The sequence below is a fragment of the Photorhabdus tasmaniensis genome, assembly GCF_011189505.1.
GTDB lineage: Bacteria > Pseudomonadota > Gammaproteobacteria > Enterobacterales > Enterobacteriaceae > Photorhabdus > Photorhabdus tasmaniensis.
This window is the reverse complement of record NZ_PUJU01000016.1, coordinates 57,672-107,885: the sequence shown is the minus strand read 5'-3', so window position 1 is coordinate 107,885 and position 50,214 is coordinate 57,672. Positions and strand designations below refer to the sequence as shown.

The window sequence follows — 50,214 nt, the reverse complement described above, 5'->3', positions numbered from 1 at the left end:
CCGAAATACTGAGAAAAAGCGTCGATATTCATGGGGGCACTCCTGAAAAAAGGAGTATGAGATCATAAGTAGCTCCGTGGGTCAAACTGAACGATTTTGATTAAATAACGTTCGCGATCTCACCCTAAGATTAGGGCTAGCTTATGCTCTCATCACAAAATATGCTGGTGAAATTAAAATAAAAGCTTATTCAGAAGATCTGTCATTTCCACTTAATAAAAAATTTTATAAACTAAGTGGAGCAGAGGTTTTGTTGCTGCCTAAATAACATTTCAAAATAATAGATCATCTGAATGGAACTCAGTCAAATTTTTGCGATCTGAACATCCAAGATTAACGAAAATATAAGTAATCGATATTTTTACGAGGAGGGATTATTATTATGCGAATGCAAGTTAAAAACTGATTGAAATGAATAGCTTTCATAAAGTAATTGTTGTAAATATAATGTTTTTTCTCGTTTGTCCTTTTCTGATATTTTATTCTTTAGGCTCTTCTATTAATGCATTCGGTAAAGATTTGCCTGAGGAAATCTGAGACAATGTTTTTTGTAACTTGGTAGAAATACTATACCTTGGCAATGAGTGGTAATAACTACCTGATAAGACAGAGAAACAGATTGTGGCAAAGAAAGAAAAACGGCCTCACCATGACGCGCTATTCAAGCATTTTTTAACGCAGCCCGAAACGGCCAGGGAATTTTTATCCCTTTATCTGCCCGAAGAGATCCAGTTGTTGTGTGATTTAGCCACATTGAAACTGGAGCCCGGCAGTTTTGTGGATCGGCATTTACGTCAACTGCACAGTGATGTGCTCTACTCGGTTGAAACGGCCCGGGGACAAGGTTATATCTATTGTCTGATTGAGCATCAATCCACCCCTGACCCGTTGATGGCCTGGCGGCTGATGTATTATGCCATGTCAGCTATGGCGGCCCACCTGAAAAAAGGCCATACTGAACTCCCTTTGGTCGCGCCGCTGCTGTTTTATCATGGGGAGGTTCGGCCATATCCTTACACAAACCGGTGGCTGGATTGTTTTACGCTCCCTGAACAGGCTGCCCGCTTATACCGTCAGGCGTTTCCGTTGGTGGACGTCAGTGTGCTCAGCGATGAAGAGATCCTGACGCATAAAGGAGTTGCCCTGATGGAACTGGTGCAAAAACATATTCGTTGCCGGGATATGCTGGAATGGATCCCCCCATTGGTGAAACTCCTGAATGCAGGGTATAATACAACCGAGCAGCGCAATGTGGTGTTACGCTATATTTTACTGAATGGACATACGCTGGATCTCTCCCAATTTGTCCATCAACTGATTGAACAATCTCCGGAGCATGAAACGATGTTGATGACTATTGCAGAACAGCTTGAACAAAAAGGGCTTGAGCGAGGTATTGAACTAGGCCGAGAAGAAGGTATTGAACTAGGCCAAGAAAAAGGTATTGAACTAGGCCGAGAGAAAGGTAAAGTGGAAACGGCTCGTGCCTTATTACGACATGGCGTCAGCCTGGATATTATTGTCACCAGTACCGGACTGAGCCGGGATAAAATTGAAGCGTTAAAGCATTAAATTAATCTTCTCTTTTACAGTAAAATGCCGATATTCAAAATCGGCATTTTTGTTCTTATTTATACCCTATGGATGACGGGGATAGACAATGAGTAGTAATGACTACCTGATAAGACAGAGAAACAGATTGTGGCAAAGAAAGAAAAACAGCCTCACCATGACGCATTATTCAAACATTTTTTAACGCAGCCCGAAACGGCCAGGGAATTTTTATCCCTTTATCTGCCCGAAGAGATCCAGTTGTTGTGTGATTTAGCCACATTGAAACTGGAGCCCGGCAGTTTTGTGGATCGGCATTTACGTCAACTGCACAGTGATGTGCTCTACTCGGTTGAAACGGCCCGGGGACAAGGTTATATCTATTGTCTGATTGAGCATCAATCCACCCCTGACCCGTTGATGGCCTGGCGGCTGATGTATTATGCCATGTCAGCTATGGCGGCCCACCTGAAAAAAGGCCATACTGAACTCCCTTTGGTCGCGCCGCTGCTGTTTTATCATGGGGAAGTTCGGCCATATCCTTACACAAACCGGTGGCTGGATTGTTTTACGCTCCCTGAACAGGCGGCCCGCTTATACCGTCAGGCGTTTCCGTTGGTGGACGTCAGTGTGCTCAGCGATGAAGAGATCCTGACGCATAAAGGGGTTGCCCTGATGGAACTGGTGCAAAAACATATTCGCTGCCGGGATATGCTGGAATGGGTCCCCCAATTAGTGAAACTCCTGAATGCAGGGTATAATACAACCGAGCAGCGCAATGTGGTGTTACGCTATATTTTACTGAATGGACATACGCTGGATCTCTCCCAATTTGTCCATCAACTGATTGAACAATCTCCGGAGCATGAAACGATGTTGATGACTATTGCAGAACAGCTTGAACAAAAAGGGCTTGAGCGGGGTATTGAACTAGGCCGAGAAGAAGGTATTGAACTAGGCCAAGAAAAAGGTATTGAACTAGGTCGAGAGGAAGGTATTGAACTAGGCCGAGAGAAAGGTAAAGTGGAAACGGCTCGTGCCTTATTACGACATGGCGTCAACCTGGATATTATTGTCACCAGTACCGGACTGAGCCGGGATAAAATTGAAGCGTTAAAGCATTAAATTAATCTTCTCTTTTACAGTAAAATGCCGATATTCAAAATCGGCATTTTTGTTTTTATTTATACCCTATGGATTTCAAGATGCATCGCAACGACAAGGGAGTGAATCCCTAGGAGCATAGCAAACTATGTGACCGGGGTGAGCAAGCACAGCCAACAAAGAGGCAACTTGAAAGATAACGGGTATATAATAGATGTATTATCTGTCGCCCTAAAGAAACAATCCAACTTCAAACATGATTTCATTTTATCTATTTATTACCACCGTAAAAAATCTATTTTACTAGCACCGCAATAAAACTATCTTTTCTTTTACTAACCGGAAGAGATACTTTCCCTCTTATATCACCAAGCTTACTTCTCCTATAGCGATTTGTATAATCATACTTACCTATCGATTTTTTTATCATCAATTGATCGATAAAATAGAAAATAATTATCCATTCATAATTTTCCTATCACTAAAACCAAATAAAACTGCGTTAATACCTAAAATGGGTAACCCCTGCCATACCAATTAATAATTATCACCCATTAATAATTAATCTTCCCCTTAAAGATTCATTAATTATAATCATGACGCTTTATTAAGAACGATTTAAATAATCGACAAGTAAACTTTTTCAGCACAAATAATAACCTCTACGTCAGGTTGCTGCGGTAGCTATACCCATAGCTCAATGCCAGCAAAAACAAAGCAATAACGCTCTGTTTATCTTTTCAACGTAAATAACTAATCAAGGAAAAAAATTATGGCTACAACTCCAGAACAAATCGCTGTTGATTATCCGATTCCTGTTTACCGGTTTGTTGTCTCAATCGGTGATGAAAAAATCCCTTTTAACAACGTTTCCGGACTCGATATTAATTATGATGTCATCGAATATAAGGACGGCACCGGTAATTACTATAAGATGCCGGGTCAACGTCAGGCGATCAATATTACCCTGCGTAAAGGTGTCTTCTCCGGTGATACAAAACTGTTCGACTGGCTTAATTCCATCCAGCTTAATCAGGTTGAGAAAAAAGATATTTCAATCAGCCTGACTAACGAAGCCGGTACTGAAATTTTAATGACCTGGAACGTGGCAAATGCTTTCCCAACCTCTTTAACCTCTCCTGCTTTTGATGCCACCAGCAATGAAGTTGCTGTTCAGGAAATTAGCCTGACAGCCGATCGAGTCACTATTCAAGCGCCTTAAGTCTTTAATGTTCGCTTTATAAAGCTGTTTACTCAAAATATTGCACAATAATGGGAGGCAATATGCCAACAACACCAACTTATCCCGGCGTCTATATTGAAGAAGATGCCTCACCCGCACTCTCTGTCCGTTCCGGTGCAACAGCCGTGCCTGTTTTTGCCGTTGCCGTCAGCGACGATAAAAATTCATTTGTATCAGATGATGCACCCGCCCGTATTAATAGCTGGTTAGACTATCTGGCACTCACAAATAGGCAATTTGATCCTACCAATACACTTGATATTGCACTGCGCGCCTATTTTATTAACGGCGGCGGATATTGCTATCTCATCAGAACCGAAAATTTAGCAAAACAAGTTCCAAAACTCGACGATGTCACATTGCTGGTGGCTGCCGGAGAGGAGATCAATGAGGTTGCGGGGCAACTCTGTAAACCGGGCAAAGGCTTATTCGCCATTTTTGATGGTCCAAAAGATCAAATAACTTCGGACAAAAAACCAGATGATGTCCTCAAGTCTTATACTGCCACCGCTTATGGCGCAGTTTATTACCCTTGGCTGACCGCTGAATGGGGAGAGAAGAAAGCCTCCGTTGATATTCCACCCAGCGCTGTCATGGCAGGCATTTATGCCAGTGTCGATAACAGCCGGGGAGTCTGGCAAGCACCGGCCAATGTGGCGATTCAAGGAGGATTGCAACCTAAATACCCGGTAACCGATGATCTGCAAGCACAATATAACCAAGGTAAGGCGCTGAATATGATCCGTACCTTTCCTAAAAGCGGCACGTTGGTCTGGGGAGCCAGAACCCTTGAGGACACAGATAACTGGCGTTATATCCCGGTTCGCCGTCTGTTTAACAGCGCAGAGCGGGATATTAAAAACGCCATGAACTTCGCGGTGTTTGAGCCCAACAGCCAACCCACCTGGCAAGCCGTCCACCGGGCTATCGATAACTATCTCTATGCCCTCTGGCAACAAGGCGGGTTAATGGGCAATAAAGCCGAACAAGCTTACTTTGTTCAAATCGGTAAAGGCGTCACCATGACCGATGATGATATCAAGCAGGGCAAAATGATCGTCAAAGTGGGCCTGGCCGCTGTTCGCCCAGCCGAGTTTATTATCTTGCAGTTCACGCAGAACATCGCTCAATAATCGGAGGCAATATGCCAACAACACCAACTTATCCTGGCGTCTATATTGAAGAAGATGCCTCACTGGCGCTTTCTGTCAGTCATGGAAATACGGCAATCCCCGTTTTTATTGGCCGTTTCTCACCCAAAAAAACCAGCACCACGCCACAAGTGACTCGCGTTAGTAGCTGGCTGGATTTCACTCATCTGTTTCATGTGGGTTGTGTTACGTCAATAGTCATTAAATCAACCAAATCTACTGTAGAACCTGAAAAACCGGTAGAACCTGAAACAGCCGAAGGCAATGCAGAAGTCAAGAACGATACAGAAACAGAAGTTGCTGCTGCGGTAAAAGCCGCTCCCCATGCGGAAGATAAAGAACCCGGTTACACCTACGAGGTGACTGTCGGTACCTACACAACAAGCAGTGATGCTTTAAAACTTTATTTCCAAAATGGCGGCGGTCCTTGTTATATCCTGCCAATTGCCGATTTGGAACAAGAGACTAAAACTCGGGCTTTAATCCCTGAGTTAATTAAGCAGGCTTTGGACATTACATTGATCGTTTGCCCTGAACAGGATCCTTCTTACCAAAGCACGATATATGGCAATCTGACCCCTTTATTGGATGCCGGATATTTTCTTATCGCCGACAATCAGGATAAAACAACCGCAATCAGCGTTAATGTGCGATCACAAACCGCTACGTATTATCCCGCAGTGAAAGTTTCACAGCTTATTCAAACGGAAGATAGCCTGATCACAGTTTCAGGTTACGAGGATGCGGCATCAAACGAAGTTAAAAATCTGACACAACTCAAAGAGCAGAATCCGGGTGTCTATCAACAGGCTGTTGATACAATACAGAACATAAGCAACATTATTCCTGTCAGCGCAGTCATGGCGGGCGTGTATTGCGCCACTGATGCCAGCCGTGGCGTCTGGAAAGCGCCGGCGAATGTTGTTCTCAGCGGTATTAGTGATGTAGCGGATCGACTCACGGAAGATGAGCAAGGTACCATGAATCAAAAAGGTATCAATGCTATTCGCTATTTCAGCAACAAAGGTTTTGTCGTCTGGGGTACGCGTACTCTGCAAGATGATGACAACTGGCGCTACATTCCGGTTCGGCGTTTATTTAATAGCGCAGAACGGGATATCAAGCAGGCAATGCGATTTGCTGTCTTTGAACCCAATAGCCAACCCACCTGGGAACGGGTCCGGTCAGCTATTGACAACTATCTCCATCAACTCTGGCAACAAGGCGCGCTGGCCGGTAATAACCCGCAGGAAGCCTATTTTGTTCAGATTGGTCAGGGTATCACCATGTCCGACACAGACATTAAACAAGGGAAAATGATCGTCAAAGTGGGGATGGCGGCGGTACGTCCGGCTGAATTTATTATCCTGCAATTTTCACAAAATGTAGCACAGTAACCGTACTGAGACGCGGTTAAATACCGCGTCTATTCAGTCATTGAGGAGACGATAATGGACATAAAACCGCCTGGCGTCACAATAACGGAGAGCCTGATATCCCAGAAACAGGATAATGCATTTATCGGTGTACCGGTTTTTATTGGTCATACCCAACCGGCCAAAAATAGCCGTGTCAGCGATAAAACCGCCGTCAAGCTCACCAGACTGGCCGATTTTACCTTGTCATTTGAGGGATCAGGATTGATGTACTATTCAGTGCGTCACTTCTTTGAAAATGGGGGTCAACAAGCCTATGTATTGCCACTGGGAACAGATAAACCACTAAACGATTTTCAATCGTTGACCACCACACTGCAACAGGATTGGGTTAAACAAGCAATTACCGCAGAGAGTGCAATCACGCTGATTGTCGTGCCTGATCTTGTCTACCTTAATCAGATGGATGATCCCGATTCAGACATCGTTCAACACGACAAAATTCAATTCTGGCTGGGATCCTGGCAATCGGTACTCGATCTTTGCAAAAGCCAGCGCGGCATGATGGGATTGCTGGATGCCCCGGATAATCCTGAATTGGCCAAGAAATGTTTAGCGCAGTTTTCTTCACATGATCGACAATGGGGTGCCGTATACTGGCCAAGGCTAAACAGTGCCTATCAGGATAACGCGCAAAATACTGTCGTGCTTTCACCTACCGCAGCGGTTGCTGCCGTTATCCAGCGTCACGATAACCAAATGGCCGTCTGGCATGCACCCGCTAATGTCGCGTTAGCCAAAGTGGTAAGCCCGATACGCGCTTATATTGAAGCCGATGGCCTGTTTAATCCCAATGGCACTTCGTTGAATCTGGTTCGCAGCTTCCCCGGCAAAGGGATTAAAATCTGGGGATGCCGCACCCTGGACAACACACCCAGCTCCCCCTGGCGCTATATTCAAACCCGCCGTCTGGTTTCCTATATCGAAGCGCATATGACCCAACTGGGCCGCGCTTTTGTTTTTGAACCCAATAACGCCATCACCTGGATGAAATTCAAAGGTCAGGCTTATAACTGGCTGCGTCAGTTATGGTTAAAAGGCGGACTGCGAGGCACACAGGAAGATCAAGCATTTGAAGTGTTACTGGGCCTTGATGAATCAATGAGCGAAACCGATCTGCGAGCCGGGAAAATGATCCTGAAAATCAGGCTATCAGTATTAATTCCAGCGGAATTTATCGAGTTGAGCCTGACATTTGATACCCGTTCCGGAATCACCCATTAAATCAAGCAGGGGCAAAATATGAACAATTTATACACCCCGTCGGTGTCACACCGTTTTATCGCCAGTTTTCTTTTTAATAATATCCCCAGCCCGCTTGATATCGCCTTCCAGCGTATATCGGGCCTCAGCCGTGAGCTGCAAACCAGCCAACACAGCCAGGGCGGGGAAAACGCCCGAAATACCTGGCTGGCTGAGAAGATCCAGCACGGCAGTCTGGTGCTGGAGCGCGGTGTGATGACAGTGACGCCACTCACGTTGGTGTTTGATCGCGTCCTGCGCGGTGAAAAAGCGGTTTATGCCGATGTCGTCATTATGCTGCTGAATGAAAATTCAATCCCCGTGGCAAGCTGGACGTTAAGTAATGCCCTGCCGGTGCGCTGGTCCACCGGCGACTTTGATGCCAATAGCAACACCGTTTTAGTGAACTCTCTGGAATTACGTTATCAGGATATGCGCTGGTTAGGAGTGAAAGTATGACTGTCGAAATTAAGGAACTGATTATTCAGGCCAAAGTCATCGACTCAACGAATGACCCTGTCGCTCCACGGACATTAGCGCAGGAAACGTTGGATAACGCCCGTCTGATTGAGAGGGTGAAACGGGAAGTACTGGACGCATTGCGTGAAACAGGAGGCCATTATGAGCTTAATTGAACGTAATCTGTCCAGACTTACCCTCACCGCCTTCAAAGACCGGGAAGGGAAAACCGCCGTGGGCAGTTTACAGGCGATGTACAACCCCGATGCCATCCAGCTTGATTATCAAACCCGCTATCATCAGGATGAAAGCGTTAACAGTGCCAGCCAGAGCAGCCGTTATGTGTTATCCCAACCTGCGGGCCTGTCGTTAATCCTGCTGTTTGATGCCACGATGCCCGGCAACAACACGCCGGTAGAAAAACAACTGGCGACGTTGAAAGCCCTGTGTGCCGTGGATGCCAGCACCAAAGTGCCCCACTTTCTGAAAATCAAATGGGGCAAAATGCGCTGGGAAAACAAAGGCTATTTCGCTGGCCGGGCCAGCGGCCTCAGCATTGATTACACCCTGTTTGACCGGGACGCCACACCACTGCGGGCCAGCGCCACTTTATCTCTGGTGGCGGACGAAAGCTTGGTTATTCAGGCCACCGAGCAGCAATTAAAATCGCCGCCGGTCACCGCGGTCAGCGTCACCGATATGCTCTCTCTGCCCTTGATCGCCTTAGGTGCCGGCGCTTCTCTGGCAGGCGGTATTGATTATCTCTCTCTAGCCTGGCAAAACGAGCTGGATAATCTTGACGATTTCACTCCCGGACAAACGCTGCAAGCCAAGGGGGATGTATGAAAATACCGACGATAACCATCAAGATAGGCGGCAAAGCGCTCAATCAACTTACTGTTATCAGCCTAACAGTAAACCATCATATCAATGGCATTCCCTCGGTTAACATCACACTGGGTATCGCCGGTGACGCCAGCCATATTTTTGACGCTAAAGCTCAGGCTGAACTGGCAAGTTGCCGCCCAAATCATGAACTTATCGTGCAGATGCAAAAAACCGTGTTGTTTAAAGGGATCATCGTTCGGCAAGCGCTTGGGCTGAAAGGTCAGGACAGTATCATCACCCTGACAGCCAAACATCCGTTGCAAAAATTAACGCACAACTTCCATTCACAACTTTTCAGCCAACAGAGTGATGAAGCGATTATCAGAAAGCTATTCAGCCAAGCAGGTGTACCGGTAACGATAAAACAAGCGCCTCAGTTGAAAACGGTGCATGAGCAAATGGTGCAGTTCCGCTGTCATGACTGGGCCTTCTTAAAAAGCCGACTGGCCGCCACCAATACCTGGTTGCTGCCCGGCCATGACACCGTGACGCTGATCACCCCTGAATCGCTGAATCAGTCAACCGTGCATACCATCCACCCGCAAGCCAACGCTCAGGATGTGGTGCTATTTGAGGCGAATCTGCAATGGGATAACCAGCGCAGCCCGAAAACAGTGAGTGTGCAATCCTGGGATATCGCCCAACAAAAATTATCGCAGGCAAATCAGGCAAAAAGCAGTGGCCTTGGCCGCGGTCAACTCGCCGCAGATAATCTGCCTCCACTGACCGGTCAGGAGTGGCAATGGGTTCTCAGCTATCCGCTGGATAACGGACAAGCCAAACATCTTGCTCAGGGCATCCTGAATAACCGGCGAAATCATAATGTCTCCGGCAATTTTGAAGTTGAAGGCCATGATCGTTACCAACCGGGCCATCTCCTGGCGTTAAGCGGCTTTGGTCAAGGAATGGATGGTCAGGGAATTATCACCGGCGTGAGTCAGACAATTAATCAGCGGCAAGGCTGGCGCACCCGGCTAACTCTGGGCTTGTTGCCGGAGACCGAGCAGGTTGTACCGCCGGTTAAAGAGTTGCATGTGGGTATCGTGGAAAAATACCAAAAAGATAACCAGTCGCTGGGGCGTATTCCGGTCAGGATCCCCGCCTTAAGCTTAACCAACGGTGTGCTTTTTGCCCGCTTAGGTAAACCTTATGCCAGCCACGAAAGCGGATTCTGCTTTTATCCTGAACCGGGGGATGAGGTGATTATCGGTTTCTTTGAATGCGACCCCCGTTTCCCGGTGATATTAGGTGCCATGCACAACCCGAAAAATAAAGCACCGATAGAACCCAGTGAAAAAAATCAAATGAAAACTCTGGTCATCAAACAAGGAGATAATCAACAGGAATTAATCTTCGACCATAAAGATAAAACGCTCACACTCAATAGCGGAAAAAATACGTTATCGCTGCAACAGGATAAAGATATCACGCTTAATTCCACTCAGAATCTCATTATTAATGCCCAGGAAATTAACCTACAGGCCGAAAAATCCCTGTCAGCCACGGGAAAATCCGGGGTCGATATTAAAGGTACGAAAATTAACTTAACACAATAATAAGGCAATACGATGACAGACAAAATATTAGCCGATATTTATGGTCGGGGCTGGGCATTTCCGCCACAGTTTTCGATAAAAGATAATGCTTATCCTGAAATACCCACCGGCGTCACCATCGCGGAAGGCGCAGAGAATGTTCGCCAGAATATGAAAATCCTTTTTCTCACCGAACCCGGCGAACGGATTATGCGGGAAAATTACGGCTGTGGCCTGAATGATTATCTGTTTGCCAATATCAGTGACGAATTGATGGCAGAGATTCAAACCCGGATTGAAGAGCGGGTACTGCGCTATGAACCGCGCGCAAATATTACCGAGATCCAAGTGAACCAGAGAATAGATTTACCTAATACCTTGCATATTCAGGTCAGTTACGCCCTGAGAGGCAGCGAAATCAGCCAGCAACTTGAAGGTGTCCTTGAAGTTAGCGAGGGCCAGTTACGGGTGAACCTATGAGCAAACAACTGGTGGTGGATGGCGACAATTTGCTGTTCGAACCGTTATTCGGTAACCGGCAGGTCACTATTCTGGGACCAGCAACCATCCGGGGCAGCGGACACGCCCAAATTCAGGGCAAAAAGATCGCCATTGTCGGCGATGAAAAAAAGGTCCAACTCCAGGCGCAATATATTACCCCCAGCCACCCGGTACCCGGCATGGGGATGGTCACCATTGCTCAGTTGGATGCCAGCCAGCAAGCAAACTTTTGCCGCAGCCCTGCCACGGTGATTGTTGTCGGCCAGCAATTTATCGCCCGTTTTACTCCGTCACAACCGGCAAATAATCCATCAAGTGGCCCGGATGTCACAACGCCAAGTATGGGCAAAGGCCGTTTTATTGCCAGTCAATATATTGTCAGTGCCGGGTAAATAGTCCCCTTCAATCTTATTTTTAAATAACAACGCTCTCCTGAAAATCTATCAGGAATATTCGAATAACAGGTGGTATAAATATGGGACAGGCCGGGTTAGATAATAAACTCTCTGCTATTGTGCCGGATACTGCGTTTAAACTTGATGAAAGAAGTACGCTGGATATTTTAAACTGGCTTAAAACCTACGCTGAAAATATCCCTTTCGATCAAGCCAAAAATCAGTTCTGGGACAGTTTCTATTTTATTCAGGAAAATCATCCTCAGCAATTAGCGGATATTTACCAAAACATTAATCAAACGGATGGATCTTTACCAGCACATCAAGCTTTTGTATTGGCTTTTTTAACGCTATTAGAAACAACCAACCGATTATTAAATACCTTCCCGGCACGGCATCGTGATCTTTATTACCGGGAATTATTGGGGCTGAAACCTAAAAGCGCGCAAGCGGATAAAGTGGCTATCGGTATTACGCTGAATACGGATAACCCAGAATTTCTGGTAGCCCAAGGAACGCGGTTTGATGCGGGGCAAGACAATGCCGGTAATCCGTTACAATATGCATCTGATACGGATTTACTGGCGAATCAGGGAAAGTTAACCGATCTGCGTTGGTATCGAAAAGTGGGCAATGTCTGGAAATCAGCAATACTATTAAGTGACTCAGACAACATTGAATTCCCCAAAAACGGTATTCAACTTTTTAGCGAAACATCTCATGATCTTGAGGTCCAATCTGACCACCTGAATTGGGGCGAAGCAAATATATCGTCATTAACCCATGACACATTCTACTTAGGCTTTACCAATGTATTACCGGGACAAACTTTATCTTTATATTGGCAGTCAGAAGGTGTTAAAGCACTTAATTTATCCTGGTCTTATCTAAATCAGAAAAATATCTGGCAGCCAATCAATCAACTAGTCCACGACCAAACCCGTAACCTGTTTGACCGGGGGATCTGGCGCACACTATTGCCACAGGATGCTTCAAATCAGGCAGCCCTGATGCCAACGGGACGGTATTGGCTGAAAGCCGAGATAACCAATAAGATTGAAGCCCAAGATTACCCACGAATTAAAGGCATCCTGTATAACGCCACCACCGCCAAGTTAATCAACGTAGAAACCATTGAGCAGGAGCACTTTATCAACGGATTAGCCGCAGAAAGCATTAAACAGCCGGTCAATACATCTGTTGCCATCAGTGGTGTGACTCAACCCTGGGTCTCCTGGGATGGTCACCCACAAGAAACTGAACAAACCTTCCTGACGCGGATCCCAGCCCGGTTATCTCACCGTAACCGGGTATTGAGCTGGGGAAACATTGTCACCTTACTAAAAGAGCAGTTTGTCAGTTTATTTGATGTCAAATACCCTTCTGCCAGTGAGTTAACTAAAATCCCAGCGCCGAAAGAACAACAACTGATTGTGATCCCCGACAGCCGCTACAAAGATAACGATGATGCGCTGCGCCCAACGTTAAATCCGGCCCGGCTGACAGAGATGGTCAAGTGGATCAGCCAATTAAGCAGCCCTTGGACAACGATTAAGATCAAGAACCCAAAATACATTAGCGTCAATGTCAATTATCAAGTGAAATTTATTTCAGGTATTAACCCCGCCTATGGTCATCATCAGCTACAGCAGGAACTCAGCCGAAAATATATGCCGTGGGGAGAAAATGCCGCTATCGGCGTGACGACAGGTAACCACATTGATTATTACCAATTATTCGCCACCATCCAACAATCCCCTCTGGTTGAACGGGTCACGGATTTAACGTTGGAAAAAGTTATCCCGTCGGAGAGCCATATCAGCGCCACTAAAGATGACCTATCCACCCCTGCCGTAGGTAACAGTATCGGGGCCGCCGATGATGAAGTGCTGATTTTAGTCTGGTCAGATTCAAGCCAAGGAGTTAACAATGAATAATCAGGACGCCCTGTTTCCCATCGTCAAAGACGACATTACCTTTGATGCCTTACTCACTCAGGCCAAAACGGTGATTGAACAGCAATCCGGCCAAGGCTGGAGCAATACCAGTGAAAATGATCCCGGCATCACCTTATTAGAAGCGTGTTGTTATGGTGCCTCCGATCTGGCTTACCGTCACTCATTACCGCTCAAAGATCTGCTTACGCCTAAAAAAGAAGACCAGACATCCGGCGACGGTATTTTCCCTAAAGAGTTCGGCCCGCAACAAATACTGACGTGTGGCCCGATCACTGCGGAAGATTATCGGCGGGCTTTACTGGACTTACATAGCAGCGACACCGTCAATGAAACAAGTGAAGGTTATTTTTTCTTTAACGATGTACAGCTCATTCGTGAACCTGACAATCAACGCTATGAATATTGGTACAACAAAGAAAAACGTGAATACAGCTTTAAAAATTCCGGATCAGATAGCCCATTAGCACTCAGAGGAAACTACTGGCTTTATTTACTCCCCAACCGAGAAACGGAAGATAATAAAACACCGGCTCAAGAGCGGCTGAAAGCTTTCCTAAAGGATAATCGAAATCTGGGGGAATCCGTCAGTAACATTATCTGGCTAAAACCAACGGATTTCTTATTACAGATTGATATTGAGCTGGACGATGATGTTAAAGATATTGCCGATATCTTCGCCAAAGTCTATATGACAGCGGAACAGATGGTACTGGCAAAACCATTACGCTATACCACCCAAGTCATGAAAGAACAGGGTTACAGTAATGAAGAGATATTTTCCGGCCCTTATTTACATCACGGTTGGATACCGGAATTACCTCAAGCCAAAGATTACACCGGCACGACTCTATTAAATCTCAGCCACCTGGTTAATCAGTTACTGGCAATCACAGGGATACAAAGTATTACCCGATTTACATTAGGTGAGCACGATGGCAATATTTCTCCATGTCAGAAAGATAACTGGTCCTGGAAAATTGCTCAGGGATATTACCCCAGACTCTGGAAAAAAGATCCATTAACATTAATTACCTCACCAACCAGCCCACTCACTATTACCGCCAAAGGTGGGGTTAAAGTTGTCGTATCTAAGCAACAAGTGGAAGAAAAAATAATTGCAAAGCCTCTGATTGATACCCAGCCTGAATTACTGGGCTGGGGCAAACATCGTAAAGTCCTGGATTACTACCCGGTGAGCAATAAATTACCCGCCTGCTATGGATTACAAGCCTACGCCAGTACCCCACAACAAATACAGTTGCACCAATTTATGCTGCCTTTTGAACAAATGCTGGCTAACGGCTGCGCTGAACTCGCTCTGTTGCCGAAACTCTTGGCGTTCAAACAACGGGGAGAAGCCGTATACGGTGTGCAATGGCCTTTTAAAGATAATATGGTCAGCCAGAACGTTCATCAAAATATCATGCCTGATTTAATGACCAGGCTCAGTCATGATTCACAAATCTATATTGATGATATTCAGCAACAAGACTATGCAAACTATGCAAAAGAGCTGACAATTCTGGATTATCTGTTGGGTTATTTTGGCACTCAGCGTGCAGCCAGACCATTGACACTAGACACACGAGATTTTCTGGACACCCAACGCGGTTATCTGGCTCAACAACCGGAACTCACCTATCAACGTAATAATATTCGTATTGATAAAGTATCAGCACTGCAAAAACGGATTGCAGCCCGGTTGGGTTTAGGTGGGGAATGTTTCAGCGAAACCCCCGATCTGGCTGAACTGCCTTTCTATTTAATTGAGCATCGCCAGTTATTACCGGTAAAACCCGATACAACATTCGATATAAAGCAAAAGCCTGATGCTCTGGAAATTGAAGATGATCAATTAAGGATCACACAGAAAAATTCAGCCGGCCGGTTACTGCAAGGTCAGGTAATTAACCTGATCATCCTTGAAGATGACAGAGAATTTCCGTTACGGGGCCAAATGATCACCGAAGTGACAGGAGATACATTCTCGCTTGGAATTGGTAACAGCACGGATCTGGAGCACAATCTGCACAGGGTGCAACAGGCATTTAATGATAGCAAGCTGCGCTGGCAAAATAGCCCAGTGTGGCTGGAAGATATGGATTATCAACTGGTTTATGCCAATGAGACGTATCAAAATGCTGCCGAAGATGAACGTTGGATTACCTCCAGCGCCCAAAGCCCCTTCCCTGCCTTAATCAAAGTCGATGACGAAATCACCCTGAAATATGTCATTACCCCCGCTGGACCATCGAAAAAAATATCAGCTTGTGCAGTGCGTACTGCACCGCAATCCGAATATGAACTCAAAGCGCGCGTAATTAAATTTGATCGCATTCAGGGTAAAATATTAATTAAACGCAACCAAGACTCACAGAGTAACTTTCCATTAGAAACAGAAGCCTGGCGTTATCGCTGGTATTTCTCCAGCGAAAAATATGCTTCGGCTGATCGCTTTTCATTTGTAGTGAGTGTCGTAATTAACCGCCAACTCATTGAGAATGAGCGTGTTGATCCTTACAAACTGGAATCTTGGGTGAAAACCGAGATTTTAGCTGAATTCCCGGCGCATATTTCGATGATTATTCATTGGCTTTCAGAGGAACATTTTGAAGATTTTGCCAACACCTATAAACGCTGGCAAAACAATGACGCACCTTTAGGGGATGAAGCATACCATATATTAGAAACCTTAACTCTGGGAAGACTACCTTCTGCCGCAACGGGTATTGGCAGTATGCGAATCGCCACCGAACAGCAGCGTATTGAGGTGGTTGGTGAATCTGACGATAAATGGAACAAAGACGTCATAAAATCCAATCAGCTCCTGTATGTGCCTTATACTAAAAGGGTAATACGGGTAGATATTGACCTTAATAAAGAGAGTGATAAAGCCACTGTTGTCTCAGAATTTCTATATCAACCTGTAGATAATAAAGGAAAACTGGTTTTCTTAACCGATGATAATAAAATAGGGCCTGAATATGCGATATTGGAATCAGCTAATGCATGGACAGATTACTATGTCAAAGTTAAGAAAAACAAAAATGGTGTTATTACCGATGAGATATTGCATATTAAAGGAAGAAAAAAAGTAGGGCTTAACTCATCATGGAAAGCAATGAGTTTATATGATCTCCCGGCAGGAAATAGCTGGTCATTCTATTACGGGTTTGTATTAGGCGATAATCAGGATCTTTCTGGCGCATTATTCTATACCGAAAAACCTCTCATTTTATCATTGAATTACCTATCTGATTCTAATGACCTTAAAGGAGAAACACGGACAAAATTTGGCTTTCATTTTATTTATGATGGAAACAAAATATAAAACAAGCTCCTCATTTATTTCCACATCATAATATTTTAAAAACTTATCTATTATTTAAATATATCTTAGTGTAATAACACATATAATATAAGGTGATAAAAATGGCAAAAAAATATAATCTGTACAGTGCAGAACTCAATCTGGAAAATATTAATCTTAAATCAAGCTCCCCATCAGCAGATGATTTAAAAAAGCGTTTTAAAGAAGGCAGTATTCCATTACAAACCGATTATGCCGACTTGATTAATATTGCTGATATGGGCCGCAAAGCCTGTGGTCTGGCACCACAACAAAATGGCCCAGGAAAAGGATTGAAACTGGGTGATGACGGTACGCTCAATTTAAAAATGGGGGAGATTTCCAGCCAAGACTTTTCTCCATTAATACTCGAAAAAGATATTTTATCTGTAGACCTTGGTAGTGGACTGGTTAATAAAACCAATGGCATATGCGTTGGCACAGGTAATGGAATTGTTGTAAATAACAATAACGTAGCCGTTAAACCGGCTAACGGTATTACCGTTGATAGCAACGGTGTTTCAGTCAAACCCAACAATGGCATCAATGTTGATACTAATGGAGTCTCTGTAAAGGTTAAAGATAAAACGATCAATGTCGAGTCCACAGGGATATCTGTCAGGCTTGGTTGGGGGATAAAAATAGGTGATGGGTTAGATATTAAGGCCAGTAATGGTATTAACGTTGATAGCAATGGTGTTTCAGTCAAAGCAGGTAACGGTATCACGGTTAATTCAAACGGCGTCAGTATTGATCCCAACAAAGTACTTCCCAGAGGAATGATTGTGATGTTTTCTGGCAGTAGTGCTCCTACTGGGTGGGCATTATGTGATGGTAAGAATGGTACACCAGATTTACTCGATCGATTTATTTTAGGTGGAAATTTTTCTGGTATTAATGGAAAGAATAGTGACAAAGCTTCAGGTAATACCAATGCTAAAGAGTTCAAAATAAGCACAACAAATAAAAAACTCACGGTCACAATAAAAGGCACAAAACTTTCTTTGAATCAAATGCCAAAACATAATCATCTAGGGGGAATGGCTTATTATGACGGCACAGGCTCAAGATACGGTGATATTAAAGAGACAAAAGAAAGCAAACAAATTGATAATAACCCCGGCAAACTTGACTTTATGAGCTCTACATTAGGTGGAAAAAGAAATCTTTTTTCTGGAAATGATGTTAATCCTCATTACCTTTACACATCTGACACTGGGAATGGAGAAGAACACACTCATGCAGTTGATGCGAATGCTAATATTATCCCCCCTTATTACATTCTTGCTTTCATCATGAAAACCTAACATTTATTAAACAATTGAAATTTTAATTATCTATTAATCACAAAGGATATATCAATATGACTTCGGAGCCAAATCTGTTAAATCGGATTACCATTACGATTGAGGCTAATAATCAACAGGTAGCTAAAAAAGTATTGCATGGCTCCCTACTTAATCAAGCTAATATAAACAACTTATTTAATACATTCTTTACTCAACGCTCTATTAATCAAGATATCTATTTAGAAACATTAACCCTGGATCTTGGCGAAATAAGCTTACATGACTTTAATTCACTGTTTCCAATCCGGCTGAATTCTGCTTTAAATAAAGCACTAAGCCAATATCAGATAAACAATAAGGAAGAAATTCGCCTAAATGCACCAATGCTAAATAAAATCACCCATAATCCTTCTTTATCTGGCGATAATAATTTCATTGATGCGGAGAATTTCATTCACGCCTTATATCAAAAAGCTCCCCAATTAAATCCAGCGGAGGCAATATCAAATAATAAAAATAGTGATATCAAGATTAAGCAATTAATAAATCAATTAACACGGATAGAAAACAAATCAGCGTTATTATTAGCAAAAAGCTGTTTATCTGAACATAGCCTACAACAGCTTTTAGCTATCAAACAGCCTGCTTTATTGAGCGCTATTAATCACAGATTATCCGAAAGGGTAAATAAACCACATCATCAGGAAGCGATTACCACCTCCGGGCAATTGATACTCAATGCACTGGAATATATACAGCGGCATAATGCACAGGAAATACTTAAACCCGATGCAAAAATCATCTCGCGTATTACAACTGAACTCAGTAACGGTACACTTAATGCCGCGTCTGTTATTACGTTATTTCGTCAGACTATGACCCACAATATCCCATTAAATAATTGGCTAAAACAACTCTGGCAAACAGCTGCTGTTTCACGGCTTTGCCAAAAGCACCTGTCGGTTGAAGAACACCAATATCTATTGGAATGCTTTATACCAAACCACACGGGTAAAAATAGATCTGAGATAAAACCCTTCATGAGTAGCGCTAACTCGTCAAGCGTTCAGAAATATCAACATTCGATAAATCAAAAAGTAACCGACAAAGATCGGCAAGCATTATCAATATCAGATAACTCATCGGTTATCAGAGCAAATAACCATAACCCACTTCAAACCATCAACAAACCACACGCTGAGCAGACTTTATTACCTGAACACCCCCTTACACGCCAAGTAAATAATGCCGGGATATTAATTCTGTGGCCGATGCTACCCGCGCTGTTTAATCAACTTGGCCTGCTTGAAGCACAGAAATTTATCCATCGTCAGGCTCAGTTCAATGCCATTAATTTACTTGACTACCTGATTTGGGGCACCGAAGAGAGACCAGCAGAAAGAAAAGTACTGAATTACGTGCTGTGTGGGCTAATAGCCGATAAAGATATTAAATCAATCCCTATCGAGCCGGAAAAACAATTGATAACAGATCAATGGCTGGATGCGGTTATTAGCCAACTTCCCGGCTGGAAAAAATTAAGCCGTAATGATGTCCGCCAACTGTTTTTACAACGACCGGGGGAATTACTGGCAGACGAGCAAGCAATCAAAATCACTATCCAGCATCAACCATTTGATGCGCTGTTGGCTGATTGGCCGTGGCCATTAAATATCGCCAAACTTCCCTGGTTGGATCACCCTTTACGCATCGACTGGCAAAATATTTAGAAGGTTTATATGGATTACTCACTGATAATTAACCACGATATAACGGCAAAATCACACTGGATTTATCCCCATTTGGAACGTATCGATCTATGGTTACAGCATTACTATTACCAAAAGTGTGACAAATACGACTCCTTACCGGAAAGTTTTTTACTCGCCGAAGATGAATTAGAACAACGTCTGACAAAACCACAGGGCATTCCCCATTGGCTAACTAAAACGGAAGATATTATTAGCTCCCCAGAAACAGAGCAAAACCCTACCCTTGATCCATTATCACTATTAGTTGAGCGTTTTGAACTCACTGAATTTGAACGGGATGCCTTACTATTGGGTTTATTGCCGCATTTTGACAGCCGGTATCATGCACTATTTGCTGCTCTCAATGGTAACAGTAAAAAACAGTGGCCGAGTTTTGCTTTAGCGATTGAACTATTTAGCCAACGCCAAAGTGATCGGCAATTACTGCAAAACAATTTTTTACCGCAAACACCGTTAATCAGTAACCAACTATTACGAATCAATCACCACGAAGAACCTATTTGGCTACAGACACAATTTTTAACTCATAGCGCTGTCTGGCATTTTCTATCCGGACAACAGGTTATTTTACCGCCTCTGACAACCTGTGTTTATTGGTGTACTCCAGACTCAGAGAGTTGGTATCCACAAACCCTTTATCATTCACTCGAAAAAATATTACTGAATAAAACAGACGATATTCACCCACTGGTTATACTTAGAGGAAAACAGGACAGCGCCAGAGAAATAGCGGTCAGTCATATTATGGCGTCCCATAATATTAATACCTTAACTCTCGATTTAGCTCTCCTGCCTGACGAAGAGAGCCAAACCACAATATCTAACTTACTGACAAACGCCGTACGGGAAGCCCGGCTACACGATGCCTGCTTATTAATCCGTAACTTTTCTTTACTCACAGATGAAAAGAAAATATCGCATAGCGAATTATCCACTTTACTGAGTCAGCCAAAATTAAAAACAATTTGTCTGGCAGAGCCGGGAGAGGCGTTAGTCTGGCTTAAACAGCTGCCAATAGTGCAAATTGATATGCCAGCCCTCACACTGGCGGATAAAAAAACGATGTTGGAAGCAAACTTGCCGAATAATATAATCCAGGAAATGAGCGTCACTCAATTGTGTCAGCGTTTTTCATTTACAGCGGAAACATTACCACTGATTATTGAAGAAGCATACCAATATCAAATACTGCGAAAATCAGAAGGCCAATTAACAGAAACCGATCTGCATAAGGCATTAAGTTTTCGCACTCAACAAAATTTCGGTAAATTAGCTCAACGAATACCCCCCAAACGCAACTTTAATGATCTGGTCATCTCAGATGTATTAACTCAACAATTACAAGAAATTATCGCGGCTATTCATTACCGTGAACAAATTCTGGCTGGCGGATTTCGGGAAAAAATAGGCTACGGCACCGGCATTAGTGCGCTATTTTATGGCGAATCCGGGACCGGCAAAACCATGGCCGCAGAGGTGATTGCCGGATATCTTGGTGTTGATTTGATTAAAGTCGATCTTTCTACTGTGGTGAATAAATACATCGGTGAAACGGAAAAAAATATCTCCCGGATTTTCGACCTGGCCGAAGCCGATTCCGGCGTACTGTTTTTCGATGAAGCCGACGCTTTATTTGGTAAACGCAGTGAAACCAAAGACGCCCAAGACAGACATGCCAATATTGAAGTTTCTTATTTATTACAACGGCTGGAAAATTATCCCGGATTAGTCATTCTGGCTACCAATAATCGCAGTCATTTGGACAGTGCATTTAACCGCCGTTTCACCTTTATTACTCGTTTCACTTATCCCGATGAAGCATTACGTAAAAAAATGTGGCAAACCATTTGGCCTGACCAGCTTAAACTGGCCGATGAACTTGATTTTGAACATCTGGCTAAACGGGCTGATTTAACCGGCGCTAATATCAGAAATATTGCTTTATTAGCATCCATGTTCGCAAAACATGATCACTGTGAACAAATCGAAAATAAACATATAGATCGGGCAGTTACTCTCGAATTAAATAAAACTGGCCGGCTGGTTTTCTAATAAACTCATAAAACTGGAGTCAATATGACAACAATAGTTGCTTCCGACAATGCGATTGTTGAAGTTAATAACGCATTAAATAATATTTTATCCCAACATTTAAATACCAATGGAAATAAGATTGATATACGTTTTGATCTACCCGAAATTAACTCCATTCAATCGGAACCGACGGTAAGTGTATTTCTTTATGATATCAATGAAGACTTGCAATTACGTACTGCCGAACCAAGACGTTACAACCCGATGACCAGCACATTATTACCGGGATGGGTAAATATCAATTGTCACTATTTAATTACTTACTGGGATGCCAGTAAGCCATCAAGCGACAGTTCCAGCCCGGATAGTCAGCCCAATAATCAAGCCGCACAAGTGATGACACGGGTTTTAAATGCCTTAATTAATAATCGCCAATTAACCGGCATTCCCGGTGCCTACACCCGGGTGATTCCACAACAGGAAAACTTAAACAGCTTGGGTAATTTTTGGCAAGCTCTTGGTAATCGTCCACGCCTCTCTTTGATGTATTCCATTACCGTACCAATGAAACTGCAAAATATTGAAGAGAGTGTGACCCCCATCAGCAAAATCTCCGCTTCTGTGGATCAAAAACCCAATCTGGACAGTTTACAAATAAATCAAGTTTTAAAAGATAAATTATGTGCCGATTTAGGTGATACAGAAGATGTTCAATTCAGAAAGTAATTTCTTATCAGCATTATCTCGATATAAAACATCACAAGAATCGCCAATATAAAACGGTATTTGATTAAATAATTGACTTAAGAGGGCTTATTCATGTTCAAACGTGCTAATTCTCAGACAACATCCAGACGACGTTCTAAAAATACCGCTAAGATATCACCATTATCAGACTTTTCTGATGGAAATGAGCCTCTTACCCTCCAACCTGTGAAAAAAGAGCATGAAAACAAGCGACCTAAAGGATTAAAACAATTTCTCACGGATAGAGAGCTTAACAAAGGGCATATTTCCCCGCTAAAAAATAGGGGGCTATTGGTGGGCAGCGAGGATGCGCCAATTAACCTACCGGTCATAGCTCATCGCTATGACAGTCACCATAAGCTGGCACAACCGATGCCGCTGAAAGATAGCCACGCCAATCATAAAAATCCTTTTCATGGTGTTATTGCTGGATTTAACGGCGATCAGGTCACCTCTTCCGAATCAGGTTCGGCAACAATAGGCGTGCATTGGGGAGAAAATACCTTGGATCCCAATATCATCGGTATAAATGTGGTCAATGGCGCATCGGGAACCGTAGGGATAAAAATTGCTTTGGCGGATATACAACCTGAATGCCCGGTCATTATCACGTCCGGCGCATTGAGCGGTTGTACCATGATGTATGCGGTGAAGGATAACGATTTCTTTGCCTATCATACGGGGCAGAAACCGGGTGATGATGAATGGAAAACAGGGCGGCAGGGTGTTGTCACGACCAATCAGAGCCATCAAGCCCTTTTACCGGATAGCGAGCCGGTTACAGTTGGGGAACATAATAATGATTTAGTGAATATTTTCGCCAAGTATGATCAAAGTGTCATTACCTATATGGGAAAACCGGGAGTTGTCATTGATAACACAGCAGAAAATGTCAGCATTTTTAACTATGACGAAATCAAACCTGAAAAGCTGGCTATCAGAGCGGGTTACAGCTATGCGCTGCTGGCCCGGGATGATAAAGGCAAGGTGAACATCAAAGTATTATCGGAGGATGCTATTGTTTCGCCGGGCAAGAAAGGCAATACCATTAAGGTTATTAATTCACTCAAAAAACGGTTGTTATAATCTGCCCAAAATAATAGGGCTGGGAAAATTTCACACGCCAATAATATCTTAATTTATGAACTTACCCTGGATAAATAAAAAGGTGGTAATATGCCAAACAAAAAACACAGTGAAAATGCCAAACATTCAGAGAATAACATTAAAAGATCTTCAATACAGACTGAACATGATGAGAGTAATATAGGCAGCACGTCGCTAGGTATGGGATTAGATTTAGATCACATGAGGGGAAATAATTCTGTTAGTTCAGACCAAATTAATGAATATACATTTTGGAAAGAGAACATTTCCGAATATTACAAATGGATGGTTGTGGTTAAAGGTCATTTAAAACAATTAGACTGGACCTTAAAATCAATGGACTCCCCTGAATCTGCCGGAAGTAATATGGCTAAAAATATAGGGACGACTGCATTACAAACCCTATTAAATACCGGAGGAAGTATAGCTGGTGGCGCTATTGGCGGAGCCATAGGCAGTGCTATAGCACCGGGTATTGGCACTCTGACAGGCATGGGTATTGGCGCATTAGCCGGAACAGGATTAAATTATCTTAATGACACAGCGATTGAAAAATTAAATGAGAAATTGGAAATCGCACACCCTTATCCTAAAACAAGAAACATGATATTTGATATCAATAATTACAATAAAAACCCTATCTTGAAAGCAATAAAGAAGAAGATCGGCAATAAAGACAATCTAAAAGTGACTACTGGTGGTTTAATAACGTCACAAATTGTCGGTAGAATATCCCCGGCAAAAATTCCTGCCTATAAACTTGCTGAACTGGCCATATCACACCATAAAGCATTAGCAGGATTGAACGATGATAAAGCCAGACATATATTAGATTTCACCAATAGTATCCGTGAAGTTCTCCATGAAAGCCATTCTGATGCAGTCACATTTATACGTAAAAACTATGGAGATGATGGAATGAGTCTTTCCGGGTTTTCTGCTAAAATAAAGGGAGAGAAATTAACCTTAGATACATTAGCAAGGGCAAGAAATAAAATAGAAATCAGAATTAATAGCATTAATAAACAAGTATTAAAACTTTCATCAGAGAATAGAGATAGTTAATTATGCAAGGATAATGAAAACCGTTTAAAATACAAAAACATCACCATTTAACCACAAGCACTTCATCCTACCAAATCAGGGAAAATATCTGGGACGTAGCAATGCTGCACCCTATTTTCCCATTCCCAATCATAATTTATTTTTTAAATCCATCTATTTTATTATTTTTCTGATTAATCAGATTATTATTTTGACAAGATATTTATTGAAAAATAAGACATATCTGAAAATACATTTCAATCAAAATAGCTATTTTGTGATTCACCCATTAAATACAGGCAGTTAAATAAAAAAATGAAAATATACAACATTGCGCGGTAGAGTAAGACTATTGAATTAAATATAAGCTATTAATATAATTATTTACTCACAATATCATTCTTACTCAAAACAAATAGGTGATAATATGGAAAACGAATCTAACAAAGATGAAAAGCAAAAAGAAAGCTCATCACAAACTGATAATTTTGAGCGTAAACTAACAATAAGTGAACGTATAAAGATGTTGAGTGAAAGAGGATTCTCCGACACCAAAAAATCCTCTTCCCAATTTGCGATGCCCTCTTCATCAAGCAGTTCTTCTGTCAATATGAATAAACCAGAGCCAAAACCAAAGCCAAAATCATTACAGGGAAAAAAACTGCCGGCTATTACAACTGCGGAAAGTTCAACATCAGCAGCTAATCAATCAACCTCTTCCACTATAGATTCTGAAACATTATTAACATCAAGCTTTAATGACATAACATCTTCAACTTTATCCGTTGGCAAACATGAATTAGAACTGACAGATCAAAAAGATGTCATTATTTTTAGAGGCGATAATCGGGATCCTGAAAAAATTGTAGCCGCAGGTGGATTTTATCCATGGTCAAAAAAGCATGTTACCGAGATTAAGAGCGCATTGACGGAGGCATTTATTAGCGATGGGCCATCAGCGCATATGGTAGGACATGTCAGGAGTCCAAATCAGAACTACGTATCCACAGGAATAAATACAGATTGTGGTGGATATGGGGGACACGCTGCCTACCTGTACAAGATGGAAATTCCTGGACTAAGACCGCAGGAGATGAGTAGAGAAACTATTGGTCAGGAAATCAGACAAGATAAAAGAGGAATTAATTATCCCGAATTTTTGATGAGCCATCAAACTCTTCAACAATCAGAATTCGTCGCAATGATGCCCGCGCGTACGGAAGAGCTGACATTTATTACCCCTATTCCCCTAGGTTATATCACTTCATATAAAAAGAAAGGCACAAACACCTGGCATAAAATGCCTGGTCCAAAGGAATAAAAGAGATTAACTCGTCTTTATATGTCGTATTTCGTATAATATTTTTTCGTATTAATAATGCCCAACCAATGGGTAGCCAATAATAATACAACATCAAGCCAGACCAAATAATTTTGCGCCACCTGTGGCGCACTCTCTGCAATTTCAAAACATTAAATTCTATTCCTAATAATGTAGGGATACTTATCTATCTGACTTAAATACATTATGCAGTGCCATTTTCCTATTCCTCTCTTAACTACCTACAGTAGAATATAATTTTAACCCCAACCGTCAAATCACTCTTAATAATATTAAGAAAAATTGGAATATCCTTGTTAATCTAAACTATAGCTGGCGATCGTAACAAATAAATAATAAATCCCACTGCTCTCTATTTCTATCTCCATAGATATTTTATTTAAATATTGCAAAAAATAATCTAAAATTATTCTCCAAACCATAACTGTTTTATTTATTAATATAATCAACCCACTAAACATTTAACAGTCACTATTATTAATTGATGTTGCGTCTAAACACTTATCTCCCATAATTATTTTGTTTCACAGAGAATTATTTAAATAACTATTGGATAAATTTTTGAATATAAATAATAACATCTATAAATCATGTTATTGCGGTAGCTATACCCTTGAATCAAAACTAATGAAAAAAAAGCAATAAAAGTTTTTTATATTTTAAATGTAAATAGTAAATAAAGGAAAAAATCATAAACTTCATTGTTTAACAAAACAACTCAATATCATATATAAGGTGATAAAAATGGAAAAAGAATATAACTGGCCCACTTCAGAATCCAATACAGAGAATACCAATACTATGGATCACCATACAGTTGGTAAAACACCCAGTCGGACTGATAATCCAAATTCAGCGTTAAAACCGGGTGATGACTATACACAGGCAATAAAAATTAACCCTGACGGCGGCTTAACAGCGGATAAAGATGGATTAAATGTAAAAGCGGGTAATGGTATTAAAGTAGACAGTAGCGGCATCAGTATTGATCCCGATAATGTACTACCAAAAGGAATGATTATGATGTTCTCCGGTGAGGATGCTCCTACCGGCTGGGCTTTTTGTGATGGTAATAACGGAACACCAGATTTAAGAAGCCGTTTTGTCATGTGTGGTGAAACTCTTTCTGAGACAGGGCAAAGCAGTAGTAAAGCTAATGGTAGTGGCACCGAAAAAAGCTTTTCCAAGAATACAACATCAACTGCGGTTTCGGTCAATGTTACTGTGGGAAATACAACATTAACAGTATCACAAATACCTAGTCATAAACATATTGGGGGTATGACTTATTGCTTCTGGGCTGGAATGAAATATGGTTATAGCTATTATCCCCGAACCGAATTTCAAATAGATAATAGCCGTGATAGCTCAATATGGCAGAAACCTACACTAGGATATAATATTTATGCCAACACATCAAACACAGGAGAAGGACAAGGACATAACCACCCGGCAACGGCATCGTCTCTTGCACATGATCATAGTGTTGATATTATTCCACCTTATTATTTATTAGCTTTTATTATGAAACTTTAATTCCATTTCACCAAAAAGATTTAAATTATCTCTTATTTTCTAACCACAAAGGATACATAACAATGAATATATCTAGTTATTTCTTCCTAAATGAAGAGAACATTAAGTTCAATAATCAATGTTTAAATACATACATGGATTATCCCCAACCCATCAGTAAAGATTGGCCCAACCTGCCTGCTGGGTTCCAAAGATATATTGACGATATTATTAATTTAAATGGCTTTTTATATTTTTTTAAAGGTTCACTATATCTTAAATTCGATATCGAGAAAGCACAGGTCGTTGATGGCCCAAACTTCATTATAGATGGCTGGCCTGGATTAAAAGGAACAGAACTTGAAAATGGAATAGATGCAGCCATAGAATTGACCACCAACACCGTCTGTTTCTTTAAAGGCAGACATTGTATAGATTACACCATCGATTTACACACAATTAAGATCAATACTATTTCAGACCGGTGGGGAATGACAGAGGAATATGAAAAATTTAGTAGCAATCTGGATGCTACTATTTCATGGCCAGATATCGATGGAAATTTTATTTATTTTTTCAAAGGTGATTCTTTTATTCGGTTCGACCCAAATCTAAATGCACTTGATACCGGGCCTATCATCATCTCCAGCGATAATAATGGTTGGAGAGGGTTAACCTTCAAAAATGTTCAAGCAGCTGTATCGGTCGATACCGATTTATTAGGCAGTCACCGAGAAAATAGTGGAGGCAATAGTAAAGTCTGTAATGGAACATGTGGTACTAATGACACAGGTAAATATTGTTTCCAGTTACCTCACAGCATTCGATTTGGCCTGACAGCCTACGCTAATACAAATATTTCGCAAACTGTAAAAGTATATATTGATAATCTTCTGGTCGATACATTAACCGGTAAAGGACAAAATAATCTCATGGCGACTAAAGCCTACACATCAGGTACAGGCAAAATCTGTATTGAAATTGAGGGGGATGGCAAACCATGCAAGCTGCGTTATTTCGATAATATATTTGATGGCAAACCGGGAACCGCTATTATCAGCGCTGAAAATGGTACCAATGATAATTACAATGATAGTGTGGTGTTCTTGAATTGGCCGCTGACATAAACTAAAAACTCTCGGTTTCTAATAATAATTGCGCCATTCTTGGCGCTTTTTCTTTATTAAAACATTTATTTATCTGACTCTCTTTCTTGCAAACTCCCACCACTTATCTGCTCTAATGATTTAAGTAAACTCGCTCACCCCGGTCACATAGTTATCCATGCTCCCGGGGATTCGCTCCTTTACCACCGCGATGCATCTTGAAATCCATAGAGTATAACTAAAATATTATACTACTGACTCACAACTTGATCTTTAGGGTTAAATGCAAATACAGCATCTGTTGCCTGTTTTACATTTGCACCTTTAGGTAATTCGATTTTAACAATAGGTAAAAATTTACCTGTTGCATCTTTATAATCACGTTGATCTTTTTGTGCATTAATTAAACCTGCACCGTTTGAATAAAAAAGGGCTTCAATAGGTACTGTTTGTGGCTTATTTTCATCCCAAGGTTGAACGACTATCTCATTATAATTTAAACCATTACCATGATAAGGCATTGCAAGTAATGTTTGATAAAAAGCATCTGCTGGATCTTTAGCCGTCGGTCTAACATCAAATGCACAGACTCCCCATGCAGACTTTCTTACAATAGCCTTATTTAATTGATGAGCGGTGAAAACACCAAAATCTTGGCATGATTTCCCATCTGAAGGTTTAGGCGGTGCACCACAGTAATTTCCCTGACGCCCCCAAGTATTTGCATCAATAACATAGGAGCATAATACAGGAACTTTAACCTTATCTTCAGGGGCCATTTGTTCAGGAAAAAGAATAAAACCATTAACGCTAGCAAATGTATTGCCAAATTTAGCATCTTTTCTTAAATATGAAAAAGAAACTCCATTGTTTTTTATAGAAGATGGATTTAACTTCCAAAATTTAAATCCAGGCCGAGTCCCTCTCATCAAAACTCCAGAGCAAAGAAAAGCAGGTGATTGAGCATCACCACAATCTTTAGCGGTATTATTATATTGTTGGGTTAATATATTCGCAATATCATTTTGTACCTCGGTTTCATTTCCCGTTTGCGTGAAAGCAAAAGTATTTGCTGAAAAAAAGGCAATACTAAGGAGCAAACCTACGATAGGCTTTTTCATAAAATCCTCACTTAATTTAAATTAAAGTATTCTAATTGAAATTAAATTGTTTCTTATTCACTTCCGGGTAGAGTTTTTCATTATTTTTTTTATATCACAACTATCAAATTTGATAGTTGTTCTAATCAATTATTGGACTAGGCTTAATATTAATGTTTTGAGATATTTAACAATACCCAGGTTAAATTATGATTAATTTATATGAATTTTATTCGGATTGTGTTGTTGAGGAGTTTAATGATCTTCATTTTGTTATTAAAACCATTCAATCTATTACTGATATAGAATGGTACTCTCTCTTTTACTCTTCAACTAAAAATAATATTAAAGAGGGAAATTTCATTACCAATAATGATCAATTAGCCTTAAAATATCAAAAAGAAAAATATATCAATAACAATCCCGTTTTTGAATATTGCATAAAAAACACTATCCCTTTCATATGGGATTGCAACAAACTAGAAAAAAAATCACTTTTTTTCCATAAAATTAAAGATTATGGAATAAACCATGGCATATCTTTTCCTATGCATGGTATTAATCATGAGTTTGGCATTTTAACTTTATCTTTTTGTTGCAAAGAAGAGGGTTATATAAGGACAATAAATAGAAATTTCAATCAATTAATGGCATTAAGAGATATAATACTACATTATTTAATTATTTTAAAAAACAAAAAAAACAATATTAAATTAAGTGAAAGAGAAAAAGAAGTTTGCTCTTGGTATTTAATTGGAAAAACAACATGGGAAATATCACGCATACTGAATTGCTCAGAAGCAAATATTAATTTTCATTTTAAAAGAATTAGAGAAAAATTTAATGTTAACTCTAGAGGTGCAGCCATAATAAAGGCCATTGAAAATGGCCAAATAGAATTATGAAGCCTTGTTTTACTATCAAATCTGATAGTTGTGATATAAAAAAATAATGAAAAACTCTACCAGGAAGTGAATAAGAAACAATTTAATTTCAATTAACATACTTTAATTTAAATTAAGTGAGGATTTTATGAAAAAGCCTATCGTAGGTTTGCTCCTTAGTATTGCCTTTTTTTCAGCAAATACTTTTGCTTTCACGCAAACGGGAAATGAAACCGATGTACAAAATGATATTGCTAATACATTAACCCAACAATATAATAATACCGTTAAAGATTGTGGTGATACTCAATCACCTGCTTTCCTTTGCTCTGGAGTTATATTGCGGGGCACTACACATTCAAATGATTATAAATTTTGGCAACCTAGCCCATCATCTATAAAAAGTGGTGGTGTTTCTTTTTCATATTTAAGGAAAGATGCTAAGTTTAAACGCTTAGCTTATGGATATAGAAATGGATTTATTGTTTTCCCTGAAAATATAGCACCTAAAGATAGAGTCGATTTTTCTGTATTGTGTGCATTTCCTATTGATGGTTATACAAATGAGAGAGCGAATCAAGGTTGTGGTGAAAATATTACTAAGGCGAAAGGTAAAGGTAAACCTTGCCAAGAACAAAATGTGATGAATTCCGATGATTGGATAAAAAATTATAGGAAAGTAAACTCTCAAGATCTTTTTCAATGTGGATTTAATGTTACGAAAGATGTAAATAATCCAGCTATAGCTTTCTATCAAATGTTAGAAAGTATCAAAAAACTTCCACGTACTCCTAATACTCCACCAAAACAGAATGAAATCAGAATTTCAACCTGGAAAGAAAGTGATCCTAATAAATTACCTATTGAAGCCCTTTTTTATTCAGAAAATTCAGGTTTAGTTGATGCACAAAAAGATCAGCGTGATTATAAAAACGCAACAGGTAAATTTTTGCCTATTGTTAAAATGCTATTACCAAGAACTTTAAATGAGGATGCATTATTCAAATTTAATATTGAAGATCAAGTTATTAAGTCATAAACAATTATTGGATTACTGCGAGCTCTATTTTTCATACTGAGCTTACCTGTAATCCAACTTCGCTCTTTGTGATGAAACAGAACTCCACTTTGACATCCTCGCCCCCCAAAGGAGGGCGAGGATTCTTACTATGTTCAGACCGGAGTCTGAATCATTTCGGTAGGTTCCTGCTTCACCGGACGGCTTGACTGTACCGTTCCTTCTCCACAGATAAGCACAGCATGTCCTGCCGCTAAAATATTACGAGCGCCGTTTATTATGGCATTCAACTGCTACCTTCAATGGGCTGAAGCGACTGTGCAGCTTCCTTTGCTCAACGCGGCTATCAGACTGAGAACCAGAGACGGTGGCCCAATATTTCTGAGTCGCTCCATAAAGCCACAGCTACGGGCGGGTTTTTCAAGAAAAGTGTCGCTGAAGAATTGTATTAACTGAGGTTTTGTGGAGATAATTGTCATCGGCTTTATTCTCTACTCTCGGTATTTTGTTTGGCGACAATTATCAGATCATAAATAAAGCCTTTTTTCTATCTAAAATAACAGGTTGCTGCTAAAGATCCTGTTTATAATTCCTTGCTAAAAATTTACAAATAATTTCAGACGAAAAATATAAGGTCCTATCCCATTAATAATGATACCGACAAGAAAGAATGATCGTCCGCTCATCTTCCACTTTATAGATCAACCTATGCTCATCAGTAATACGACGTGACCAATAGCCCGTGAGATTATGTTTCAATGGCTCAGGTTTACCAAAACCTCGAAATGGCGTACTTTCTATATCTTTAAGAAGCTCATTAATCCGCTTAACGAGCCTCTTATCATTTTGTTGCCAGTAAAGATAATCTTGCCAGGGTTCATCAGTAAAGATCTTATACATCTAACTGTCTTTCTTGTGAATTTCCATTACTCACCTGCTCTAATGATTTGAGCAAATGCTTAGCGTTAGCCGGTGAACGTAGCAGATAGGCGGTCTCTTCAAGGCTTGCATATTCCGCACTCGAAATAATGACACAATCTCCACCATTTTGTCTGGTGATCAATATTAGTACACAATCCTGAACAGCTTGATCCATAATAGAAGCAAGATTTGCCTTTGCAACACTATATGTTGTCCTCCGCATAATATATCCTTTTCTCGTGTTAATAATACCGAATCTAATAACGATACAATCTCAGAATAAATATCTATGCGCCATCCGTGGCATACTCTCTTTATTTTTATGACTATCGCAAGCCATCCATTTAATTAAGCAGTAGCATCTGAAATTAATTGAGTTGCCGGGGCATCCTGTCCAAATCCTCGCAGCCCAACCACATGCACATGTTCGTGGTTTTTAAACACCTTACGCACCAGTTTATAGGTGGTCCCTTTTTCAGGGCTGATATTTTCCGGGGCAGCGATAATCAACTGCATTTGCAGTCGTTCGCAGAGTTCAAATAGAGTGGCAATGGATTTAGCATCCAGACGCGCCGCTTCATCGAGGAATAGCAACCGACAAGGTGAGATATCTTTACCACGCAGACGGCGGGACTCTTCTTCCCAACTCTGTACCACCATCACCAATATCGACATGCCGGTACCGATCGCTTCACCGGTAGACAGCGCCCCACTCTCTGCTTTCAACCAGCCATCCGATCCGCGGTTAACTTCAACATCCAGTTCCAAGTAGTTACGGTAATCCAACAACTCTTCGCCGATGGTTTGCGGCAAGCGCTGCCCCATATCCACCTGCGGATTCAGGCGTTGATAAAGTTTTGCCATTGCCTCAGAGAAGGTCAATCGCTGGCTGTTAAACAGGTCCTGATGTTGTTCCTGCTGTTCAGAAAGTACATCCAGCAATATTGCATGGCTTTCACGCACATTCACATTTAACCGCACACCACGGACTTGTCCGAAGGAAACAGCTTGCAGCCCTTGGTTCAGCATGCGGATTCGGTTCTGCTCACGCTGAATGGTTTTGCGGATAATATTCGCTACACTCTTCGAGCTAATCGCTAATTTCTGTTCACGGGCCGTCAGCTCTTCCGTCAGACGGGCCAGCTCAATTTCCATCTGTTCAATCGCGTCAACCGGATCGTCAGTACGGATAATATCCTGACGAATGCGTTCACGCAGATGTTGATAAACGGCAATAAAGAATTGTACTTTACGTTCAGGCCGTTTGGGATCTTCCGACAAACGCAGCGCATCACGCAGATGTTCGTTATCAGCCACCGCCAGACGCAACGCACCCAACGCTTTATCCGACATGGAACGTAACGCACCACCCTCCATATAAGCCAGCTCACGACGATGCAAACGACGCTCAACACCATTGTCTTTCACCATGCGCATTACCGCGCACCAACCCGCTTTAGCCGAAACCACTTGTTCACGGATCTGATGATAATCGCGTTCCAGTTTACGCAGTTTTTTCTGCACGCTTTCCATTTCCGCTTCACAGAAGGCGATCTGCTTCTCAAGCTGATTGACTCTGGAACGGTTAACGCTGAGTGCTTCATGCAGTCGATCACGACGCTCGCGGGCACGAATTTCAGCATTCGCATCCGCCTGAACACCGATATCTTTCATCTCCTGTTGCAACTCTTTCAGCATATCCTGCTTGGTTTCGTAAGAGCTTTTCAGGGATGCCAGCACCTGATTAAATTGGGAATACTGCGCTTGCTGTTGACGCAGTTGTTCGCGGGCACGGCTGCGATCCGATTCCGCATGTTCCAGACGCCGACGCAGTTTGTCATTCAGATCCACATTTTCACTGAGCATACCCGCAGAATCACTGTAGCTGAAATGCGCACGCCGCTGTACCACTTCCACCAGCGCGAAAGCCTGTTGTTTAGCCTGATGCTGACTGTGTTTGGCGGTTTCATAATCCTGCTGTAACTGTTCATGTTGCTGTGGATCGCTTTGCAAAACCGCAACCATAGGTTCCAGTTTCGTCAGCGCCGAACCATGTTGTTGCAGGAAACGCGCCGCTTCCTGCGCTTCGTCCAGCTCTTCGCGCACTTCTTCTACGCGATCAATTAAAGTTTCATCCAATAACAGACTGATTTGAGGGATCAGACGGTTTAATGTCGTCAGGCTTTCTTTCGCCTGTGCATACTGCTGGCGCTGCTGTTGAGTCTGATCTTCAAACCGGGACACTTCACGTTCCAGTTCCGTGTGACGCTGTCTCCGTTCACGGATTTCGGCTTCCGGATCGGTATCAAATGCAACAGACAGATGTTTACCAACAAACTGACTGTACGCCTGATGAGCACGCTGTATTTTCTGTACATCAAACGAGAGCGTGGCATAACGCTCTGCCAAGGCATCACGCTCCAGATTCAAGGCTTCTAAACGGTTTTCTCTGGCAGCACGACCAAACAGCGGCAATTCAGGGTAACGGGAGTAACGCCATTGGCGGTCAGACGATTTAACCAGCACTGCATTGGTCTGCTCTTCGGCATTAAATACGCTGTCATCAAAGGATTGTGGATCCCCTTCAATTAAGTAGAGATCTTCCGGACAATCTTCCAGCGTTTCAAGATGCGGACGGACCAGAGAAAGATCCGGCACCACAATGCCGTGACGCGCCGGTCCATACAGGGCCGAGAAATACGGCGCATCATCAATGGTGATATCGTCATAAATTTCTGACAGCAAAACCCCGCCGAAACGTTCTGCCAACGCAATCATCCGGCTGTCTTCCGCGCCGCTTGGTTGGCTGAGGCGCTCAATCTGTTGTTCCAGCTCACGTTTTTGCGCCGCAACTTCATCACGCTCTACCGTGGCTTCACGCTCACGCTCAAGCAGCTGCTGCATATATTCCGTCACGTCATTGCTGCTTGCCAACGTTTCACCACTCTGTTCACACAGTTGGTTCAGGGTATCCTGCGCCGCCAGCCAGACCGGTGCGCGGGCCGTCAGTGACTGAATTTTTTGTTTCAGTTGTTCAAGTTCCTGACGCATCTCTATGCGGCGTTCACCGCTTTCATTGACGCTCAGGCTCAACGCTTCTTGCCGGGCTTCAAGTTCATTTTGCAACGCTTCCAGATCTTCAGCCTGATACTGACGCCCCTGGCGCTGACAAAATTCGCTCAATAAACGCTCTGCGTTCTGCTGGTTGTTCAGCCGCTGTTCCAGTTCAGACAACCGCATCCGCAATGGCTGCACCCGATCCGCCAAGTGTCGCTGTGACGGCCAGTCACGCAGCAATTCGCGGGCACTCTGCCATGCTTCACTGCGGCTGGTTTCGCCAACGATATTTTTAACCAGTTGATATGCCTGTTCGAACTGATGATGCGCCGCGTCCGCAACACTTAATTTCTGCTCCAGCGCCAACAAGGATTCTGTCGCCTGCTGCTCTTTAGCCTGAAAGGTTGACAGCCACGCTTCTGCGTTATCAACACAAAGATCCGGTAACCGGCAAAGCTCACGGGCGCGTTCCAGCGCTTGTAATGCCTGTTGATATTGAATAGCCCGGGTTTGCTGAACATCCAGTGCCTGCTGGTAATCCGCCAACTGGCTTTTCAGTTCATCCACTTCCTGTTCCGCCGCTTCCGCTCTGGCTTCATATTCAGCCTGAAGCTCTCCTGCTTCTTCGACAACGTCTGTTTGTTCCTCCAAACGGTAAGACAGCTCTTCCAGATCCACCTGATAACGGTCGATTTTTTCCTGCTGGCGCATAGCGGTCTGCACCAAGTTCAAGTGGTCACTGGCCGCCTGATGATCCGCCTCCAAATCGGAAGAGGCACCACTCTGTTCAGCCAGCTCACGGGCCATTTCAACATGGCGATACCGCTCAGTTGCCAGTTGTTTATGGCTGCCAAACAGTTCACCACGCAATGCTAACGCTTCATCCAGATGAGTACGGCGCTCATTGGCATGACGCATATAGTCAGCAGAAACATAAGAAGTTGCTTCGGTGATCAAATGTTTGAACAGATCGCGATCAGATTGGGTTACCCGAATAGCTTCCAGCGTTATGCGGTTTTCACGCAATGCGGCTTCCATATCCTGAAATGCCTTGCGGACACCGCTGTTTTCCGGCAACAGGTAATCGCGCAGGGAGCGGGTAATCGCACTGGAGATACCACCGTACAGGGAAGCTTCGATCAAGCGATAGAATTTACTGCGATCACCGGCTGAACGCAGGCGTTTGGGGATCACGCCCAAATCAAACATCTGCGCATGATAATCCGTGATGGAGTTAAATTGTTTGAACTGCACGCCTTCCATTTCATCAAGGCGATCTTTCAGTTCATTCAGCGGCAATACACGCGCCTGTCTTTCACCCACATTTTCAGTCAGTAATTGAGTCGGCTGGATAGCCGTCGGCAGCCCTTGGATCATAAAAGGTTTGATATCAACTTTTCGGTCACGGCCCGCCACTTGTTGCAATCTCACCCCAGCCACCACCCGCTGATGACGAGAGTTAATTACATCCAGGGTTGAGTAACAGACTCCCGCGCGTAATTTACCGTGTAATCCTTTATCACGGGAACCGGAAGTGGCACCGGCTTCGGTGGTGTTACGGAAATGGAGCAGCGTTAAATCAGGAATAAGCGCTGTGACAAATGCCGCCATAGTGGTGGATTTACCCGCGCCATTGCCACCTGATAAGGTGGTCACCAGTTCATCAAGATCAAAAGTTCTGGCAAAAAAACCATTCCAGTTAACCAGCGTCAGCGAACGAAATTTACCGCGTTCAATCATGGTTGTTCATCTCCCGCACCCTCTACTGATTTATCCGGTGTTTCATCATTTTCACTGTCATCAAGCGACAAGCTGCCTTCAACCGGCATTGCCTCACCATCACGGATCATCCTCAGTTGTACTTCACGAGGATCGTCGCCACTGCGTACATCAGCACCAAAACGGAATACCGCCTCGGTGATGGTAAATTTGTTGTTGTCATTGGGCAGGAAATAGACCATGCCCAAACGGCGCAGGCGGTTCAGCGTCGTGCGCATTTTTTCCTGTAATTTCTGTTTATCCAGATCCGAACCGGAAGAACGCTGGTTGACAAACTTCATCAGTTTGCCCTCATCAGCCAGTGAGAGCAGTTCTTCATACAATTCCTGAGAGGTAAAAATCCCCTGATTAGCCAGCCGTTCCGGGCTGAGATAGAGATAACAGAGGATTTTACCTACCATCATATCCAGCTCTGATAATACCGAACGCGGGATCAATGTGGTTGAACGAGGCCGCAGATAGAAGAAGCCTTCCGGTGCACGGATCAACTCCACATTATAGCGGGCGTAAAATTCTTCCAATTGCTCCTGAAAATCCATCAGAAAAGCATGATTATCAAGATCATCTATCCCGATATGACGGCCCGCGCGAAGCTGGCTGTCCAGTTCCGGGAAAAGTGAATTGGCTAACGCCTGTGCCAGTTTAATCGGCATAAATTGTTCAATATGTGTCGATGACATGTGCCTGTACCTTGGCTCCGTAATCATTAATCGCTAACCATTCCGCTGGCAACCCAGAGAAATCCGCTTCTGCAATACCCAACCGCACAGCCTGATCCACCAAAATACGCGCCACATCAAAGTGACGGGGAAGCGGATGTTGAGCAAGGTAGTCTCTTAGCACCGCCCCCAAATCCAGTGGGCGTTGTTCCTGCTGATATACCAACAGGGCTTTTTCAATCATCGCTGCCAGTTGCTCGTTTATTTCACTGAATTCTTCATATTCCAGTTCTGACGGCAGTTCGCCGGTCACTTCTTCATTACGTAACGCCAGTTCTTGATCACGCATATCCAGTAAACGCTCTGCGTTGGCAACGGTGAGGGTCCACGGGTTATCAAAATAGTGTTGCACTGATTGACGTAAGCGCTGAGAGAAAATACGGTTTTTATCCATATCAATCGCGGTACGGATAAATTTGTGAACGTGGCGGTCGTAGCCAATCCATAAGTCAATTGCCTGCTGACCCCAACTGATAATACGGTCCAGTTTGCTTTGCAGATCAAATACCAGTTTATCAACCAGCTCTGATCCGCCACTGCCCATATTCGCATCCTGAATACGCAGCAAATTGGCCTGTAGTTTATCTCCGGCCGCTTCCAGTGTGTCTTGCAGCTCCCGCAATGTCCCTGATGTTTCTGATAATAGCTGTTCACAGTTGGCAATCGCGGCTTGCCAGTCTTGATTCAGCAACGCCGCGATATCTTCTTTAACGAAGTTTTGCTGTTCGTCCATCAGGCGTTGGGACATATCAATGCTATCGAAGATTTCCGCAACGGAATATTTCAGCGGCGCAAAGACGTTGCGATGCCAATGAAATTCATCGCCCCCTTCTTCCGCTGCCTCTGCTGCCCGGTGCAGCTCATTCGCCACAATCGAAAGCTGCATAGAGAGGCGTAAGGTAGAAAATTCCCGCTGGCGAATGTAATAGTCACTGATACTGATGCCAAGCGGTGTTAAGCGATAGATTGCGTTGCCATCAGCCAGCTCACTGGTAAAACGGTTAAGCAGTTTCTGGCGCACCATGTCATTGATGGCATTGTTAGCCCGTGCCGCGACGGATTCCGCAGTTTGTTCGAATCCTTTGCAAACTTCACGAAAAGCATCAATCAGCTCCCCTTCGCTCATCTCACCATCAAGACGCTCGCTGTTTAATACCGAGATAGCCATCAGAAAAGCCAGCCTTTCCACCGGCAAGGAGATGGAAAAATCATTTTTCCTGGCCCAAGACACCAGTTCCGGGATAGTCTGGGAATATTCACTCATAATACATCCTTTAATGCTGGCTTGCGTGCCATTACATGAATGTAACGCCCCAAACTGATATAAGGCTCCTGTCGGCAATAACGCTGCTCTAATTCCAGCAACGCCGGAAAGTTTTCGCGCTGTAATTGGCGACTTTGCAAATAGTCGTGAAAAACACGTACACCGGTTTTACCGGTAATCACCATATTTAATTCATCAAGCCATTGATATACCTGTTCAGGCACCAACGGATTCTGAGGAGACAGTGAACGTTTTCTGCGACGCGGCATATTGGGTGTCGCCAAATGAAAATTACCTAAAATGGCATTTCGCATGACCAAGCCATTGGCATTGTAAAACATTAAAGACAGAGCACCGCCAGGATTAATGATATTCGTTAATACTTCTATTGCATATTTCTGATCGGTAATCCATTCCAGTACTGCATGAAACAATACCAGATCTACCGGCTGTTCTATATATTGGTTAATTTCCTGTACCGGGCTTGGTATAAATTGCATATTTTGACTGACACCTTTTTCTTTGGCAGTCAACTTTGCCCGTTGGATCATTTCTTCTGATAAATCGCAAAGTATCACCTGATGACCCAGTTCAGCTAATTGACATGCCATATTCCCTTCACCGCCACCCGCATCTAAAATACGTAGTGGACGTCGTGGTAATTGAGCCAGTAATTCGCTGATATCCTGCCAGACAACGGCTTGCCTGATTTTACCTTTGGTTGTGCCGTAAATATTACGAGAGAATTTGTCTGCAATATCATCGAAATTGCGATCCCGCATGAAAAACTGCCTCACTAATGGAATAGATCTGATTTATCTGTTGAGATTTCATTATGCCAGCTGCTATTTTGGCACAGCATTCATTGACATAACCACTTTTGACTACAAATCGTGGGCCACATGGCTATAATTCAATCAAATTAAGGCAAATAAATGCTATTTTTATTTAAAAAGTACCTTGGTGCAATGGTAATGCCTCTGCCATTAATATTACTGATTTCACTTGCTGCCTTATGCCTGTTGTGGTTTACCCGTTGGCAAAAAACAGGGAAAACGGTTCTGACGTTCAGTTGGCTTGCTCTGCTTCTGCTCAGTCTGCACCCCGTTGCCGATAAGCTACTGTTACCATTGGAATCGGTTTACGCTAAAGCCTACCAACCTGATCCCGGTAATATCAATCCACCGGTTGATTATATCGTCGTTCTTGGTGGTGGCTTCACTTATAACCCAAATTGGGCACCCAGTTCAAACCTGTTCAACAACAGTTTGCCGCGGGTAACAGAAGGCATCCGTTTATATCGCCTCAACCCCGGCGCTAAAATGGTCTTTACCGGTGGTCAGGGAGTGAATACTAAAAGCAACGCGGAAGTCGCCGCTATAGTAGCACAATCTCTGGGAGTGCCCGCAGAAGATACTATCGCACTGACAAAACCCATGGATACAGAACAAGAAGCACATGAAGTTGAAAAATTGATTGGCAAGCGCTCTTTTATTTTGGTCACTTCCGCCAATCATATGCAGCGGGCAATAACTTTCTTTAAACAACGTGGATTGAACCCTATTCCCGGCCCGGCAAATCAATTGGCGATCACGTCCTCTTTACATCCCTGGGAAAAATACCTGCCATCCGCTTACTTTCTGTCTCATTCAGAACGAGTATGGTATGAAACTTTAGGTACTATCTGGCAACGTATTAAACCATCGAAAAGTTCAGAGCACCCACAAACATCAGAACATGCTCAACCGGTAAATGATCCGCAAACCACGCCTTGAAATAACATGGAGAAACGAAGGCGCAAATAGTAATAACATGACACGCTTTCGTTAACCCAAAAATGAGCTCAAATAAGTCATTAGATTTCAGCAAAAACTTTCCTGACCGCAGCTAAATCTTCTGGCGTATCAACCCCCGCTCCCGGCGCTTTTAGTGCAATACCAACATGGATCTTCTCGCCGTACCAAAGTACCCGCAATTGTTCCAGCATTTCAATTTGCTCTAACGGGCTTGGCTCCCATTGCACATAACGACGGATAAAACCCGCGCGGTAGGCATAAATACCAATATGGCGCAGGAAATTATCACCAATCATGTTCCGTGATTGCATAAAACGGTCACGTTCCCAGGGGATCGTCGCTCTGGAGAAATAGAGTGCATAGCCCTGTTTATCCATCACTACTTTCACCGCATTGGGGTTAAAGGCTTCTTCCGCGTCACAGATTTTCACCGCCAACGTTGCCATGCCAGCCTGGCAAGCCGCCAGATTCGCTGCGACTTGTTGAATAATTTCTTCAGGAATTAATGGTTCATCACCCTGAACATTGACAATAATCTCATCATCGGAGAGTTGATATTTTTCAATAACTTCTGCTAACCGCTCAGTACCAGAATGATGATTCTCATTGGTCAGACAAGCCTCACCACCCGCAGCCACAACCGCATCAGCAACATCGTGATTATCAGTTGCCACAATAACCCGTTCAGCACCGGAACGCATGGCGCGCTCCATAACCCGCACAATCATTGGCTTACCATGAATATCAGCTAATGGTTTACCGGGTAAACGAGTAGAAGCAAAGCGGGCAGGAATAATAACGGTGAACATACCTTATTTTCCCTCATCCAGAGGTAATTCACGAGCTTCGTGGTCTAACAGAACGGGAATACCATCACGTACAGGGAATGCCAGTCGATCCAACTTACAGATAAGTTCAGAATTCTCTTTATCGTAACTGAGCTTGCCGTTACATACAGGGCAAGCAATAATTTCGAGTAAACGGTGATCCATATACATCCTCCAGTTATGGAGCTTTCATTTGATGCGGCTCAGAATAACATAAGCCTGGTGTCACCGTTAACTCTTGTTATTTGATCTTTCGATCCTTTTCCCAATCTCATTCACCAGAATCCAGATAGAGGAAATGCGAAGGTTCAGAACCATCTCAGTAGATGTTATGCTTTTGTCTGAGAGTCGATTTAGCTCTCTCTTTAATCATAAAGAGCGACAAATAAAATAATCTAATGAGATGAAGTCTTAAAATGCAATGACATCGGTTGCAATTAAGCTATAACCGTTGCGAGTAATTGAAAATTCTACATTTTGCCCTTCTGTGAGTGATTTGCTTTTTGTATTAGCAATCGCTTTTCTTCTGACCAATATGTCTTGTCCCCCATCTTGTGGAGAAATAAAACCATATCCTTTATTCTCATCAAACCATTTCACTCGGCCCATCTTTAATTGTAATGTCATGATAAATCCCCCATTTGTTCATCTCACAATAATTCAATTTATTGTTTTTGATGTTTTTTACCCTTGATTAAGTTTTCGAATAGAACCTCGTCTCAGTTTCAATACGTTAAAATACACTTAATTCGAGTAGCACATTTGTTTAAGTCATGGATACAAACAACAAGTATCCTGCCGATATTGCCGATGACTGAACCAAGTTCATACAACGGTTGTTCATCTACAATGCATCGTTTTAATATCATTTAACAATGATAAAAAATCAAATAAATCTGGAATAATGACTGAAATTTTATGAATTGGTAAGAGAAGAACGGCTTGATAAGGAAGCAGATAGAACAGCCTCCTTACTCGCTATCAGCTCACATTGGGCTGCTTTAGTTCAACTGTGAAATTTACTTAAACTTTTTATTTGCTTCCAATAATGAACCTATTTCATTCAGCATTGCCTGCCCTTTTTCCTGTGGTAATTGGGCATCTACCGGTAAATACCACCAATTTGTCCGGGCAAATTTAAAGCACTTAACGGCATCTTTTTCCGTCATGAGTAAATTCTGGTTTGTCTCAGCCAGATGACTCAATTGCTCTTCGGTGTACATTTGATGATCGGCAAATGCATACTCTTTTTGCACGTCAGCCCCCAGCTGTTGCAGGGTAGCAAAGAACCGTGGTGGATGCCCGATTCCTGCCATAGCAATAGCATGAGGTATGCGATTCACTGGCCGTTTTTCACCGCTGACCATATTCACCGCCAGCCTGCCGGTTAATGTCATTGATAATTCGCCTGATTGAGGAGTACCACCGTTGGTAATAACGGCATTAACCCTATTCAACCGCCCGGATAACTCACGCATTGGACCAGCCGGAAGCCACCAGCCATTACCAAAACGGCGTACGCCATCAATGACCACAATTTCAAAATCCCGTTGCAAAGCATAATGCTGTAGACCATCGTCAGTCACGATAATATCCAATGGCGTATCTGCCAGTAACGCTTTTACTGCTTCAACCCGTTTTGGCGCAACCGCCACAGGTGCGCCAGTACGACGATGGATCAACACAGGTTCATCACCAGCCTGAGCCGTAGTGATCTTGTCAGTCACCAACAAAGGATAATTTTTTGCTTTACCGCCATAGCCACGGGACACAACACCAACCCGGTAACCTTTTTTCTGCAACTGTTCCACCAGCCAGATAACAACCGGAGTTTTTCCATTACCTCCGGCAGTCAGATTACCCACCACCACAACAGGTACAGGCGCTTTCCAGGATTGACTCAACCCTGCGTTATAACTCAATCGCCGTAAGCCACTTATCAGCCCATAAAGGGCTGAAAAAGGTAATAACAGCCAATAAAGCCATGAACGGCCTGACCATATGCGTTCAATCATTGCCCAAATTGCATCCGATGTAGTTGTGAGTAAACCCCATTGTTCTCCAGCAAAGAGAGATGGTTACCTCGTTCAACAATATGCCCGTCTTCAATAACCAGAATTTCATCCGCTTTTTCAATAGTTGAAAGACGATGGGCGATAACCAGTGAAGTTCTGTTTTTCTGCAATTCATCCAACGCAGCCTGAATTGCCCGCTCAGATTCCGTATCCAATGCTGAAGTCGCCTCATCAAGAATCAGAATCGGAGAATCACGCAATAAGGCACGCGCGATAGCAATACGCTGACGCTGCCCCCCTGAAAGCAGAACACCATTTTCACCGATCATGGTATCCAGGCCGTTATCCAACTTCCTGATGAAGTCCATTGCATAGGCCATCTCAGCCGCCTTCTCAATCTCTTCGCGGTTGTATTGGTTTTCACTGGCATAAGCAATATTGTTCGCTACCGTGTCATTAAATAAATGGACATTCTGCGATACCAGAGCCACCTGGCTACGCAAAGAAGAAAGGGTATATTGCCGTAAATCATGCTCATCAAGCAAAATACTGCCTGCGTTGATATCATAAAAACGGGTCATTAAATTGGCTATTGTGGATTTACCAGAACCCGATCGCCCTACCAAAGCAACCGTTTTTCCGGCCGGGATATACATGGAAATATTTTGTAACGCTGGCAGTTCTTTGGTCGGGTAGCAGAAAGAGACATCACGGAACTCAATATCCCCTTTCGCTTTCTTAAGTTCCAATTTGCCGTCATCTTTTTCCTGTTCCATATCCAGAATAGCAAACAGCGTCTGACAGGCAGCCATACCACGCTGGAATTGTGCGTTAACATTAGTCAACGATTTCAATGGACGCATCAGCGCAATCATTGATGAGAATACGACGGTAATTTTACCGGCGGTCAGTGTTTCCATAATATCCGGAAAGCTTGCCGCGTACAGTACAAAAGCCAAAGCAAACGAAGCAATAAGCTGAATAATCGGATCAGAAATTGATGAAGCGGAAACCATCTTCATGCCTTGCTGACGCATACGGTTACTGACGTGATTAAAGCGCTCAGTTTCTACTTTCTGCCCGCCGAAAATCAGCACTTCTTTGTGCCCTTTCAGCATCTGCTCCGCACTGGAGGTAACTTGCCCCATGCTGTTTTGCATACTTTTGCTGATACTGCGAAACCGACCCGATACCACGCGAATAACTATTGACACAATTGGGGCAATGACAATCAGGATCAGAGATAGCTGCCAGCTATAGTAGAACATCAGGATAAACAGACCGAGGATTGATGCCCCTTCCCTGACAACGGTAATCAGTGCGCTAGAGGAGGAGGAGGCCACCTGCTCAGAATCATAAGTAATTCGGGAAAGCAAAGTCCCGGTAGATTGCTGATCAAAAAAGGATACCGGCATCCCCATCATATGGCTGAACAGACGACGGCGCATCTGCATAACCACCTTACCGGAGACCCAGGAGATACAGTAACTTGATACAAACCCGGATAACCCACGCATAATCATCAAAGCAATGACAACCATTGGCATCCATTTCAGTACATCATTGCTTGCTTTGCCGAAACCCTCATCAAGTAAAGGCTTAAGCAATGAAAGCATTAATGTATCACCGGCAGCATTGATGATCAGTGCAACCGCAGCAACTATTAGCCCAATCTTAAACGGAACGATGATTGGCCATAGTCGGCGAAAGGTCTGCCAGGTAGAAAGGTCTTTATCATTCATTATTGAGTTACCAACACCAAAAAGAAATAGCGGGTTATTCTACTCATGATCACCACGAATACCAAACCACTGATGATACCAACGTGACATAATTTGTTGCCTGTAGCCCATAACTTCAACATAATCGCCATAAAAATAAGCGGTTATCTGCCCGGACACTGCGGTAGTACGCCATTCTGCTCCGGCCTGACGATAACGCCGCTGCACCTTGACCGAAGGGAGCCGCCACGGGCTATAGCGTGCAACAGAGGCCAATGCATATTGCGGTGCCACGGTACGAATAAAAGCGGCCGTAGATGATGTGTTACTACCATGATGTGGAACTTGCAATATCGTCGATCTTAAATGCTCTTTTTCTATTCCCAGCAGCTTATATTCCCCCTGTTTTTCCAGATCCCCGGTCAAAAGCAGGCTGTATTGACCATCATCTACACGAATAACACAGGATTCATTGTTACCCGCGTGTAATGATCTTGCCGGCGGCCATAATACACGGAAGCTCAACCCCTGCCAGCGCCACTGTTCACCGCGTATACAGGGAAGATGTTCACTGTTAATTAAAGGACTTCTGACAGTAATATCAGGATATTTCTGTTGTAAGAATGCCAACCCGCCCGTATGGTCAAGGTGATCATGACTGATAATAATCTGCTCCGGCGTTAATCTGTGCCAACGCAAATAAGGAATTATCACCCTCTCAGCCATATTGCCGGTTTCCCAACGGTTACCGGTATCAAAAATCAGCGCCTTGCCCTCTTTTTCAATGATAACAGCCAGCCCATGCCCAACATCCAGCATAGAAAACCGCCATAGATATTCTTCATTGCGCCTCAGATAGCAGAGCATGACCCCTAAAGAAATGCCAATCAGCAATTTGTATGATTGCCACCAGGCGAATCGCCAGATAATGAGACTAAACCAGGCAATAAATGTGATTAGTAGAGGAAAACGGCCAGTTTCACGCCATGACTGTTGTAAAACTGGCAAAGGGATCAAAGAGAAGGTCACAGAGTAATCGACTAATTGCCATAATAAAGCCTGAATAAGAGGGCAAAAAGTGCTTATTAATGCCAGCATAATCAATGGCACAGTGATAAAAGAGATGATTGGTACGGCCCAGAAGTTAGCAAATAAAGCGGCAAAATTAACGCCATGAAATAATAATAGCTGGAGGGGAATAAGCATCAGCATCATGCCCATTTGCAGATATAACCCACGTAGCCATAGCCACTTCCAACCATAACGAAATGGTTCAGTCAACGGTGCCCAGTAGAACCAGAACATCAAAGCCATCACAGCAAAGAAGGAGAGCCAGAAGCTATCAGAAAGCACGGTCAGGGGATCAAATAAGAGAATAATTGCCGCTGTCCACAATGCCCACTGCCAAGGAAAACACAGGATATTTCTGTAGCGTAAATAGAGCCAGAGAGTTAAGCCAAGTAATGCACGAATAGCCGGAATTCCCCAACCCGATAGCCAGACATAATTCATTGCCACTATCCAGCCGGTAATCAGTGGGAATTTGTGCCCTATCCAACGTACAGGAAAGAAGAGTTGCAATACCCTTGCCATTCCCCAACCAAACAGGCTGGCAATGGTAATATGCAACCCTGAAATTGCCATAAGGTGAGCAGTACCTGTCTGTTGTAATAATAAATTATCCTCCTTACTTAGCCATTGACGCTCACCGAATGCCAATGCCATTGCAATGCCACTGTGTTTTAACTCACGCATAGCCGGAGCAATATTAGTGACCAGTTGCTGGCGTAAATTACATTTCTCGTTAATCAATTCAGCATGAATCACTTTCCCTGTTAGAGGCTGGCGGATAGCCAATGCCCTGCGCTGGCTATTATAACCAGCTTGATTTAGCTGACTATGAACTGGCCGTAATTTCATTTTTAGCCGCCATTTTTGACCAGCACACAGAGATTCAGGTGAAATATTCCAATAAGCAGAGATATACAGTGGCGGGAAAATAATTTTATTTTCATCTGCAATAATACGCAGAAGAACCCGGTTTTTTCCTTCACTTTCTTTATCACCCAATGACAAACTTTCAACAATGACCCGTGATAAGTGCTCTTTCTCACTGAAATAGATTATTTGTTCCAGCAGATGATTCCCCTGCCAGCATCCAATAAGAAATGCCAGCAACGAAATTGATACCATCCGGCAAAGACAAGATGGCAAAAACAAACAGAATAAAGCCAGTAATATCAATGCAATAATTTGCTGTTTTTGCGGTAATTCAGGCAAAAAAAGCAAGGGTATAATACCGGCAATAATGGCTATCGCAGCCTGATTCACGCTGATTACCGGAACAGGCTGTTTCCAATTTATCGTTATTCTGTTTATCAAGACTGCAAGCCACATCCTTGTTTACCCCATCCTTACTCTTTTATTTTACCCAACAAAGTATTCCTTATTATTTAAAAGGCAGCCAGAGGCATCGGAAAAATTATCAAACACCTTCGCAGATTAATTTTAAGCTAAAAATAATTTCATAGAAAAATGCGATCAACTTCGCAAATGGTCATACGTTGACATATTATTTTTTATCTTTATATTCAGTACGGATATCGAATAAAAAACACTACCAGCCCATACTTGTACTACAGACACAAACACGCAATCCAGGCTATCAATAAGTTATATTATCCATTTATTATTACCATTAAATATCTTGTTTCTGAAATCATTAGTAAATGCTGTAAAGTATCGTATGCAAAATAAAAAATCATTACCATCAGGTATTATCTCTATTATTGGATACTAACTTGGAGGAATTACATCAATCACTATCTAATTTTTGTGAACAATATCGCATTGATTAAACATGAAGAAGACTATATTACACTTTCCATTCTATTTTCATGTGGAAAATCATCAAAAATCATGTTAAATACAGACAAGGTGGTTTTTATGAAAAATGAAATAATTATATCTGATTCTTTACAAGAAAATGATCTCACTAGACTATTTAATGATGAAGCGTTAGCAATTCATGTAAAAAAATATGTTGATAGTCCTATTTCAGACAAGCTCTCTGATTTTTTCCTCTCGCATGAAAATCTGGAACTTCATGCACATGATTTGAAAAAAGGAGGCAAAACTATTTTTGTGGATTATGGCGTTGATAGAGTTGGTATATCTTACAACACGACGTTTGGAAAACCCAAAGATAGCGACAGTTATAAAAAATATTTTGAGAACGTGTTACCCGCAATAAGAAATGTCAGAAACTTCTGTGCTCCCATGTTGTCCCCTTTCGATAAATTTCGTTTAGAGTTAGATGAAATATGGTCCTTTGGAGCCAGTATTGCAAACTTCGAAGGTAAAAAGATGCATGTTGGTATCGCCAGGGTGATGAAAAGGCCTGAACGCTCTTTTATGGTTGAAAAACAACCTCATTTTGATGGCCTTCAACAGCAATCTGTCAATTTGTTGGGGCAATTCTCGGTGAATATATATATCAAAATGCCTGTAAATGGAGGAGAGCTGGAACTGTGGGATGTTCCTATGATTCCTATCACCGAGTTAATCGAAGATAATGCAGAAAATGATTGGCGAGGCACTCTTCCTCCATCCATTCTTATTAAACCAGAACAAGGAGATTTGATCATAATAAATACCAGGAAACCCCATGCCATTCGTAGTTTTTCCGATGGGTGTAGAATATCGTTACAAAGTTTCATTGGATTATCACTAAATAAACATCTCATGCTATGGAATTAATTATATGGTTGATGTAATAAGTACATTAGGAACGTTTTTTCTTTTAGGATTGGGAGCTGCGGCTCCCGTTGGCCCTATAAATATAGAAATTATGCGCAGACACTTAAATATCAGTTGTCTTCACGCTGTAATTTTCGGTTTAGGCGCTTGCTTTGCCGATATAATTTATTTGTTACTTTTAGGGGCTGGGGTATTACAATTATTTTCTAATACTATTTTTATGCCTATTTTCGGTTTTTTAGGTGCGTTAATCGTCATTTGGTTTGGTATTACCAGTTTACTAAATAAGAAAAACGAAGAAAATAGGAATATCATACGAAAGCCCTACCACAGACAGTTTTTTGATGGTGTATTGTTAACACTCTTAAATCCGTACAATGTTATTTTCTGGTTATCTGTAAGTGTACAACTCAACAATATTACATCAGGTAAATACAGTTTATTTATTGGCGCATCAGGTACAATTATTGGTGTTATATTTTGGGTAGCATTGATTAATGCGGTTATATTTTTCTCTAGAAAAATGCTAAACCACCGTGTTATTAAGTTTATTAATTATATCAGTGGAGTCATTTTGATTATACTT

General features: G+C 42.5%; 41 protein-coding genes and 2 pseudogenes (1 of these 43 cut by a window edge). 28 read left to right on the top strand and 15 right to left on the bottom strand.

Features of this window, described 5'->3' with window-relative positions:
* The first annotated feature begins 621 nt into the window (after positions 1-621).
* The 23 genes and pseudogenes from C5471_RS09860 (at position 622) to C5471_RS09750 (ending at position 28,789) form a co-directional block, all read left to right on the top strand.
* On the top strand, positions 622-1,572 hold the full coding sequence (locus tag C5471_RS09860; RefSeq protein ID WP_133814584.1) for an Rpn family recombination-promoting nuclease/putative transposase: 951 nt from the start codon (positions 622-624) through the stop codon (positions 1,570-1,572).
* A gap of 129 nt (positions 1,573-1,701) precedes the next feature.
* Positions 1,702-2,676, top strand: coding sequence for an Rpn family recombination-promoting nuclease/putative transposase (locus tag C5471_RS09855; RefSeq protein WP_166295833.1), 975 nt, complete (start codon positions 1,702-1,704; stop codon positions 2,674-2,676).
* A gap of 751 nt (positions 2,677-3,427) precedes the next feature.
* Positions 3,428-3,877, top strand: a complete 450-nt coding sequence (locus C5471_RS09850; protein WP_133814583.1) for a phage tail protein — start codon at positions 3,428-3,430, stop codon at positions 3,875-3,877.
* 62 nt (positions 3,878-3,939) lie between these two features.
* Complete coding sequence (locus C5471_RS09845; RefSeq protein WP_133814582.1) at positions 3,940-5,031, top strand: phage tail sheath family protein; 1,092 nt, start codon at positions 3,940-3,942, stop codon at positions 5,029-5,031.
* Positions 5,032-5,042: 11 nt separating this feature from the next.
* Complete coding sequence (locus C5471_RS09840; protein ID WP_133814581.1) at positions 5,043-6,446, top strand: phage tail sheath family protein; 1,404 nt, start codon at positions 5,043-5,045, stop codon at positions 6,444-6,446.
* A 54-nt stretch (positions 6,447-6,500) separates the two neighbouring features.
* The gene (locus C5471_RS09835; protein WP_133814580.1) at positions 6,501-7,709 is read left to right on the top strand and encodes a phage tail sheath family protein; all 1,209 of its coding nucleotides are present in this window, start codon (positions 6,501-6,503) and stop codon (positions 7,707-7,709) included.
* A gap of 18 nt (positions 7,710-7,727) precedes the next feature.
* Positions 7,728-8,186, top strand: coding sequence for a phage tail protein (locus C5471_RS09830; RefSeq protein WP_133814579.1), 459 nt, complete (start codon positions 7,728-7,730; stop codon positions 8,184-8,186).
* Complete coding sequence (locus tag C5471_RS09825; protein ID WP_133814578.1) at positions 8,183-8,362, top strand: DUF5908 family protein; 180 nt, start codon at positions 8,183-8,185, stop codon at positions 8,360-8,362. Before C5471_RS09830 ends, C5471_RS09825 begins: the two co-directional genes overlap by 4 nt.
* Positions 8,349-9,032 (top strand): CIS tube protein, encoded by a 684-nt coding sequence (locus tag C5471_RS09820; protein WP_133814577.1) that lies wholly within the window; start codon positions 8,349-8,351, stop codon positions 9,030-9,032. The genes C5471_RS09825 and C5471_RS09820 overlap by 14 nt, the downstream gene beginning before the upstream one ends.
* Positions 9,029-10,630: a phage baseplate assembly protein V gene (locus tag C5471_RS09815; RefSeq protein ID WP_133814576.1), complete on the top strand. Its 1,602-nt coding sequence runs from the start codon at positions 9,029-9,031 to the stop codon at positions 10,628-10,630. The genes C5471_RS09820 and C5471_RS09815 overlap by 4 nt, the downstream gene beginning before the upstream one ends.
* 12 nt (positions 10,631-10,642) lie before the next feature.
* Positions 10,643-11,089, top strand: coding sequence for a GPW/gp25 family protein (locus C5471_RS09810; RefSeq protein WP_133814575.1), 447 nt, complete (start codon positions 10,643-10,645; stop codon positions 11,087-11,089).
* Entirely contained in the window at positions 11,086-11,502 is a 417-nt protein-coding gene (locus C5471_RS09805; RefSeq protein WP_133814574.1) for a hypothetical protein, read from the top strand. The genes C5471_RS09810 and C5471_RS09805 overlap by 4 nt, the downstream gene beginning before the upstream one ends.
* A gap of 83 nt (positions 11,503-11,585) precedes the next feature.
* Positions 11,586-13,442 (top strand): hypothetical protein, encoded by a 1,857-nt coding sequence (locus C5471_RS09800; protein ID WP_133814573.1) that lies wholly within the window; start codon positions 11,586-11,588, stop codon positions 13,440-13,442.
* A complete protein-coding gene (locus tag C5471_RS09795) occupies positions 13,435-16,794 on the top strand; it encodes a hypothetical protein (protein WP_133814572.1) in 3,360 nt (1,119 codons plus the stop codon). Before C5471_RS09800 ends, C5471_RS09795 begins: the two co-directional genes overlap by 8 nt.
* A 101-nt stretch (positions 16,795-16,895) precedes the next feature.
* On the top strand, positions 16,896-18,119 hold the full coding sequence (locus C5471_RS09790) for a tail fiber protein (protein WP_133814571.1): 1,224 nt from the start codon (positions 16,896-16,898) through the stop codon (positions 18,117-18,119).
* 56 nt (positions 18,120-18,175) lie between these two features.
* Positions 18,176-19,831 carry a contractile injection system tape measure protein gene (locus C5471_RS09785; protein WP_133814570.1) on the top strand — a complete coding sequence of 552 codons (1,656 nt, stop codon included), beginning with the start codon at positions 18,176-18,178 and terminating at the stop codon, positions 19,829-19,831.
* Positions 19,832-19,840: 9 nt separating this feature from the next.
* Positions 19,841-21,925, top strand: a complete 2,085-nt coding sequence (locus tag C5471_RS09780; protein WP_133814569.1) for an ATP-binding protein — start codon at positions 19,841-19,843, stop codon at positions 21,923-21,925.
* 24 nt (positions 21,926-21,949) lie between these two features.
* Positions 21,950-22,621, top strand: a pseudogene (locus C5471_RS09775) (Pvc16 family protein); the annotation flags it as partial.
* A 105-nt stretch (positions 22,622-22,726) separates the two neighbouring features.
* The gene (locus tag C5471_RS09770; RefSeq protein ID WP_133814568.1) at positions 22,727-23,740 is read left to right on the top strand and encodes a cytotoxic necrotizing factor Rho-activating domain-containing protein; all 1,014 of its coding nucleotides are present in this window, start codon (positions 22,727-22,729) and stop codon (positions 23,738-23,740) included.
* A gap of 90 nt (positions 23,741-23,830) precedes the next feature.
* A complete protein-coding gene (locus tag C5471_RS09765; protein ID WP_133814567.1) occupies positions 23,831-24,826 on the top strand; it encodes a hypothetical protein in 996 nt (331 codons plus the stop codon).
* Positions 24,827-25,232: 406 nt separating this feature from the next.
* Entirely contained in the window at positions 25,233-26,126 is an 894-nt protein-coding gene (locus C5471_RS09760) for a hypothetical protein (protein ID WP_133814566.1), read from the top strand.
* 765 nt (positions 26,127-26,891) lie between these two features.
* Positions 26,892-27,683 carry a tail fiber protein gene (locus tag C5471_RS09755; protein ID WP_133814565.1) on the top strand — a complete coding sequence of 264 codons (792 nt, stop codon included), beginning with the start codon at positions 26,892-26,894 and terminating at the stop codon, positions 27,681-27,683.
* 62 nt (positions 27,684-27,745) lie between these two features.
* On the top strand, positions 27,746-28,789 hold the full coding sequence (locus tag C5471_RS09750; RefSeq protein ID WP_133814564.1) for a fucose-binding lectin II: 1,044 nt from the start codon (positions 27,746-27,748) through the stop codon (positions 28,787-28,789).
* A 230-nt stretch (positions 28,790-29,019) separates the two neighbouring features.
* Here the strand turns inward: C5471_RS09750 and C5471_RS09745 are convergent, their stop codons facing one another.
* Entirely contained in the window at positions 29,020-29,889 is an 870-nt protein-coding gene (locus C5471_RS09745) for a hypothetical protein (protein WP_133814563.1), read from the bottom strand.
* A gap of 188 nt (positions 29,890-30,077) precedes the next feature.
* On the opposite strand from C5471_RS09745, the gene C5471_RS09740 reads away from it, so the two are divergent.
* Positions 30,078-30,773, top strand: a complete 696-nt coding sequence (locus C5471_RS09740) for a helix-turn-helix transcriptional regulator (protein ID WP_133814562.1) — start codon at positions 30,078-30,080, stop codon at positions 30,771-30,773.
* Positions 30,774-30,900: 127 nt separating this feature from the next.
* Entirely contained in the window at positions 30,901-31,791 is an 891-nt protein-coding gene (locus C5471_RS09735; RefSeq protein WP_133814561.1) for an N-acyl homoserine lactonase, read from the top strand.
* 134 nt (positions 31,792-31,925) lie between these two features.
* Here the strand turns inward: C5471_RS09735 and C5471_RS23950 are convergent.
* The 8 genes and pseudogenes from C5471_RS23950 to cmoM all read right to left on the bottom strand — a co-directional run.
* Positions 31,926-32,057 (bottom strand): annotated as a pseudogene (locus tag C5471_RS23950) (RNA-guided endonuclease InsQ/TnpB family protein); the annotation flags it as partial.
* Positions 32,058-32,069: 12 nt separating this feature from the next.
* Positions 32,070-32,249: a hypothetical protein gene (locus C5471_RS09730; RefSeq protein WP_133814560.1), complete on the bottom strand. Its 180-nt coding sequence runs from the start codon at positions 32,247-32,249 to the stop codon at positions 32,070-32,072.
* A gap of 166 nt (positions 32,250-32,415) precedes the next feature.
* A complete protein-coding gene (locus tag C5471_RS09725) occupies positions 32,416-32,670 on the bottom strand; it encodes a Txe/YoeB family addiction module toxin (protein ID WP_133814559.1) in 255 nt (84 codons plus the stop codon).
* Complete coding sequence (locus C5471_RS09720) at positions 32,663-32,914, bottom strand: type II toxin-antitoxin system prevent-host-death family antitoxin (protein ID WP_133814558.1); 252 nt, start codon at positions 32,912-32,914, stop codon at positions 32,663-32,665. Before C5471_RS09720 ends, C5471_RS09725 begins: the two co-directional genes overlap by 8 nt.
* Positions 32,915-33,039: 125 nt before the next feature.
* A complete protein-coding gene (gene mukB, locus C5471_RS09715) occupies positions 33,040-37,488 on the bottom strand; it encodes a chromosome partition protein MukB (RefSeq protein WP_133814557.1) in 4,449 nt (1,482 codons plus the stop codon).
* A complete protein-coding gene (gene mukE / locus C5471_RS09710; RefSeq protein ID WP_133814556.1) occupies positions 37,485-38,207 on the bottom strand; it encodes a chromosome partition protein MukE in 723 nt (240 codons plus the stop codon). The genes mukB and mukE overlap by 4 nt, the downstream gene beginning before the upstream one ends.
* Positions 38,188-39,510: a chromosome partition protein MukF gene (gene mukF / locus C5471_RS09705; RefSeq protein ID WP_133814555.1), complete on the bottom strand. Its 1,323-nt coding sequence runs from the start codon at positions 39,508-39,510 to the stop codon at positions 38,188-38,190. The genes mukE and mukF overlap by 20 nt, the downstream gene beginning before the upstream one ends.
* Entirely contained in the window at positions 39,507-40,292 is a 786-nt protein-coding gene (gene cmoM / locus C5471_RS09700) for a tRNA uridine 5-oxyacetic acid(34) methyltransferase CmoM (protein WP_133814554.1), read from the bottom strand. Before cmoM ends, mukF begins: the two co-directional genes overlap by 4 nt.
* Before the next feature lie 153 nt (positions 40,293-40,445).
* Between cmoM and elyC the strand changes: the two genes are divergently transcribed.
* Positions 40,446-41,285, top strand: coding sequence for an envelope biogenesis factor ElyC (gene elyC / locus C5471_RS09695; protein ID WP_133814553.1), 840 nt, complete (start codon positions 40,446-40,448; stop codon positions 41,283-41,285).
* 80 nt (positions 41,286-41,365) lie between these two features.
* On the opposite strand, the gene kdsB is transcribed toward elyC, so the two are convergent.
* The 6 genes from kdsB to C5471_RS09665 all read right to left on the bottom strand — a co-directional run bounded on the left by kdsB (position 41,366) and on the right by C5471_RS09665 (position 48,266).
* Complete coding sequence (gene kdsB / locus C5471_RS09690) at positions 41,366-42,115, bottom strand: 3-deoxy-manno-octulosonate cytidylyltransferase (protein WP_133814552.1); 750 nt, start codon at positions 42,113-42,115, stop codon at positions 41,366-41,368.
* Between the two features lie 3 nt (positions 42,116-42,118).
* The gene (locus C5471_RS09685) at positions 42,119-42,298 is read right to left on the bottom strand and encodes a Trm112 family protein (RefSeq protein ID WP_133814551.1); all 180 of its coding nucleotides are present in this window, start codon (positions 42,296-42,298) and stop codon (positions 42,119-42,121) included.
* A gap of 246 nt (positions 42,299-42,544) precedes the next feature.
* Positions 42,545-42,760, bottom strand: a complete 216-nt coding sequence (locus tag C5471_RS09680; protein ID WP_133814550.1) for a cold-shock protein — start codon at positions 42,758-42,760, stop codon at positions 42,545-42,547.
* 392 nt (positions 42,761-43,152) lie between these two features.
* Positions 43,153-44,148: a tetraacyldisaccharide 4'-kinase gene (lpxK, locus tag C5471_RS09675; protein ID WP_133814549.1), complete on the bottom strand. Its 996-nt coding sequence runs from the start codon at positions 44,146-44,148 to the stop codon at positions 43,153-43,155.
* Positions 44,145-45,893: a lipid A ABC transporter ATP-binding protein/permease MsbA gene (msbA, locus tag C5471_RS09670; RefSeq protein ID WP_133814548.1), complete on the bottom strand. Its 1,749-nt coding sequence runs from the start codon at positions 45,891-45,893 to the stop codon at positions 44,145-44,147. The genes lpxK and msbA overlap by 4 nt, the downstream gene beginning before the upstream one ends.
* A gap of 36 nt (positions 45,894-45,929) precedes the next feature.
* Positions 45,930-48,266 (bottom strand): ComEC family protein, encoded by a 2,337-nt coding sequence (locus C5471_RS09665; RefSeq protein ID WP_133814547.1) that lies wholly within the window; start codon positions 48,264-48,266, stop codon positions 45,930-45,932.
* 549 nt (positions 48,267-48,815) lie between these two features.
* Between C5471_RS09665 and C5471_RS09660 the strand changes: the two genes are divergently transcribed.
* Positions 48,816-49,628, top strand: a complete 813-nt coding sequence (locus C5471_RS09660; RefSeq protein ID WP_133814546.1) for a 2OG-Fe(II) oxygenase — start codon at positions 48,816-48,818, stop codon at positions 49,626-49,628.
* A gap of 4 nt (positions 49,629-49,632) precedes the next feature.
* Positions 49,633-50,214, top strand: partial view of a LysE family translocator gene (locus C5471_RS09655; RefSeq protein WP_133814545.1) — the 5' portion only. Its footprint extends 54 nt past the window's final position; the window shows 582 of its 636 coding nt (coding positions 1-582); the start codon lies at positions 49,633-49,635; its stop codon lies off the right edge, out of view.

Bases quoted from the DNA above. Each gene is read 5' to 3' on its own strand.
- C5471_RS09740 (WP_133814562.1), top strand. From the start codon at position 30,078: ATGATTAATTTATATGAATTTTATTCGGATTGTGTTGTTGAGGAGTTT.
- kdsB (WP_133814552.1), bottom strand. From the start codon at position 42,115: ATGTTCACCGTTATTATTCCTGCCCGCTTTGCTTCTACTCGTTTACCC.
- cmoM (WP_133814554.1), bottom strand. From the start codon at position 40,292: ATGCGGGATCGCAATTTCGATGATATTGCAGACAAATTCTCTCGTAAT.
- mukE (WP_133814556.1), bottom strand. From the start codon at position 38,207: ATGTCATCGACACATATTGAACAATTTATGCCGATTAAACTGGCACAG.
- C5471_RS09835 (WP_133814580.1), top strand. From the start codon at position 6,501: ATGGACATAAAACCGCCTGGCGTCACAATAACGGAGAGCCTGATATCC.
- C5471_RS09805 (WP_133814574.1), top strand. From the start codon at position 11,086: ATGAGCAAACAACTGGTGGTGGATGGCGACAATTTGCTGTTCGAACCG.
- C5471_RS09685 (WP_133814551.1), bottom strand. From the start codon at position 42,298: ATGGATCACCGTTTACTCGAAATTATTGCTTGCCCTGTATGTAACGGC.
- C5471_RS09760 (WP_133814566.1), top strand. From the start codon at position 25,233: ATGGAAAACGAATCTAACAAAGATGAAAAGCAAAAAGAAAGCTCATCA.
- lpxK (WP_133814549.1), bottom strand. From the start codon at position 44,148: ATGATTGAACGCATATGGTCAGGCCGTTCATGGCTTTATTGGCTGTTA.
- C5471_RS09745 (WP_133814563.1), bottom strand. From the start codon at position 29,889: ATGAAAAAGCCTATCGTAGGTTTGCTCCTTAGTATTGCCTTTTTTTCA.
- C5471_RS09845 (WP_133814582.1), top strand. From the start codon at position 3,940: ATGCCAACAACACCAACTTATCCCGGCGTCTATATTGAAGAAGATGCC.
- C5471_RS09725 (WP_133814559.1), bottom strand. From the start codon at position 32,670: ATGTATAAGATCTTTACTGATGAACCCTGGCAAGATTATCTTTACTGG.
- C5471_RS09765 (WP_133814567.1), top strand. From the start codon at position 23,831: ATGCCAAACAAAAAACACAGTGAAAATGCCAAACATTCAGAGAATAAC.
- C5471_RS09825 (WP_133814578.1), top strand. From the start codon at position 8,183: ATGACTGTCGAAATTAAGGAACTGATTATTCAGGCCAAAGTCATCGAC.
- elyC (WP_133814553.1), top strand. From the start codon at position 40,446: ATGCTATTTTTATTTAAAAAGTACCTTGGTGCAATGGTAATGCCTCTG.
- C5471_RS09840 (WP_133814581.1), top strand. From the start codon at position 5,043: ATGCCAACAACACCAACTTATCCTGGCGTCTATATTGAAGAAGATGCC.
- C5471_RS09830 (WP_133814579.1), top strand. From the start codon at position 7,728: ATGAACAATTTATACACCCCGTCGGTGTCACACCGTTTTATCGCCAGT.
- C5471_RS09790 (WP_133814571.1), top strand. From the start codon at position 16,896: ATGGCAAAAAAATATAATCTGTACAGTGCAGAACTCAATCTGGAAAAT.
- mukF (WP_133814555.1), bottom strand. From the start codon at position 39,510: ATGAGTGAATATTCCCAGACTATCCCGGAACTGGTGTCTTGGGCCAGG.
- C5471_RS09755 (WP_133814565.1), top strand. From the start codon at position 26,892: ATGGAAAAAGAATATAACTGGCCCACTTCAGAATCCAATACAGAGAAT.
- C5471_RS09730 (WP_133814560.1), bottom strand. From the start codon at position 32,249: ATGACAATTATCTCCACAAAACCTCAGTTAATACAATTCTTCAGCGAC.
- C5471_RS09680 (WP_133814550.1), bottom strand. From the start codon at position 42,760: ATGACATTACAATTAAAGATGGGCCGAGTGAAATGGTTTGATGAGAAT.
- C5471_RS09770 (WP_133814568.1), top strand. From the start codon at position 22,727: ATGTTCAAACGTGCTAATTCTCAGACAACATCCAGACGACGTTCTAAA.
- C5471_RS09795 (WP_133814572.1), top strand. From the start codon at position 13,435: ATGAATAATCAGGACGCCCTGTTTCCCATCGTCAAAGACGACATTACC.
- C5471_RS09810 (WP_133814575.1), top strand. From the start codon at position 10,643: ATGACAGACAAAATATTAGCCGATATTTATGGTCGGGGCTGGGCATTT.
- C5471_RS09820 (WP_133814577.1), top strand. From the start codon at position 8,349: ATGAGCTTAATTGAACGTAATCTGTCCAGACTTACCCTCACCGCCTTC.
- C5471_RS09785 (WP_133814570.1), top strand. From the start codon at position 18,176: ATGACTTCGGAGCCAAATCTGTTAAATCGGATTACCATTACGATTGAG.
- C5471_RS09720 (WP_133814558.1), bottom strand. From the start codon at position 32,914: ATGCGGAGGACAACATATAGTGTTGCAAAGGCAAATCTTGCTTCTATT.
- C5471_RS09850 (WP_133814583.1), top strand. From the start codon at position 3,428: ATGGCTACAACTCCAGAACAAATCGCTGTTGATTATCCGATTCCTGTT.
- C5471_RS09665 (WP_133814547.1), bottom strand. From the start codon at position 48,266: ATGTGGCTTGCAGTCTTGATAAACAGAATAACGATAAATTGGAAACAG.
- C5471_RS09735 (WP_133814561.1), top strand. From the start codon at position 30,901: ATGAAAAAGCCTATCGTAGGTTTGCTCCTTAGTATTGCCTTTTTTTCA.
- C5471_RS09780 (WP_133814569.1), top strand. From the start codon at position 19,841: ATGGATTACTCACTGATAATTAACCACGATATAACGGCAAAATCACAC.
- C5471_RS09660 (WP_133814546.1), top strand. From the start codon at position 48,816: ATGAAAAATGAAATAATTATATCTGATTCTTTACAAGAAAATGATCTC.
- C5471_RS09815 (WP_133814576.1), top strand. From the start codon at position 9,029: ATGAAAATACCGACGATAACCATCAAGATAGGCGGCAAAGCGCTCAAT.
- C5471_RS09750 (WP_133814564.1), top strand. From the start codon at position 27,746: ATGAATATATCTAGTTATTTCTTCCTAAATGAAGAGAACATTAAGTTC.
- mukB (WP_133814557.1), bottom strand. From the start codon at position 37,488: ATGATTGAACGCGGTAAATTTCGTTCGCTGACGCTGGTTAACTGGAAT.
- C5471_RS09800 (WP_133814573.1), top strand. From the start codon at position 11,586: ATGGGACAGGCCGGGTTAGATAATAAACTCTCTGCTATTGTGCCGGAT.